The following is a 57,671-nucleotide window of genomic DNA, read 5'->3' on the forward strand; positions in this document are numbered from 1 at the left end:
GGGCTCATCCCCCAGGCGTAGTCTAGGGAGTGTACCCCGAGGCGTAGTCCAGGGCTCATCCCCCAGGCGTAGTCCAGGGAGTGTACCCTCAGGCGTAGTCCAGGGCTCATCCCCCAGGCGTAGTCCAGGGAGTGTACCCCGAGGCGTAGTCCAGGGCTCATCCCTCGGCGTAGTCCAGGGAGTGTAACCCAGACACAGCACAGGATTCATTTAGCCCAGGCGCAGCCCGGGCCCATCACCCACCAGGCAAAGCCTGGCTTACCTAACATACCACCCATCATGCCACACACTTCTCGTCGTAACTTCCTGAAAAAAACCACCGCACTCGCCGGTGGCCTCGCCTTCTCCACCCAGCTGGCCGCTAAAGCCCACAGCTCCGTCGATGACGTCATCCGCATCGGCCTAATTGGCTGCGGCGGACGCGGAACCGGAGCCGCTACCCAGGCCCTGAGCACCGAACAGAACGTTCGCCTCGTCGCCATGTGCGATGCCTTCCGCGATCGCCTCGACGCCAGCCACAAAAACATCGCCGGGCAGCTGGCCGACAATGACCTGGACGCCGGCCGTCTCAGCGTGTCCGAAGACCATAAATTCGTCGGCTTCGACGGCTACAAGAAAGTGCTGGAGCTTTGTGACGTGGTGGTCATCGCCACACCTCCCGGCTTCCGCCCCATCCACTTCGAGGCGGCGGTCAATGCCGGCAAGCACGTCTTCATGGAAAAACCGCTGGCGGTTGATGCCCCCGGCGTGCGCCGCGTGCTGAAAGCGGCCAAGGCAGCGAAAGAAAAGCAACTCAACGTCGTGGTCGGCCTGCAGCGTCATTACGAAAAACTGTACACTGACGGGTGGGTCGAGATGATGCAAAACGGTGCCATCGGAGACATCACCACCAGCTACGTGTACTGGAACAGCGGCGGCGTTTGGGTACGGCCGCGCGAAGCCGGGCAAACGGAAATGGAATACCAGATGCGCAACTGGTACTACTTCAACTGGCTCTGCGGTGACCACATTAACGAACAGCACATCCACAACCTCGACGTAGGCAACTGGGTGAAGCAGGCTTACCCGGTCAAAGCCGCCGGCTTCGGCGGCAGGCACATGCGTAACGGTAAAGAACACGGGGAGATCTTCGATCACCACGCCGTAGAATACACCTACGCTGACGGCAGCCGGATGATCAGCCAGTGTAAGCACTGGAAAGGAACCTCCCGCAAAGTGACGGAGATCTTTCAGGGCACCAATGGCTCCGCGCCAGCCCCCGGAAAACTGATGACGAAGAGCGGCTATGCCCTGCTCGACCATAATGCCCGTAAGGATCCCAATCCCTACCAAACGGAACACGATGTGCTCTTCGCCGCCATCGCCAAAGGGGAGTACAAATTTGCCGATGCCGATAACGGAGCCAAGAGTACCATGACTGCCATCCTTGGCCGCATGGCTACCTACAGCGGGCAGGACGTGAACTGGGACGATGCGCTGGCTTCAAACCTCGACCTTTCTCCCGCGAAGTACGATTTCAAGGCTGATCCTAAAGTGATGCCGATGGCTGACGGGTTTTATCCGGTGCCGGTGCCCGGGGAGACTGAGGTGTGGTAGCCGGACCTCGAAGCGTCGCGCAGCGACCTTTGAGCGTCCTGGCGCAGCGCTCTTTGAGCACCCTGGCACAGCAACCAATGAACAGTCTGATTCTATTCCTCTTATTCCTCCCCGGTTTCCTTGCTGCTCAGCCACGCCACGTGTACACCCACCCCGCCATGGGCACCGACTTCCGCATCACCATCTCGGCGGTCGATACCCATGGTCTGGCGGCGGCGGTCAGGCAGGCCTTCAAGCGCATCGATGCCCTGGAGCAAAGCATGTCCGACTATCGTGCCGACAGTGAATTGAACCAGCTTAGTGGCAGCACCAAGTGGCAGTCGGTCTCGACCGGTTTGTATGAGGTCTTGCGCTTCAGTCGGCAACTTGCCAAACAGAGTAGCGGCGCTTTTGACCCTACGGTAGGTCCGCTCACCAAACTGTGGCGCCGGGCGTTTCGCCAGCAGCAGTTTCCGGACCGGGAAGACATTTTGGCGGCGCGGGCGCGGGTGCAATGGAAGGATTTAAAAATTAGCAAACGAAGACAGAAGGTCCGCCTCCGGCGGCCGGATATGCAACTCGACCTGGGCGGCGTAGCCAAGGGGTATGCGCTGGATGTGGTCGGTGCCCTGCTACGAGAGGCAGGATTCTCCGCCTTCCTGGTGGATGGGGGAGGGGACTTGCTGCTAGGGGAGGCACCGGTCGGCGAAGCGGGGTGGACCGTCCAGGTTGAAGGAACGACAGGCCTTCCCGTCAAACGGCGCAACATCGCCATCGTAACTTCGGGCGATACCTATAAATTCCTGGATTATGAAGGCGTACGCTACAGCCATCTCATCGACCCGCGGACCGGCTTGGGTACAACGAACGAAAGGCAGGTGACCGTTGCCGGGGCGGTGGCTATGGTCGCGGATGGATTGGCTTCAGCCTTATGTGTGGCTGAAGACCCATCAATGTTGTCGTACTACCCGGAATATAATGTAATGATGATGGCACGCTAGAGGGCCGGAGGTCCGTCTCTTGCAGTGAAGGGATTCATCCCCTCGGATTCGTTAAGGGCTATCAAAGGAGTAATACCCAGTCTCCAAACCCTGCCTTTTACCTCCCACTGCACCTGCGTCCGCGCCAGAAAAAAAGGATGGTAGAATCTCTAGAGTATGCCTAAAGCCGAAACACCATCCCTGCACCAAAATGTAGCGATCGGTAGCCATGCTTGCCGCTTTCCGGGGTAAGCATAGCCTTCTTTTCAACGCTCTGGTTGTAGTCTGCCTCCAGGCGGAACTGCAGCGTTTCGCCTAAATTAATGCCCATTCCCACGCCACCACTGTAGCCCAAATGGAAGCGGGGGAAAGCATAGCTCGCCATGTCCAGCTTTGAAGTCATTAACATGAAGTTCAGGCTGGTCGCGGAGCGGGAGCGAATACTGCCGGTCATGGCATAACCGGCGGTGACACCACCCCAGCCGTAAACTTCCACCTGGTCCTGAACGATGCGTGTACCAAGTTTGAGCGCAAGGGGGACCTCGACGTAGTTCATTCGGATCTGCGCCTCGTAGTCAAGCGGAACGGAGGCGCCAAGCACCTTGTCAACCGTTCCTTGCTGCAGGGTTGTTCCTCGTTGGGTTTGCTGAATACCAGTCCGAAGGCTGACATTGTAGGTGAGGTCCCGCTCCAAAACGAGGCCAAAGGTGGTGCCAGACACTGTGGTATGGGTGCCTAGATGGTCCGGTAACACATCATGCGGAGAGGATAAGGAAGAGCTTCCGGTTAGAACGCTGAAGCCAACCGTAGTTTGAGCCGTTAAGGTGGAGAGGAAAAGGGAGAGAACACCAACGAGGGCAAAAGTGAAATAACGCATGATAATAGGTTTTAAGGTGATATAAGAGATAATATAGGAGCCCGCATAAGTTATAAGCTGAGTGGCCCCCCAATGTGACTAAGACACTAAAAAAAGGAAAAACAGTAGTGAGGTGGCGTAAAAAAAATGTTAATCTTTTTAACGGCGTGAAAGTTCCGCCTGCAGGAAGGATTTTTCGACAAATACCGAACAAATCGGGTAAATATCCCCTGCTATCTACGGGGTATTCCCCGGTGATGACAGTTCCAGCCGTAAAATTTATGCCCCAACCCATAGAACAACTAAGCCCAAATATATTTACCAGAGAATGGCGAGAAAACGACTTCCAGCGAATTTTCGCTAATTATTCTCCCTCAACCCTTGACCAGCTGAAACTTAACCCCTAACTTCGCAGCGAATTTTCGCTACAACAGCTCAAATCCCACGACCATGTCTGCAATTCTGGAAGAACAAAAAGTACTTAAAGGCGGTGAGTTTCTCATTGCCAATACCGACCCATCGGCCACCTTTACCCCCGAAGACTTCGATGAAGATCAGCAGATGGTGAAGCAGATGGTGCAGGACTTCATCGATCAGAACATCGTTCCTAATCTCGATAAGATTGAGAAGCAGGAAGACATGATCGCCGTTAAACTGCTTGACCAGATGGCGGAGCTGGGTTTGCTCGGCACCCATATGCCTGAAGCGTTCGGTGGTATGGAAATGGATACCAATACAAACACCCTGATCTGTGACGTGCTGGGTGGTAGCTCCGGTTCCTTTACCGTTTCTTTTGCCGCGCATACCGGCATCGGTATGTTGCCGATCCTTTACTACGGTACTGAAAAGCAGAAGGAAGACTGGTTGCCCCGCCTGATTACTGGTGAGCTAAAGGCAGCCTACTGTCTTACCGAGCCAGGCTCTGGCTCCGACGCTATCGGAGCGAAGACGACGGCCATGCCTGACGGCGACGAATGGGTACTCAATGGCCAGAAGATGTGGATCTCTAACGCCGGCTTCGCCGACGTATTCATCGTCTTCGCTCAGGCCCACGGAGACAAATTCACCGGCTTCATCGTTCCCCGTAACCTGAAAGGTCTCACGCTCGGAGCGGAGGAAGACAAACTCGGCATCAAGGGCAGTTCCACCCGCCAGGTATTTTTTGAGAATGTCCGTATCCCCGCCGAAAACTATCTGGGAGAAGTCGGTAAGGGCCACCTGATCGCCTTCAACGTTCTTAACGTTGGTCGTTTTAAGCTACACGCGCTCAGCATTGGCGGTAGCCGCCGGGCCCTGACCATCGGTATCAACTACGCCAACGAACGCATTCAATTTGGCCAGGCCATCGCCAATTTCGGTGCCATCAAATACAAGATCGCCGAAAGTGCCATCCAGATATTTACGGGGGAGAGCTCGCTCTACCGCGTCAGTCAGCAAATTCAGGATATGAATACGGCCCTGAAGGCCGACGGTAAAACCTACGCCGAAGCCAAGCGCCTCAGCGCTGAGGAATACGCTATCGAATGTGCCCTGCTTAAGTTCATCGGCTCCGAGCTGCTGGATTACACGGTCGACGAAGTCCTCCAGATTCACGGAGGTATGGGGTACAGTGAAGAAACCATGGCCCCGCGGATGTACCGCGATGCCCGCATCAACCGCATCTACGAAGGCACCAACGAAATCAACCGCCTGCTCAGCGTCGATATGCTGTTGCGCCGGGCGATGAAGGGTGCGCTCGACATCGTCGGCCCCGCCTGGAACGTCCAGAAGGAACTGGCTACGCCGGTAGACAATAGCGTCCCTGAAGGGGTTTATGGCGCAGAAATCAAGGCCGTCGGCGAATTTAAGAAGGCTATCCTGATGGTAGTCGGTGCGGCCGCTAAAGCTCAGATGGACGGAAAGCTCAACCTGAAAGAAGAGCAGGAGATCATCATGAACGTAGCCGATATGCTGGCTGACCTGCTAAACGCCGAATCAACCCTGCTCCGCCTGCAAAAACTGCGGATGACCGGCAAGGCCACCCAGCCACAGGAGGTGCTCGATGCTGTACTCAAGGTCTATGTCCATGACGCCAACGCCCGCATCGCTAAGAATGGTATTGATGCCGTCGCCGGCTTCGCCGAAGGCGAACTGCTTACGACCTTCGTGAATGGCATTCGCCGCTTCACCAGCTACCCGCCGCAGAACGTGAAGGCCTTCCGCCGTGTGGTGGCCGATCACTGCATTGCGGCCAATGAGTATGCGCTGTAATACTGTTCCCCAGTCTTCAGACTGGGCTGGACTTTTAAAAATAAAGCCCCTTCATCTGCTGATGGAGGGGCTTTTTATTGCAACCCGATCAGCGGCATCTCCGACCTGGCATCATTCCGCCCCAATCAAAAACGAAAGCATCCGCTCCTTCCCCAGCAGGTTACTGCTGCCCTTAGCCAATAAAGCCTGGCTTTCTCGTGGTAGGTAGATGGTATCCCTGACGTAGACCAGTTGCTCGAAAGGCATCTTCTCGTACAGCGTGTCGTGGACGGTTTTGGTCCGGTATTTATACGCCGTAACGGTTTGGTACAGGGTGTCGGTGGTATGTATGATCTTGGGCGCGGGCGCGGGTGCAATAATGGTTTTTTCAACGAGCTGGATGGCTGGTTCCTGAAGCAACAGGAGGCTGCTCACTCCCAGAAACAACAGCCAGCCCGCGGCAGCGAGCCACGGCAACCACCTTACTTTGCGCCTTCTGCCTTCTTTTTGCACCTGCGTCCGCGCCAAATCACTTGTTGGAGTAGCTGCCATAAATGCTGCCGCTAACGCCGGAGGCAAAGCCGTCTCTTCCGGTTCACGCATGGCCAAAACCATTTGTCGCCGTTCAGAATAATCCTCCCTGGAAACAGTGGTGCGAATGGCCTCGGGGAGGTCGTCGTAAGGGAAGTCCGCTAAATAGTCGAGGTAATCCATCAGTCGATCGTTGAGGCTTTTAAAATTTCGGCCAGCTTTTTTAAGCCGTAATGCAGCCGGCTTTTTACGGTGCCCGGAGCACAGCCGAGGGCTGTCGCAATGTCTTCGTTGGACAGCCCTTTGCAAAAGCGTAATTCCACACAGGTGCGCTGGTGGTCCGGCAATCGTTCCATCGCCAGGGCTACCCGGCGTGCTTCGACCCTGGGCGCTGCTGAAGGTCCGTCAGCAGAACGTATCTCCCGATAGGCAAGCTCTCTTCGCTGCCTCCGCTCCTCGCTGCGATAAGTGTTTTTGAGCAGGTTGGCCGCGATGGTGAACAGGAGCGAAGACAAGTCCTCAGGCCCCTGCCCAGCCTCCCGAAAGGCCTTGCTCTCCAGCAACTGCAGAAAGACTTGTTGCTTCAGGTCTTCAGCTTGTTCCCGGTTGGCACCTACTCGCGGCAGGAAGTAGGCAAACAGCCGCTTCCCATACCGAAGGTACAGGGCCTGGAAGGCACGCTGGTCGCCAGCGGCGGATTGTATTAGGAGGTGACGGTCGGTCAAAAGGGGGTGATTTGGTCTGTTGGCATGTCGGTGCTATTGGTCTATTGGGTGTTGGTCTGTTCACGAGCGCGAGCGAGCTCCCCCACCCAATAGCGCCAACAGACCAATAACGCGAATCAAGTGGTAAAATAAGTACCTATCTGATGAAACAGTCGCGCCAGCAATCGAATGCTGAATAATTCTCTCACTCAATTATTAGCTGAATCCCAAGCTAGTTGTAAAGTAAAAAACTCACTTTAGCGCTTGATTCACGTCAATAGTCTAATCTAAGTATTCCATAATTAAACGAAAACCCGTAGAAGGGTGTGGCAAGGTCCGTTCCTTCACAACGCCGATCTGCATGAGGTATGCCGGATCCATCCAGCTGCCCCCCATGGTTTTGCCTTCTTCGGCCAGCATCTCGGCCGCGTTACCACTCATATTATATAAGCCGTAGTCGTTCGGGAAATAGCTTCTGGTGGCAACCGTCAGGTACCCGCCATCATTCTCCCAGTCGCAGCCTTCGTCCGTATCTTTTCGCTCAAGGATGTCTGCCTTTTCTTTGGCGGTCAACTTTGTACTCGCTTTAATATTATCCTGCCATGCTTTAAAATTTTCCCGGGACTCCGGTGCCAGCGTATTAAAGTTCCCCAGCAGGCATCCCTTTGCGTTCCGATAGTAGGGGCCGCCCCATGGGTAGGGGTGATTGGTCCTTCCGCCCTGGGCGGCGAAGGCAAATTCAGCTTCCTGAGGAAGCCTGAAGCGGACGTTCTTACCGTCGATACGCTTAGGGTCCTGATTGTAAACCTGGGCAAGCCAGATGGCGTATAATTCAGCCGCTCTGCGGCTAACGTTGATGAGGGGGTAATTTGCGAAGGCCGGGTTACTGCCCGTCAGGTGGACGGCAACGGCCTGGAAGTTAGATTCGGCGGGAAAGGTATTCTCAATATCCGCTTCCTTAAGTGGAGAAACGGCTACGGAGTCCAGCATGTCGAATTTACGCTGACGCAACAAGTCTTCGAGGAACAGCTGGTAGTCGGCATTACTCACTTCGGCTTCCTGAAGGAAGAAGCCGCGGACGGTGATGGGATCGCTGACCTGAGTCAAGGCTTCTCCGTTTCGGAGGTACAGCGTTCCGTCAGGGATGTACGCGGTGCCTTTATAAATGTCTTTGGCCCGAAGCCCCGGATTGTTGCTGGCAAGTTGGGGCGGTGTACTGCTGCTGCTCAGGTAGGACGATACCGTTTCACTTATCCCGGCGCGCTGCGCCAGTTTTTCGAGCAATGGAAATACGCCAGGAATGTGCTGGTCGGGATGCGCTTGATTGAAGTTGTTGAGTTCCAGCAGGGCCGGCAGGTAATTCTGATTGAGCTGATCAGCCACGGCTTGTGCCGGACTATCCGTCAGGGGCAAACTTAGCGATTCCAACCGCCAGTTCTCGACATAGTTTTTGGCCAATAACCCGATATTATCCACTTCACCAGTGCTGTATTGAAATGCTAAGCCGGTCAGGTACAGCCGGTCGGCCGGTAGCTCGGGCAGATGTTGCTGACCGGTGGCGGCAAAGAAAATTGGTCGCTGCTGGGTCGTGAGTTGTTCCAGCAAGCCGGCGGCATCGTAAGGAGCCTGAGCAAATAGTTTGTCGATTCTCAATGCTGCTTTGATGTGCTTCTGGTATTCGCTGAAGTTCATTAATAACGGCAGGCTGATGACCAGTATGTCGGGGCGAACTTTATAAGTGGACTGTAGGAGCCAGGTCGGGTAGGTGTCAGAATCACCGTGGGTGATCAGGATGCCATTTGGGGCTACGGACATCAACTGGTTATAGTTGTACTCCATTACTCCGTTAGGGATAGGTTCGGCAACGTGGAGTTTACGGAGCGTTTCATCTTTTAGCGCCAAGTTATTTTCAATGGTGTAATGAGCAATTAGGGAGGTGTAGGCCTCGTGGCGATCGGGATCGGCCGCATGTGCCCGGAGGAGTTTCGGCCAGCGGGTGACGAGGTCCTGATCCGCGACAAAATTGAGGTAGTTCCACACAAAACCCTCCGGGTCCAGCGTGGGCTGTGCCTGGGCCAGAATTGCCGTCAGGTCGTAGTCTCCACTGCCGAAGCGGTTGCTGTAACGCGCCGTTTTGTAATAATGAAACCAGGCATCTTCTTCCGTACAGTTGCCCAAAGCCAACGCTTGCCATTCCTGCGCCTGCTGGTCGTAAAAGTCACCGTCGTGCCGGGCGTGCATCACGTCGACAAAAGGGGCTGGGTACACCGTTGGTTGAGGGTCAGGGTTGGCAGCGGCCGGATTGACCGAAAGTATCAGGCCGATCAGGACCAGGAACAGGTGGCGCATGAAGAGTTTTGCGGGGTATAAACCGTAGGGTGGCTACGGTTCACTTGGGGGTATTCTTTTTTTTTGCACCGTCGAGAATCAAAAAATGATGAATCAGAGAAGGTGGGAAGGAGAGAATAGCAGCCGCAGCCACCCTTTGGGCGCTCACTTAGGCGAGCCGGCGCAGTGCAGAGAGTGGAAACGGCGGTAGCTATTAACTTCGCTGCTGCCTGCGGCGGTCATTCATTCCCTCCTTCCATTATTCACTAACCGCCACTCCCACCATAGAATCAGCCGTACCGTAATAAAGGAACCATTTGTTTTGGAACCGGACCAGGCCTTCGAGAAAGGTAGTTCCCGAAGCGTACTGGCCGGTCATCTCATGGGGGAGGGATGGACAGATGAACGGCGTGTCAGTTCGTGCAAGTAGCACGGAAGGGTCTTCGCGGCTGAAAAGCGCCTGGCCGCCACAGTAGGCGCCTGGCCCCATGTCCATAGACCGCAGAGAATCCTCCGGGGAGTTACGGCCGTTGTAGATGAGTAGGATGCCTTCCGGGGTTAGCAGGGCCGGAGGCCCTGGTTCACTCAGGCTGCTGTCGAAGAAGCCTCGACGGGGCGGGATGGGATCGAAGAGTGTACCGTTGTCGTTCAATACCGGCGTCCAGTCTACCAGGTTTTCGCTATGAGCGAGGCCAACGACGGCATCTCCCCAGTACATCCAGTATTTACCGTTGAGCTTGGTGGCGACAATGCGGCCGTCGTCTTGCAGCTCTCCGACGACGGAGCCCGACTTGGACCAAACGTCATGAAATTTTCCTCGGTAGGCATCCTGGAATACGGGGCCATGTTTTGTCCAGTTGACCATGTCCGTTGAGGTAGCGCTGCAAAGTCGGGCCACTTTAGTATTCCAACCAGTGTAGAGCATGAGGTACCCACCATCGGGGGTATGGATGACCCGGGGATCTTCGATTCCACCACCTTCTTCGAACTCCCGGTTGTTGTCATCGGCCGGAAACAGGACGGGTTTTGCCCGGCGGATGAAATTCAGCCCATCCCCACTTGCTGCCAGACCGACTCTGCTGGTCCGGCCCCCCAGGTGGGCCTTTGGGTTGTCCTCAGCCCGGAAGAAGAGGTAGACGCTGTCTCCCTGAACAATGGCTCCGGGGTTGAAGACATCTGCTTTTTGCCAATTGACTATACTATCGGCCAATGGATCCAGGAAGGTATAGGAAACATCCGCGGTAAGAATCGGGTTGTTGGCCGGCTTTTCGAAACCGGTCAGGAAGGCAGGAGAAGAGGTGGCCATTTCCTGTTTTCCGGAATCGCTTCCGTTCTGGCAACCGGCCACTAATATAATCAGGACACTTGTCCACAAGGCTTGGCTAAAGGTCATGCGTTGGTAGTTTATTGAAAACGTGAGGCGGAATGGTTCTTTGGTGCTATTGGTCTGTTGGTACTTTAGCCCCAATAGACCAATAAGGGCGCGGTCGCAGGTGCAAAGGAAGACTGAACAAGAGCAAGGAGCAGACCGTGCGACGGATGCTTCAGAGGCACCCAAGGTAGGCTAAAGAATACTGGTCACTATCTTTCTCCTCAATTTATATTGCAAACTATGGATCGTCGTCAATTCCTTGCTACTGCCCCCACCCTGCTGCTTAGTCCCTCCTGCCTGCACCCGCGCGCCGCCGCCCAAATGAGCGCACGCCCGAAAGTTGCCCTGATCGGGAATGGCTGGTATGGCCGGATGGATCTCCTTCGCCTGCTTCAGGTCGCCGACGTGGAAGTAGTCGGGCTGTGTGATCCCGACCGCAAGCAGCTCGACGAAGTTTCGGCTCTCCTCCGCCTCCGTCACCCCAATCAGCGACCAAATACTTACGTTGACCACCAGGTTTTGCTGGCAAAGGAAAAGCCCGAACTCGTCCTGATTGAAAGCCCCGACCACTGGCATGCGCTGCAGGCGATTGACTGCCTGAAGGCGGGCTGCCATCTCTACCTGCAAAAGCCCATCAGCAAAGACATTCTGGAAGGGGAAGCCATTCTGGCCACCGCCAGGAAGCACCCCGGGCAGGTGGTTCAGGTAGCCCTGCAAAGGCGAAGCACTCCGCACCTGGTAGAGATGAAGAAACGGTACATCGATAGCGGATTGATCGGTGAGGTGCACCACGTCGAGATGAATTGTTACTATCATATGCGGGACCAGTCGGTACGGGAGGCCATCCCCGTTCCAGCGCATTTTGACTATAACCGGTGGACCGGCCCCGCCCCGATGCTGCCTTTCAAGGGAATCCCGCACCGCCGCTGGCGGGCCTTCCAGGAATACGGCAATGGGATTGTTGGTGATATGTGCGTTCATTACTACGACGCCGTACGCTGGCTGCTTGACCTTGGCTGGCCGGCAAAAGTGAGCAGCCAGGGTGGAGTTTTCGTTCAGACAGCTGCGGATGCAACCACCACTGATACACAAACGGCGGTATTTGAACACCCGGAACGGAAGTTGAATTGCCACTGGACCCACCGCAGCTGGGGGCAGGCTCCGGATCCCGAATGGCCATGGTCCTTTACGCTTTTCGGCGAAAACGGCAGCCTGATTGCCGATACGAAAAAGTATGAGTGGCGGCCGGCAAACGGCGACCCCGTGCGCAGAGAGGTCACCTACGAACGGGAGCAATACCCGGAAGATGTGACCGAGAAAGGCATCGAACTACACGTAGCGCCCGCAACGCGGGCACACCTCCGCAACTGGGTCGGGAGCATCAATGGAAAGGCTGAACCGGCAGCGAGCCTGGAGGACGGACATATTTCCACCGCTTCGTGCATTTTAGCTAATTTGTCGTGTTCTTTGGGGAGACCTTTATCTTATGACCCGGAGGCTAAAATTGTCAGGGATGACCCGGAGGCGACCGGGCTGTTGATGAATGATTATCGGGCGGGATGGGGGAGGCCCTGAAGTAATCTCCGGATCATTAGAAATATGGCCTTGTTGGGCAATCGTTAAAGGGGGAGAGCCGGGCAACGGAATGTTCCCGGAAAGCGTCACCTGTTTAACGATCTCTGTTAAGTTTTCATCGTTTTATAACACCTCAATTCACTATTATGAAATCCATCATCACCTTGTTTCTTATTTTGTTTACGCTAGCGCTTAGTGCCCAAAACCAAAAGGGTAACTGGTACCTCGACGGCTCAACCTCCGCGGGGTACGGCCGGAGCGTGGGTCGTAGTAGTTTTAACCTGTCCGGGTTCTCCGCTACGACTTCCCGTGCAGGGTATTTCTTTACCGATCGGCTGCTTATTGGTACCGGTGTCCGTTTCGTTAGCCTTGGAGGTCAAGGTGGTTTTCAGGGGGAGACGAATCTGCAGTTGCGTCCATTTGCCCGGTACTACTTCCTTGGGGGTGACCAGCGAAAAGTTAATTTCTTCGGGGAATTTGGCTTCGGCACCTTCAATCTGTTCAGTGGCCGGGAAGGGTTTGAAACAGATTTCAACTTGGGGGGCGGTGCCGAGATTAGCCTGCTGCCGGGTGTGTTGGGTACCTTAAATCTCCGCTACGATGCCAATGCAAGTGGCCTGAATTTTACCACCCTGGCGTTTGGTTTCAATGTGCTAACGGGCCAATTAGAAAATACTGGAGGTGCAGTCTCCCTTAGGGAAGGCACTATTACTACGCGCGGCCGCCTTGGAGCTATCTCGTACGGACGGATGAGCTCCAATGGCCTGGTAGACCAATCAACGGTTATTAACCTGATGCCCTGGATTGGTTTTTTCCTGTCGGACCGTCTGATGTTAGAAGGTGGACTGGATATCTCATATGGAAGCAGTAGTCGTGAGATCGGTGGATTCAATCAGGGGAGGACAACATTTAGCGGTGCCAGTGCCGGCGCAAACATTAATCTACGTTACTACCTGAAAAAAGAGGGAACGTTTTTCCCTTACCTGATGGCAGGTGGAGGGTTTATCTTTAATAATAACCGTTTTAGCAATGATTTTGGAGAGAGTAACGAGAGTTCACAGACGGTCCCTTTGCGTCTCGGGGCAGGTGCGTCCTATTTCCTATCTCCGAACCTGGCTCTTGATGTAGAATTTGCTTACAATCGGTCTGATCAAATAAGCCAGTTTCAGATAGCAAGCGAATTGTCGAATTCAAGAATCGGACTAGGGGTTGGCTTTAGGTTCTTCCTGCCGAAAGGTTAGGGCTAATTTTATAACTCCCGCACCATATAAACATCACACCCCCCATGCCCGGTATTGCCCATTGGCCAGCTGATGGGCACGAAGCCATTTTTCTTGTACACGGCCGCTGCATCCGTCATCGCGGTGACGGTTTCCAGGTACATTTTGGTGTAGCCCGCTGCGCGGGCACCTTCCAGGCAGGCGTCCAGGAGGAGGCGGCCACCGCCGAAGCCGCGGCCTTCTTTGAGGACGTACATTTTGCGGAGTTCGCAGGTGTCGGGGTCACCACCGGCTAAGGGCGCGAAACCCGCGCCGCCAAGCACTACTGTGCCCCTAAAACCTTCCCCCGCACCTGCGGGCCCGCCTACTGAATGCTCGATCACGAAAAAGCCGGACCGGTCACCTGCGTAGGCCGTTGCCATATCCTCCACTTCCGGGTCGTTGATGGAAAAACCTTCACCTACGCAGCTGAATTCGGGCATGACGGTGCGGATAACGTGGGCAATGGCGGCGTTGTCGGCGGGGGCGATGGGGCGGAGGGTTAGCATGAAGGTTGGTTTTCAAAAGGTACTTACGTAGAAGTACGAGGTACTGCAAATTTCAAAGTGCTTTTAATAATGGAGCAACCCGTACTTCTACGTAAGTACATAAGCTCCCCTAAAACTCCTCCGCCAACTGATAAATAGCCGGCAACTGCCGCCCCAATCCATCATAATCCAGCCCATACCCCACCACAAATTTGGGTGGAATAACAAAACCAATCAGGTCAATCTTTACCGGTACCCGCTGCGATTCGGGCTTGTGTAGCAGCGTTATCAGAGTGATGGACTTAGGGTTGAGCACTTCCAATTCCGGCAAGAAGGCCTGCATCGTCAGGCCACTGTCAACAATGTCTTCAATAAGTACCACATCTTTTCCGGTAACGTGAATGGGGTCGGGAGCCAGGTGCATGCGCACTTTTCCTTCAGTTTCCGTACCGTGGTAACTACTGGTCCGCACAAAACTGATCTGCCCGTTAAGCCGGGAGGCGCGGATCAGGTCCGCCGCAAAAATGAACGCACCGCGGAGCATGATGAGGAAACTCGGCTCACCATTCCCCAGCCGAAAGGCAAGTTCCTGGCCGAGTTCTTTTACGCGTAGGCTAATGTCCTCCTCCGTAAGAAACGGCGTAAAAGAACGTTCGTGCAGCCGAATGCGGTCGGGGCTATTAGAGACCATGCTTATCGATTAAGTAAAGAAGCGAAGTTATGGAAGCGGCGCCCAGTTCGAGCTCTCTTTTGTTGACATTTTCAAAAACGTCGTTCGCCGTATGGTGAAAGTCGAAGTAGCGCTGGGAATCCGGCTTGAAGCCGAGGAGGAGCCCGCCCTGAGATTTCAGGCCGCTGATGTCGGCTCCTGAACCACCACTCTCGAAATGGAGGCCGTAAGGTTCGAGCAGCGGTAGCCAGTCGTTGATGGTGCGGTAGTAATCGGTGAAGACCGCATCTTCGGCCTGGGCGCTGAAGCCCCGTGGTGTAAAGCCACCGCTGTCGCTTTCCAGCGCCGCCAGGTGGTATTCGTTGTTCGCGTTGCTGGCGTCCCAGTAAGCGCGGCCACCGGCCAGGCCATTCTCTTCGTTCATGAACAAAACACAGCGAAAGGTACGCTTGGGGCGGTAGCCGATCTTTTGCCAAAGGGGGAGTACCTGCAGGGCGTGTACGCAGCCGGCACCGTCGTCGTGGGCGCCTTCGCCTACGTCCCAACTGTCAAGGTGTCCGCCCACCAGGATGATCTCGTCGGGGTGGGTAGTGCCGCGTAATTCACCAATGACATTATAGCTTGGGACCGGAGGTAAAATGCGGCCGTTGGACCGAAGATGCACCTCGACCGTTCCCTGTCGCAGTAACCGGCTGATTTTTTCGGCGTCGTTGGTACTAACGGAAAGGGCCGGGATTTTCTCCACATCATCGACCAGGGCTACGGCCCCGGTATGCGGTACATCGTCAAGCCCGGTGGTCATACTGCGTACAAGTACGGCTTTTGCGCCAAACCTGGCGGCTACTACGAGGCCCATACCCCGCTGGTCCACCGCGCCGCCGTAGGCGCGGAAGGTTTGTAGTTGGGTTGGGTCCATTGGGCGGTTGAAGAAAACAATTTTGCCGGCAACCCCGGCAGCGCCCATGTCCTCTACTTCTTTGAGGCTGAACACCTCCACCAACTCACCGGTAACGCCGTTAGGGCCGGTACCAATGGTGTTGCCCAAAGAAATAACCCGTAATTCCTCAGTACCAATTACCCCATTGTTAATGATCCGGCCGGTGGCCGGAGCGCCACGATCCCAGCGGGGAACGGTACAGGCTTGTAAGTAAACGGTGTCAAATCCCAATGTGTCCATCAGTCGGCGCATACTGTGAACGGCCGCTTCGGCGCCAGGGCTTCCCGCCAGCCGGGGGCCGATTTCTTTCGTGAGGTGCCGCAGCCAATCGTGACACTCCCCCTCGGTCAGGGCCTTATCGTAGATGCTTTTAATGGTGAAAGCATCACTTTGTTGTGCAAACATGCAGCTGGCACTAAGAAAAACTAAGAGGCAGAATGTCACTTTTTTTACGACGTTAGAAGCCCCCGGCGTAGTCGTTTGGAAAAGTGTAGCTGGACGGTGGTAAATATTCTTCATCTTGAATTCAAAATTTATTGTAATGATGGGTAGTGGTTCCAAAACAAAATTTTGCTATACGCCTTTCGGGCTGACAATTAACTAAGTATGCAGTGTTGGAGATTTTACGATTTTTAGTCTTTTCCGCTTAATATTCCAATTTTTTACGGATTGACAGTGAAATATTCTACAACGCAAACAAAGGCGTAAATAAAATTCTGCCAAACTTTACGGGCATTTGTTATGAACTTATGTACAATAAGGACTTATCTTTGAATTAACGGTAAGGGCAACAGCCCGTTGTTCCTTACTTTTTAATTTGGTTTTATTTGGTTAGGGCTGAGGTGGTGCTGTGGTGGCACTGCCTCTTTTTTTGCCTTAGGCAAAAAAGTTGCAGGTTGCAGGTTGCAAAGTTGCAGGGGGGGGCAAAGTTGCAAGTTGGTCACCAACGAACTTCGATCAGGGCGTTCACGTCGTCTCCAAAGCGATTTTGTTGCTTGGTGGTGACGCTGTATCCTCTAACGGGTTCATAGACCAGGTAATGGATTCCGTCAGAGAGTACCGTGCCGGTTTTTCGGTCAATTTCGATTTTGGTCGTGGCCCCCACGTCTTCCTCTATCATCAACCTTCGTACGATGAGGCTGCTGTCCAGTGCCGTGTAAGTGGTGATGAGGTGACTGCCCGAGAGCGCTTGCTGGTCCGTGGCGTACTTCTCCAACCATGCCGGCCGGTTGATGTCGGCTTCACGGAACAACCGCAGGTCATTACTGAAATTTACGTCGTCGAGCTGTTTCGTTTCCGTAACACCGTTTAGGGTGATCGTTTTTTCAACCTTCATTCCTGCTGTTTGCAGGCGCTCCGCTTCCTGGGAGATGTAACCGTTTAAGTCAAAAAACGGAGCGGTATCAATGGTGCCGGAGGGACCTTCCGGTGCGCAGGCCGTCAGGCACAGCCAAATGGTCAATAATGAAAGAAGTCTTTCCATATCGGGTAAAGGTTTCGGCAGTAGGTAGGGTTTTTAAACGGACTGCTTTTTTTCGCTGTGCGGAGTCGTCAGGTAGTCAAATAGTAGCTACCGCTGTTTCTACTCACTTCGCTGTGCTTGTTCGCCCAAGGTGAGTAAGCGAAGCGTTGCGAACGGTACCTATGGTCGCTACTATCTTACTACTTGACGCGCTGACTATGTGACTCTTAAGGGCGCGGCCGCAGGTGCAAAATAAAGAGATAAAGGAGCAAAGGGAGAAAGAACATCGGATAAAGCGCTCTGGCTAACCGATGATATAAATCAAATTCTCCAAACCTTGCTCAAGAATCACTAACTTAATTCCTTCCTAGCACTGGTTGTAAATATTATCATCATCGATACTTCAATTACCCACATCCGCCCTCGGTTCAAATTTAGTGTTCCCGGCCCTTCGGACCATGTGCTGGAGCGCATCAACCAACTACTGGCGGGGACCCCGCCGCACATTACGGGAACGACCGTTGGGCATCACGTCATTCTCGATATCGTCGGGGAGGAGGTGCACTACTGGTCGCCCCAGCTAAATTTTCGAATAGAGGAAGATGAAGACATGCCCGGTCGAGCCATCATTGCGGGCCTTATCGGTCCCCGGCCAGCTGTTTGGACCCTCTTCATGTTTGTCTACTTCTCGATCGGAGTTAGTGGTTTTTTTCTCACTTCTTACGGTATTTCCAGGTACATGGTCGGAGATAGCTCACTGGCAATATATGGGCTGCCGCTGGCAGCCGTGATCATGCTGACCGCTTACCAGGCAGGCAAATTTGGAGAACGCCTTGGTGCAGAACAAGTGGAAATGCTCAAGCATTTTGTGAAAGATGCGGTGGGGGTCGATCGGATTGAGATGGATTAGCGTTTAAAGTCAGATAGTCAGATAGTCAAATATTGGCTACCCCAAGTCCGCTCCACTGGCTCACCTTGTGCGAACGAGCGTAGCGAAGTAAGTGGAAAAAGCGGCAGCTACTATTTGACTATCGGCTATCTGACTATCGACTTTTTACTCCGTATAAGCCTCAATAGGCGGACAGGTACAAACAAAATTCCGGTCACCATACCCATCATCCACCCGGCCAACGGATGGCCAGAATTTCAAACCAGTGTGTAGGTAAGGTAGGGGATAAGCAGCTTGCTCGCGACTGTAAACATGGTGCCATTCATTGGCGGTGATCTCTGCAATGGTATGGGGTGCATTAACCAGGACGTTGTCTTCCGCATCAGCATCTCCGCGAGCAATGGCGTCGGCCTCGGCCCGAATGGAGATCAGGGCATCGCAAAAACGATCGAGCTCCTCTTTGCCTTCAGACTCGGTAGGCTCGATCATCACCGTGCCGGCCACCGGCCAGCTCAGCGTCGGCGCGTGGAAACCGTAGTCGATCAGGCGCTTGGCGAGATCGCCGGCACTCATCACCGATTTAAACGGTCGGAGATCAATGATCAGTTCGTGGGCAGCCCGGCCGTTTTTGCCGGAAAACAGTACGTCGTAATGATCGCCGATTCGCTCCTTGATGTAGTTCGCGTTCAGGATCGCGTATTCGCTGGAGGCTTTCAGGCCTTTTGCACCCAGCATCTTGATGTACGCATAGCTGATAAGCAGGATGCTGGCCGATCCCCATGGAGCTGCCGCAACCGCCTGGGTTGCTTTGATGCCGCCGGTCTCCTGCAGCGGGTGGCCGGGCAAGTAGGGCGCCAGTTTTTCGTTACAGCAGATTGGCCCCATGCCCGGTCCGCCTCCGCCATGCGGAATGGCAAAGGTCTTGTGCAGGTTGAGGTGGCATACGTCGGCACCAATCTTACCCGGGCTGGTGAGGCCTACCTGCGCGTTCATGTTGGCACCGTCCATATATACCATGCCGCCGGCTTCGTGAATCAGGTCACAGATTTCCACCACACCGGTTTCAAACACGCCGTAGGTGCTCGGGTAAGTGATCATCAGGCTCGACAGGTTCTCCTGGTTAGCGGCTACTTTTTCTTTCAGGTCTTCGATGTCGATGTTACCGGCGTCGTCAGATTTTACGACCACAACCTTCATTCCGGCCATCACCGCGCTGGCGGGGTTGGTACCGTGGGCCGACTCGGGAATAATGGCTACGTTGCGGTGGAAATCACCCCGGTCATGGTGGTAAGCACGGATAACGAGCAGGCCGGCGTATTCGCCACTGGCTCCGCTGTTAGGCTGCAGGCTGCAGGCCGTAAAGCCACAGATTTCGGCCAGGTCTTTTTCCAGTTCGGTGAAAATTCGCTTGTAGCCCTGAGCCTGTTCGATGGGAACAAAAGGATGGATGTCGGCAAACTCCGGCCAGCTGACGGGAATCAACTGCGTCGCAGCATTCAGCTTCATCGTACAGCTACCCAGTGGGATCATGCTGTGCACGAGGCTCAGGTCTTTGTTTTCGAGGCGCTTGAGGTAGCGCATCATTTTGGTCTCGGTACGGTGATCTTTGAAGTTGGGGTGGGTCAGGAAATCACTGGTCCGTTTCAGCGCAGCAGGAATGTGGTCGGTGATTCCGGTGACGCCACCGTCGGGTAGCAGTTCTGCACCCTCGTAGTCCAGGTCTACGGCGAAGATTCGACAAACTGCCCGCAAGTCAGTGGTTGCTACAGACTCATCGAAGCTCAGGCGGATACCGCCTTCTTTGGGATAGAAAAAGTTGTAGCCTTCGGTTTCCGCCCGGAGGCGGATTTTGGCAATTTTTTCCGGGCTGGCGGCCACGTGTAAGGTATCAAAGAAAGCATCGCCCGCCAGCGTGAATCCGGCTTTTTTTAGTGCGCCTGCCAGGATGACGGTGAAGTGGTGCGTCCGCTTAGCGATGGCGATGAGGCCTTCGGCACCGTGATAAGCGGCGTAGAAACCGGCCATATTTGCCAGTAGGGCCTGGGCTGTACAAATGTTGGAGGTCGCCTTCTCACGACGAATGTGCTGCTCTCTGGTTTGCAGCGCCATGCGCAGGGCGAAGTTGCCGTGGCGATCCTGACTAACGCCGATGATGCGGCCAGGGATTTGTCGTTTGTATTTGTCGTCAGTAGCGAAAAAGGCAGCGTGCGGTCCGCCAAAGCCCATCGGTACGCCGAAGCGCTGGCTATTGCCTACTACCGCATCGGCTCCCCATTCGCCGGGTGGTATAAGGAGGGTCAGGGCGAGCAGGTCAGCAGCTACAACGGTAAATACGTCCGCCTCTTTTGCTTTGGCAACGAGGTCTCTGTAATCCCCAATCTGGCCGTCTGCACCAGGGTATTGCAGCAGCATGCCGAAAACGGTGTCGGCGGGAAAATCAAATTTATCCACGGGCCGAACGTCCACTTTAATACCAAGCGGCTCTGCGCGGGTTTCGAGGATGGCGACGGTCTGAGGAAGTACCTGGTCAGAGACCAGAAAAGTATTAACCGGTTCGTCCTTTACCCGCTTGTTCCGCTGCGCGTGAAACATGGTCATGGCTTCGGCAGCGGCGGTACCCTCGTCCAGGAGACTGGCGTTGGCCACCGGCAGGCCAGTTAGGTCAGACACCATCGTCTGAAAATTCAGCAGGCTTTCCAGCCGGCCCTGGGCAATTTCTGCCTGGTATGGCGTGTACTGGGTGTACCAACCGGGGTTAGAAAAGACGTTCCGTAAAATGACGCTGGGGGTTACTGTATTGTAGTAACCCATGCCGATAAAGGACCGCATCACCCGGTTTCGCTTCGCGATACTTTTAAGGTGTTGGAGATAGTAATATTCGCTGATCGCGGAAGAAACGTTGAGCTTCTTGTGATCACGGATATTCGCAGGGACCGTTTGGTCCATTAGCTCATCGATCGAAGCAGCACCGATGGTCTTAAGCATTGCGGCTGTTGATTCAGCATCGGGGCCGATGTGGCGATCCTGGAATTGGTCGAAACGTGGTGTAAGCGCAGGCATCCTGAATGATTGGTTGGGCGGAGGAATGGTTGTTGGCGCAAAGGTAACTAGCGGGGTTGATTATGGTTGTGGTAAATGGGAAGTAGTCGGGTCATTTTAGCGTCAGGGTGTTGAATGGCCAGGTTGTCGGGTAAACGGAGCAAGGTGCAAAGCTGCTACTGTACTTCACCAATAAGCGTAGGTTTTCTTTGCTCCTTTCTTTCTCCTCCCTTGCACCTGCGGCCGCGCCCTGAACTTAGAAAGATACTTGATTCCGATGAGATGAAGCAGGGCCCCGGATCCGCCGCCCCGGGACACTATGCATGAGGCCAAGAAAGAAGGCCACCCGCTGAGCGGATGGCCTTCAAGGCAGTACAATTTACCGCTGGTAAAGCAGTAGGGTATACTTTCAATTTACTAGTGCTGGATCAACACTTTATCCGTAAATATTTTGGTGCCGGACACGAGTTCCACGCCATAAAGACCCGTGGGTAGGTTTCCGGTAGGAATGGTTGCCTGACGCTGGTTGAAGGTAGCTGAGAATACCTGACGGCCGTTCATGTCAATCAGACGTAAGGAATAGTTTCCACCGGTAAAGTTGTTGTTCTCGATGGTCAGGTCTGCGTTGACGGGGTTGGGGTACATGGCGATATTACCGTTCGCAAAGCTTTCAGTAACGGCATCAGAGATAACCGAAAAAATGTTGTCATCAAAGATGAGGGTATCGTTCTGGGAATGGTCCGTCAGCAGGTAGCCGATACGGTAATTGCCTACAAAGAGGTTGTCATACTCGAGCATGAGGTCTTCGTTCCCGTTTTCGATCGTGATGACTGCATCGTCGTCGATGACGAAGAATTCCTCGTCCGTTACCTCGTTGAAGCTTTCGTAGGTCAGTTGGACGACGTCGCCCGGCACCAGGTTGATCCGTCTCTTACCGGGAATCATAAAGCCGTCTACGTCATACGTTTGGGGAATGATGTTTTCAAAGGTGATATTAAAGTTCTCATCGTACCGGTAGGAGATCATGATTTCCTCACCAAGGTTGTCATCGTCGACATAATTCAGCAGGGCCGGAATTTGTATCCGGGTAAAGAATTCTACATTACCATTTTCGTCTTCTACTTCGTACTCATAAAGGTCCGAAATGTAGGCGGGGAAACCGTTTATGCCCAACCACATACCGTCGAATTCGTAGGCGAAAATTTCCTCGTCTTCGGCAACGAAGGCGGAAGTATCGGGGAAGGTGCTGCCCAGGATGATGAACTCATCGGGCATGCCGGGGAATTCTTCTACCAAGACCACCCTTACTTCTTCCAGGTCGCTGGCGTGATTTACGCGGATGGCACTGATGGGGTTGTCCATTTTGTTGACACTGCCGTTCTGGCCGCCCCAGATGTTGCCAAAGTTATCCTCTTGCTGGCCGGAAGGGGGCGTCTGGTCTGCGGCAACGGCGGTGAAGTAATCGGTAGTGATGTAGTCCCGGATCGGATTAGAAAACTGAAGCGGTGCGTAAGTTTCCCGAACAAAGAAACCGGCTTGTGAAGTGTCGACCATAATATTATGCGGGATGAACATGGTCAGGCCAGTTGAGTTCGGCCGGCCGGACGAGTGGCGCTCGTAGAGAACGACCTTGCCCAGTTCAGTCAGAACGGCGTCCGCCTCGGCAGCAAGTGAAGGATCTTTCACTTTGAGCTTTTTCATCAGGTCGCCAATGTCCACCACGTCCTCTGACTGCTGGGGATCCGTCAGCGATTGAGAATATTCCTGGGCGACAGCCCGCGCCTGCTGTAGCGACCGGTGCTTCCCTTCCTGCTTTATCTTAGCAATAAGCAGTTCCAGTTTGTCCCGGAGACCGTCAAGCGCGGTAAGATCGGTTACGCTCAGGGTTGTAGTCGGGCCTGAGTTTTCAGCTATCCCCTGGGCGATGAAACCGTCTACAACCTCGTAGCCGATGTCAAAGCCATTCCAGTCAAACTCGGTTTGCTGCATCGCGCGGACGATGGGAGCGTAGTCCCAACCGTGGCCCGGCTCCGTTTCTTCGGACGCAACTAAATACTTGCCGTAGTCCTTAAGCGGGAGTTGGGCTTCCAGGTTGGCCATGAGGCAGGCATCAAAGCCGATCAACTCAAACTTATTACCGGTCTGAACATAATTGGTAGCCGCGATCGCCTCACCGACTTGTGTAACGGAAAACTGTTTGTTGGCCACTTCGTCGTGCCCGTATCCCCGGATCGACATGCCGTGGTTCCACATGGTCAAAAAGTAGTTGGTGGCGGGGTAGTTGGTAACGGACCAGTTAATAAAGGCCGTTAGGTTTTCGGGACTTGACATCGCCGTTGGGCTGGGCGCCACAAAACTCAGGTCCGTCCGAACACCGTCCTTGATCAGGTAGCTCTTGGTTGTCCGCCAACCGTCCTTTTTGGAAGCACCGGTAAGCACGACGATGTTGACGTTACTGGTATTGGAAATGCTCATCATTTCCGTCATGTCCGTACTGCCGGCCCCAAAGCCACTCTCCAGGTCGGAACCTACGAGGTAGACAATCAGTGTCCAGTTTTTGGTTTCCTGGGCATAAGTAGCCGTGGAGGAAAGGCCCGCACCGAGAAGTGCGAGGAAGAAAAATAAATTTCTCATAATACTGTGGAGTTCAATAAATCGTTTTGAAATAGATTCCGGCTAACCTAAATAATTAGTTATTGCGGAGTAATTGAATAGTTGGAGGACAAAAAAATCTTGGCCATTCCATTACTCAAAGATGTAGCGCGTGCTGGCTAATAGTGGCTTTCGGCGGGGGGACAAGAGGGGCGACACTGAACGGAAAAGTATTTTACCGGACAATTCCAAGGCTCTTACTGCTTCCTAAATTCAATTTAGGAAGCTTCCTGCTGCCAACGAAGCCTACGGTAGCCTCCCGTGACCGTGAAAACTACTGGACGATTTTACTCAACCTCTACATAAAGTCAACCTGAGTTTAAAAAGACCCCACTACTAAGGAGGAACAATAGTATTAAGACGAGGCAAGTGAGGTAAAACGTTTGCTTTTAATGGCCTAATCCCATACTTGTCCCCCTATTTGTCATCCCCATTTCTACGTATTGTTTGCCCCTGATTTCGGTTATTTGTAGTTCATCAGGCTTACCCAGATTTTGGGTGGCAACATCTCATGCTTTTATGAACTATCAAACCAAGTCAGGCGACATTTCCGTCTTCCTGTTCTTCTTCCTGCTTTTTACATTTTTGGCCGCCCCTTGTTTCAGCCAGGAGGCCATTCCTACCGTTGATCCAATCTGGACCAGCATCTACAACTCACCCGACGCTTCCTTCGAGGAGATACAGGAAAATTTTCAAACGTACTGGAGAAATCGTACGATCGAAAAAGGACACGGCTACAAGCCGTTCAAGCGCTGGGAGGCTTACATGGCTCCCCGGATATTCCCCTCTAATGACATGACCCTTGTGAACAATACTTACTTCAATTATATGAAGTGGGAGCGGGAGCAGCGTGTGCTCGTCGCGGAAAATGCATTTGCCGGCAACTGGACGCCTCTCGGCCCTTTTACCAAGGCTACCGGAGACGATACCGGGGTGGGGCGCATCAATATGGTGCGTTTTGATCCTACGAATAGTCAGACCATCTTCGTCGGGGCCGCCAACGGCGGCCTCTGGAAGTCAACCAACGGTGGTGGTTCCTGGGCGACGAACACCGATTTCCTGGAGATTATCGGGGTTACTGACCTGGCTATTAACCCATCCAATACCAGTATCATGTACCTCGCGACGGGAGACTCCGAGGGCGATCGTAGTAGCATCGGCGTTCTCAAGTCTACCAATGGTGGTACAACCTGGAATGCTACCGGCCTCACCTTCAGCGCCTCGCAGAACGTCAAGATATCCAAGCTTATCATGCACCCCGTTCTCAGTAATACACTGCTGGCTTCTACCAGTCAGGGGGTCTACCGTACCACCGATGGTGGAGTCACCTGGGCGGCACCCACGACCGCCACTACGCAACAGTTCAAGGACATGGTACTTAAGCCGAATGACCCCAACACGGTCTACGCAACGAGTTCCACGCTGTGGAGGTCTACCGATAATGGTGTTACCTTCTCCCAAATCACCAGTGGGCTTCCTTCTACCGACGTGGTACGAATGACCGCAGCGGTAACTGCAGCGGCACCCAGTACCGTTTACCTTATGGCGGGTAAGCAATCGAACGGCGGATTACTTGGCATCTATAAGTCAACCGACAGTGGACTGACCTTCAACACCCAGTTCGAACCTGATTATAATGCCACCCTGGGCACAGCCACCGACAACCCAAATATTCTGGGTAATAACGAGGACGGATCGGACGCCGCAGGCCAATCGTTTTACACCCTGGCCCTCGCCGCTTCACCGACCGACCCCAACTTCCTGCTGGCCGGCGGAGTAAGCCAGTGGGCCTCTACCAACGGTGGGGAAAACTGGTACGTAAGCTCTTTCTGGGCTCCCGATGAAAACTACCAATTCGTCCACGCCGACACCCACGAAATTGTCTTTAGCGCCGATGGCACCAAGGCTTACTCCGCCTGCGACGGTGGCCTGGCCATGTACACCGATAATGCCTCCGGTGACGGGCCCTGGACGGACCTGAGCAATAACCTCAATATTTCTCAGCAAGAAAGCATCGGTATGTCCGCTACTAACCCGAATAGAACTGCTGCTGGCCTTCAGGATATCGGAACGGTTCTTAATACTGCGGTCAATACCTGGAAAGTCATTGGCGGCGGTGACGGTGAGTACTGCTTCATTGATTACACTAATGACGACATCATCGTTGAAACTGGTACGAACGGTAGCCACTCGATCTCTTTTGACGGTGGCACTAATTTTACGGACATCGTGTCTGGAATAGATAATACGGACGTTGAATTCAAGTCTCCTATCCAACAGGACCCCATGCTTCCGAATACTTTCTATGCCGGTGGTCGTAAAAACCTGTACCATTCCTCCAACCAGGGCTCTGCCTGGAACTCGCGGGGAGCGCCCTTTGGTAACGCCAACATCATAGAATTTAAAATTGCCCCCAGCAACAACCAGATCATTTACGCAACGGACGGCTTCAACGTCGCCAAGTCAACGGATGCTGGTGTAACCTGGAGTGACAAAAGTGCCTCTAATCAAAGCGCGTCAGTCACCCAAATCGCTATCTCCAACATCGACCCAAACAAAGTATGGATCACCTGCTCCGGCTATACTGCAAGCGAGAAGGTCTATAAATCAACCGATGGTGGAGACAACTGGACGAACATCTCCACCGGCCTGCCCAATATCCCGTTCAATACCATTGCCTTCCAGAACGGTTCCAATGATCTGGTGTACGTAGGTGCCGACGTCGGCGTGTTCCACCGCGACAACGCTGCTGCCAGTTGGACTTCCTTCTTCACAGCCCTGCCCCGCACCCAGATCAAAGACCTGAAAATCTTTTATCCGACGATGAAACTGCGTGCCGCTACCTACGGCCGGGGTACCTGGGAAACCGATGCTGCCACCTCTACTTCTTTACCCGTAACCCTCCGTTCTTTCACCGGAGTAAATACTGGTAAGACCAACCAGCTATCCTGGGTCACCACGGAGGAAACCGACCTTGCTTACTACGAGGTACAGCGAAGTGGTAATGGCGCAAACTTCACTACGATGGGTAAAGTACTTCCCCTGTCTGCCGGTAGTGAAACTGAGCGGGTATATGGTTTTGATGATGAGCTGCCTATAACGGGCATCAACTACTACCGGTTGAAAATTACGGACCTCGATGGTTCATTTGAGTACTCCCGGGTCATTAACCTCTTCGTAGATGATGCTCAAAGTGAAGTAAGTGTGTTCCCCAACCCTACAACCAATATGCTACGCTTCAAAGGCCTGGAAACGGTTACTACGGACATTCGGGTGATGGACGCACTGGGCCGTACGGTCATTATACAAACGGTGTCCGCATCCGATGGCCTGAACGTCAGCCGACTGCCCAACGGAACCTATTTTGTGGAAATCTCTACGGCTTCACAGGTGCCGGTTGTCAAACGATTCGTGAAGAAATAGTACTGACCTCCGTATTATCTATTTGATAATTGAGGAAGCTTTATTCTGTTGAGATTACTATTTAATTTGGTTGCTAATTATTATAGTGAATGCAATTGAGATAGTTAGAGGCAGTTCTACTTATGTAGGGCTGCCTTTTTTTAGGAGGGCGCGGCCGCAGGTGCAGAGGAGGGGGGAAGGAGCGATGCGGTATGTCCTAGTCCAATAGTTCACCGGCCAAACAGTCGTGCAAACTCCCTGACTGTTTGACGATCTGACGGCTTGACTCCCATTGGCACGATTATTGCGAGAAACCCAAACCATGCCTCCGACGTTAAGTACCTTTACTTACATCCGGGCCAACTCCCGCCCCATCACGAAACCAAAAATGTGAGCCGACCAAAAAAGATTACGCTAAAAATGGACAACCGCGGATTTGACGACGAGCAGGAACTTTTCCCCTTCATCGGTACCGAAGAAGGGGATGAAGAAATGGACGCCGGCGACCTGCCGGCTACCCTTCCCATCCTTGCGCTGAAAAACTCCGTTCTTTTCCCCACCATCGTCATCCCGATCAATATTGGTCGGGACCGTTCCATCAAAGCCATCAATCAGGCTTCCGAAACCGATAAATGGGTGGCGGTATTCAGTCAGCGTGACCTGAAGGTTGAAGACCCTACCGGTGAGGACCTGTACGAAGTCGGCACCCTGGCCCGCATCCTGAAAATGCTGCGGATGCCCGACGGCAGCCTTACGGCCGTTCTGCGCGGTCGCCAGCGCGTCCGCCGTAAGCGGATGCTCCAAACTCAGCCTTACCTCTCAGGGGAGGTGGAACTACTGTCTTACAAGCCAGCCGTTGACCCATTGACTTTCAAGGCTACTATGGACAGTGTGCGCGACAACGCCCGCCGCGCCGTTGAGCTCAGCCCCAATATCCCCACCGAGGCGCAAATGATGCTCGACAACATCGAAGTGCCCAGCCACCTGCTCAACTTTATCTCCAGCAACCTCAGCGGAGATATGAACATCAAACAGGAAATTCTCGAAACGGCCGACCTTGGCGTAAAAGCCGAACGCGTCCTGACCGAACTGCAACAGGAGCTCCACATTCTCGAACTTCGTGATCAGATCGAAAATAAGACGCGTGGCGACATCGAGGAGCAGCAACGGCAGTACTTCCTCAATCAACAAATGAAGGCTATCCAGGAAGAACTTGGAGACAACCCCAACCGGGAGGCCATCGAACAACTGGAGAAACGTGCCATAGAAAAAGTATGGCCTGAGGAAGTAGGTAAAGTATTTGCCAGGGAGATCACCCGCCTGAAACGGATGAACCCACAGGTAGCAGAGTACAGTGTCCAGCTATCTTACCTGGAGATCCTGCTTGACCTGCCCTGGAGTGACTACACCGAAGACAACTTCGACCTAAAGGCTGTCGCTAAAGTACTCGATGATGATCACTACGGCCTCGAAAAAGTCAAAGATCGCATACTGAGCCATCTGGCAGTTCTTAAGTTGAAGGGCGACATGAAAGCCCCGATCCTTTTACTACTCGGCCCTCCCGGCGTCGGTAAAACAAGCCTGGGTAAAAGCGTAGCTGAAGCCCTTGGCAGGAAGTACGTTCGTATGAGCCTGGGGGGACTTCATGATGAAAGCGAGGTCCGGGGGCACCGGAAAACTTACATCGGTGCCATGCCTGGCCGCATCGTCCAGTCCCTGAAAAAAGTACAATCTTCCAACCCTGTTTTTATCCTGGATGAGATCGATAAGGTTGGTCAAAGCCACCGTGGTGACCCCTCCAGCGCTTTACTGGAAGTACTGGATCCGGAGCAAAATTCGGCCTTCCACGACAACTATCTCGACCTGGACGTAGACCTCAGTAAGGTTATGTTCATCGCTACCGCGAACGACTTTCAGACGATCCAACCGGCGCTGCGCGACCGGATGGAAATCATCAACCTCAGCGGCTATTCTGCCGAGGAGAAATTGGAAATCGCTAAACGTCACCTGCTTCCGCGCCAGCGGGAAGAGCATGGTTTGAAGGCTAAACAGCTAAAAATACCTGTGACTACCCTCAAGAAAGTTATCTCCGGCTACACCCGTGAGAGTGGGGTGCGGAGCCTCAATCGCGAGATTGGCGGTCTGATGCGGTATGCTGCCAAGCAAATCGCGATGGAAAACGCAGAGAAAGTGGAAATCATGCCTGAACTTCTGGAAGAAATCCTCGGCCCCGTGAAGTTCGAACGGGAACCTTACCGCGTGGGCAAGTTGCCGGGTATCGCCGTTGGCCTTGCCTGGACACAAGTTGGGGGAGAGATTCTTTACGTAGAAGCCAGCCTCAGCCCCGGTAAAGGTGGGCTGGAACAGACGGGGAACCTTGGTCAGGTGATGAAGGAGAGTGCCATCACGGCGCGTTCCTACCTCAAGGCGAACGCGAAAACCTACGGTATTAAGCAAGAGGATATCAAGGATCAGGACCTGCACATCCACGTGCCTGAAGGTGCTACACCTAAAGACGGTCCGAGCGCTGGTATTACGATGCTTTCTGCCATGGCGAGTGCCTATACAGGCCGGTCGATCAAACCTTACCTGGCCATGTCTGGTGAAATTACCCTACGGGGACGGGTCTTGCCGGTTGGCGGGATCAAGGAAAAGCTGCTGGCCGCCCGCCGGGCGGGCATGAAAATCATCATGCTCAGTAAGCTGAACGAGAAAAACGTCCGGGAAATCGAAGACCGGTACCTCAAGGGGCTCAAGATTCACTACGTGGAGACAATGGCCGAGGTGCTGGAGTTCGCCCTGGTATAATGATGGCCTGGCTAGTGTTTATTTGTCGGTGTTGGTACCTCCTGGCCAAGAAATTCCCAAATTATTCGTTAATACCTTTGTTTCGTCCCAACCTCAAATAGTCTCCGCGTGTCCTTATTCCCGGAAACAAGACTCCCCGCCTTATGAAGTATCTGCTACTCCTCTGTTTTTTCGTTTGTTCCCTCACGGGCCTTCAGGCCCAGCTGGTGGATCAGAACGGGGAAGAACTCGTACAGTTCTCGGGTATGGTGCTTGATGGAAGTAACAGCCAGCTATTTCCAGTGCCCTATGCTGCAGTATTGATTAAGAATGATGGCCGTGGTACCTATGCCAACCTGGAAGGCTTCTTCAGTATCGTTACACACAAGGGGGATAGCATCATTTTCAGTGCACTGGGGTATTCGAACGCTGTTTATGTAGTTCCCGACACGCTCCAGGATGAAAAGTACAGCATCGTTCAGCTCCTGACCAAGAATAATATTGACCTGCCAGCTGCGGTGGTGTTCCCCTGGCCCAGCCGGGATCACTTTAAATTGGAATTTCTAGCCATGGATGTGAGTACAGAACTGCAAACCATCGCCAGCCAGAACCTCAGTGCCGACAAATTGGAGAAATTACGGCAAACAGTACCAATGTCTGGCTCCGAGAACGGAAGTTATTACTTACGGCAACAGGCCAAGCAAACCTATTATATCGGTCAGCGACCTCCGATGAATATCTTTAGCCCCATCGCCTGGAAACAGTTTTTTGACGGTTGGAAAAGGGGAGACTTTAAGAAGAAGGAAGATTAGCACGTAGGAATTAGTGATCAGTACGCAGCAATCAGTTTTCGGGGTTTAGTCTTCAGCGTTCAGCAGGCTTTACTCAATACATTGAACACTGAATACCAAATCCTGACCTCTATATCTTGATGCCTGAACCCTGATTACTCTTAAGGGGGCGAGGCCGCAGGTGCCAAAATATGTTAATAGGAGCAGGGTGATGAGCTGATCGCTGATTTTTCTACCCTGAAAAATCGACGAACTGCCGGATTCCTCCAACGAACCACACAACTATCCTGTCGGCTAATCAGTTTATAGAACATGAGCGCTCCCGGAAATAAACCCAAGCCTGATTCTCAGACATTGTTGATCGGATTGGGTATTTACCTCACATTTACGATTCTTGTCATGCGGTTTATGCCTGGGCTAGCGGTGATGTTGCTTGTACTGGGCCTGATTACCATGTTGGCGTATTCTGGTTGGCTGGTAAGTAAGGGGATGCTTGGAAAAGTTACCAAAAAGTCGAAGGATGATTTTGCCGGTCGGATAAAGCTACGGCTTCAGGATTGCCAGGATAAAGAAGAAAAATTTCGGTCAGAGGCCGAGCAGATTCGATTAAGTATCAGTACGTTGCGGGACGATCTTGAACGTAGTTCTGCTGCTGGCGAAGATGAGCGCACACGGGCTGAAAACGTTATTAAGGAACTTGAAGCGGAGTTTAATCTCCGCCATGCCAAGGCGTCGTTCTTTGCCGACTGCGGCACCAAGCTGAAAATCCTGATGGATCGGTATCAGCTACAAGAAAGTATCTCCGCCCGAAAGCAAGAGCTTGAAGCGCTGCGTAGTACTAATTTTGACGACGAGGCCACCCTCGAAGAAACCCGCTATCACCTTGAACGTGATACTATTGAGCTGGACACTATTGCTGAATTGAGCAAAGAGGCCTTTGTCAGTTTTAAAGCGGAACAGGCGGAGGAGTTACGGGTTCGCCTTGAAAAACTTCGCAGTCGCTTGTAACTGCAACTTCCCACTAAAATAAAAAGTTAGCTTACCACTTGTCAGAGTCTCTGCAATGATGTTATCTTTGCGGTCGCTTAAGGCCAGAATGCTGGTCTAGTGATTCTTTATTGTTGATTCTGAAATTCTTGCTTAATAGTTCACCACAGGTTCTTTGCTGGTAAATTATCAATCAGGTATCAACGATCTTCAATTCCTTTGGCCCGTTCGTCTATCGGTTAGGACGCCAGGTTTTCATCCTGGTAAGAGGGGTTCGATTCCCCTACGGGCTACGTTTTAGTCAAGCAGTCAAGTAGTCAAATAGTCGGCGAACCTCCTAAGAGGCCGCAACTCTTCAGACTCTTTGACTACCTGACTGTTTGACTTCCTTTTTTTGGCCCGTTCGTCTATCGGTTAGGACGCCAGGTTTTCATCCTGGTAAGAGGGGTTCGATTCCCCTACGGGCTACAAATTCGCTTTGCGAATTTGATATGCGATATTCGATTCTTGATAAGAGATATTGGATTTAGCTACCGCACTGCTTTGCTCACTTCGTTCGTCCGAGCGTAGCGAGCAGATACCAGCGGTAGCCAATTACCCATCAAGAATCACCAATCGCATATCGCCAATCTCCTTGGCCCGTTCGTCTATCGGTTAGGACGCCAGGTTTTCATCCTGGTAAGAGGGGTTCGATTCCCCTACGGGCTACAAATTCGCTTTACGAATTTGATATTCGATTCTTGATAAGAGATATTGGATTTAGCTACCGCACCGCTTTGCTCACTTCGTTCGTCCTAGCATAGCGAGCAGATAGCAGCGGCAGCCAATCGCCTATCAACTATTAACAGCCCCTCGTTCCATATGGATCGAGGGGCTGTTGTCATTTCTGGGATGTCTGGAGGTGTTGAATTATTCCTTCAGGAGGCTTTTGTTCTCGGCTGCGATGCGCTCGCGTTGTTTTTGGCTTAGCCCTTGTTGGTAGTAGGTCTCAGGCTTAAAATAGACGTGGGCCGCTTTCATTTGCGGATCATGGATGTCCTGGCTGAGGTCGCAGTCGAAGCGGACAAGGGCGGCATGGTTCTGGGCCCAGGTCGTAACGTTGGTGAAATGGGAGATTCCCCAGGTGATACCCCTGCCATTTTTTGTATTGGTGAACGCATCGGGGATGAATGGCCCGCCAGCGTTAGGCAATAGCGAACTAATGGCGGCTATGTCGAAGTTAACCCCGTCGGGTGCGTACTGGATGGTGTTGTGTTCGTTGCCATCGCGAATAACAAGGGCGGCAATACCGGTTTTGAAAGGAAAAAGGGTAGTTTCGTGTCCGGAGCTGATAACCGGATTCAGGGGATGTTTGGTGAAAGGGCCGAGTGGGTTATCGGCAATGGCTAGTCCCTGCATGCGGACCAGGTTCGGTTTCTTATTGAAGTCAGATTTATAGTAGAGGTAGATCTTGCCCTTATATACTAAGGGGTACGGGTCATGGATAGAGTACTGGTCCCATTCCCCTTCCTTTCCATTGGGGATGACAACTTTACTATGGGGTGTCCAGGGTCCGTCAGGAGACTCTGCCCAGGAAACGGCAACGGGGCAATCATCTCCGCGCTTGCCACTGGTTTCCATAAAGCCCTGGTAGTAGAGGTAGTATTTTCCTCCCCATTCCAGAATATCGGTGGTGGTGACGGAGCGCCAGCCTACGGCTGGCTTCGGGGGGCGGGGGATGGCTACGCCCTGTTCTTCCCAGGTGAAACCGTCGGAACTAGTTGCATACCAGATATCGGACAAGTCCCAGTCGGCAGAAGGGATCGTATCGTTCGATTTATCGGCTCCCTGAGGAGAGGTGGGGGTATTACGATAGGTATACCAGACGTAGTATTTATTGTTATCGAAGATGACCTTGGATGGATCCCGCCGGGAGATCGTCCCATCATGGTCGTTGTAATCGAAGCCTTTTAATTCGGTGTATTTGAATTGAGAGTAGAGTTCATTGGCCTGCGGCTGTGGAGCTGGGTAACCGTCGTAATTTCTTTCCAATGCGGCACTTAGTGGCCGGTCTGGTTTCTCTTCTGGCAAAAGGAACGGGAAAGCAGGGCCGGTGTAATCTTCCGGCTTCGCTACCTGCTCGGTCGACTGGCAGGTAAACAAAGAACAAAGGAATAAAAAGCAGATCAACGGCCTTAGAATAGACATAGCGGCAGGTTTTGTTTTTCTCCCTCAAGATAGGCGGAAAGAGTAGTGGATGGAAGGCGCCTGATCATTAGGGGTAGGCTAAAAACCGAGGTTGGTATAGAAGCTGGATCTTGTGTTGGGAGGAGCGACTCCGGTCGAGAATGATTGGTTGGAAACTGGATCAGAAGACCTCATTTCATTGCGATAGCAGCGTCATCTTTTAGTGATGAATCCAACTACATTTATTAATTATTGTGAAAATTACACTAAGTACCGTAAATTCGCAGATCGTAAGCCCCGACCTGCTGGGATAAAAGTGGTGTTCGTTCATCATTTTAAACTCCTTATCTTTGCGGCTTGCTAGCGATGTCGGGCGGACGCGCATTGCGTTTTCACCTTTCCCTGCACCTGCGGCCCCGCCCTTAAAAGTATCCGTAAGTAACCCATCGGAAAGGCGTATTCACCTCCAAAAGAACTGAACGAAAAAAATATCATCAACCATGGCAAGAATTGCAATTAATGGCTTCGGCCGCATCGGCCGCATCACCCTGCGTAACCTGCTTGAGAAAGGCCTCGACGTAGTGGCGATCAACGACCTTACCGACAACGCAACCCTGGCGCACCTGTTCAAGTACGACAGCGTACAGGGCAACTTCGCGGGCGAAGTAAGCAGTGACGACGACTTCATCTACATCGACGGTAAGAAAATCGATGCCCTTAGCCAGCCTGATCCCAGCAAATTGCCATGGGGTGATCTCAACGTGGACGTAGTACTTGAATGTACCGGCCGCTTCACCGCCAAAGACAAAGCCCAGTTGCACATTGATGCTGGTGCCAAGAAGGTACTCATCTCTGCACCTGGATCAGGCGGAGTAGCTACCGTTGTACTCGGTGTAAACAATGAAGTCATCAACGCTGAGACTAAAATTTACTCCAACGCCAGCTGTACGACCAACTGTCTGGCTCCGATGGTGAAAGTTCTCGACGATGCCTTCGGCCTCGAAAAGGGTATCATCACTACCGTACACGCCTACACTGCCGACCAGAACCTTCAGGACGGCCCGCACAAGGACCTGCGCCGCGCCCGCGCCGCTGCCATCAACATCGTGCCAACCAGCACCGGTGCCGCAAAAGCCGTTGGCCTCGTACTTCCTCACCTCAACGGTAAGCTTGACGGTGGCGCCATGCGCGTTCCAGTTCCTACCGGCTCACTGACTGACCTGACGGCCGTGCTGAAGCGCGAGGTAACCCTGGAAGAAGTGAACGAAGCCTTCAAAAAGGCCTCCGAAGGTAGCCTGAAGGGCATCCTTGCCTACATTACTGACCCATACGTAAGCTCCGACATCGTAGGAAGCAAGTACAGCAGCCTCTACGATGTGGACCAGACCAAAGTAATGGGTACACTCGTGAAAGTAGTAAGCTGGTACGACAACGAAGCTGGTTACTCTGCCCGCCTTGCGGACCTTTGTGAGCGGATTGCCGCCATGTAAATAAAGGGTAAAAGGAGGAAGGGAGTAAAGGAAGGGCCAGTACCTTTCGTTACTCCCTTTTTTCCTTTATTCCTGCTCCTTTTCTTCTTTCCTCCTTTCCTCCTTTTATTCCCCCTTTCACCATGAGTTTAAAAGACCTCAACGTATCCGGTAAGAAAGTTCTCGTGCGCGTAGATTTCAATGTTCCGCTTGATGCAGACAAGAAAGTTACTGACGACACCCGGATCTCCAAAGCTGCCCCCACCATCATCTATTTGCTGGAGCAGGGTGCGGCGGTTATTCTGATGTCTCACCTTGGTCGGCCCCAAAAGAAGAAACTGGAGGACGGAAGTGTGGACAAAGCTGCTAACACCCTTGCCCCCGTAATCCCGGTTCTACAGGACTACGTTGGTTGCCAGGTCCAGTTTGTTGAAGATACGATCGGAGAAGAAGCCCAGGCTGCCGTTGCTGCGCTGGAGCCCGGGCAAATCCTGCTGCTGGAGAACACCCGTTTTTACTCCGGAGAAGAGAAGGGGGATGAGGACCTGGCCAAGGCTATGGCTGCGCTGGGAGACCTGTACGTAAATGATGCCTTTGGTGCTGCGCACCGCGAGCATGCTTCTACGGCCACCGTCGCCCGGTTCTTTGATCCGACCCAACGGGCCTTTGGCCTGTTGATTGAAGCGGAGTTGGCAGGGGCAGAGCAGCTCCTGAATAACCCCGCCCACCCGGTCACCGCCATCGTAGGCGGAGCAAAAGTGAGCGACAAGATCCTTTTGTTGGAGAAATTACTTGATTTTGCCGACAACATCATTATTGGTGGTGCCATGGCTTACACCTTCAGCCTCGCTCAGGGTGGTAAGGTTGGTAAGTCTTTGGTGGAACGGGACAAGACAGACAAGGCCCTCGATTTGTTGAAAAAAGCGGAGGCAAACGGAACAAAAATATACCTGCCGGTGGATACCACGGTAGGTAAGGACTTCAGCAACGAAACACCACGGGAAATTGTGCCTGCCGGTGAAATCGGTGACGAGTGGGAAGGGCTGGACATTGGCCCGGAATCCGTTAAAATCTTCTCCGCCGTTATTGCGGAGAGTAAATCCATTTTATGGAATGGACCGATGGGGGTCTTCGAAATGAAGAACTTCGCCATTGGTACCAACGCCATTGCGAATGCAGTGGCTAAGGCCACGCAGGAAAATGGGGCGTATAGCCTCATTGGCGGCGGAGACTCCGTCTCGGCTATTAACCAGGCTGGACTGGCCGACAAGGTGAGTTTTGTTTCTACTGGTGGTGGTGCTATGCTGGAGCTGCTGGAGGGCAAGGTATTGCCTGGGATTGCGGCGATTCGGGGGTAGATACTTAACCTCGGCTTAAGCAGGCTTTAGCTATAATTACCCCAAACGGGCGGGCATCGGAAATTTCTGGTGTTCGCCCGTTTGTATTTAGAGGGAGTGTGTCCAGTATAGCAGGAATTCCAAATTACGGTTTTGGGACTCAGAATGTTTTCAGCCAGTTGTGGAAACGGTACGTCTACGTGGCCTCTCGTTACACCTGCCTGCCGGCGGCCTACTTTTCATGGGGAAAAGTAGCAAAACCCTTTGGCTGTGTCTCCCGGCTGATCACAAATGCTACCCCTGCCGGCCTAAAATGCAAAAACTCGCAGCTAAGCCTGTCCCTTCGCTCTTCAATTTTTTGGTAACAGCAGCTTTTCGGAAAAATAGCAATCTGGTGGTGGCTCATACAATTTGCATTTTTTAACGGCCGTCAGGGGCAGCATTTGCGGCCGGGGCCAAGGCCGTAGCTGGTGGTTGCAGGGATAGATTTGCGTTTCAGGCAAAGCTACCAAGCTGGCGGGCCAAGAACAACCTAGTGGAAGGAGTCAACAGGCTGTTTTTCAGGCCTGGAAGACAAAATTGCCGCACTTCCACAAAATTTCAACTTCAACGAAAAGCCAAGTAGTGTTGGATGAAATTCCCGGTTTCGACTTCCGGAGACGGCGTGAACTACGCTGCTACCTGCGGTGGTGGCGGTGACCGGTTAACGAAGCCCTAAAGCCGTTAAAATTGGGTGATAATTCCATCCTGTAAAGTTCAAGCAAAAAATTGCTGGGAATACCAATAATCTAGTGAGAGGTCAATCGCAGGAGATTATTGAAGGTTTTGAGCTAAAAGGAGACGAGAGAATTCTAAGCCCTGCACTTAACTCATTCACTTCTATAAAAACCTCTGAAAACTGTTCTGGAGGAACTATTTCAGGAACATCATCCTGTTTCTTCACCTCTATGTTTTTCCAGATGAAAGTACTTCCCCTGACAACTGAATTATAGGAATACGTTTCCCATTAGTTGTTAGGTTTTATCACTGCTCTGTCCGGCTTGCTTGTGTAAGTTGTAGTGGTGTTTGTTCTAGTATTGTAAACTGGGAGAGTGAGTGCTTTAACCTTAAAGAAACACCCGCTTAAAAGTAACCCGTACCCCCGTCTGATAGTAATTCCGGTTGAGTTGATCAAAATTCGTCTTCAGGTTACCCTGGAGGAAGAACCGAAAGTAAGGTTGGACGCGTACGGCCCAGTCTTCGCCAAGTTTCCGATCAAACCCCAGGCCGGTATTCAGGGAAAGGACTACGGGGCGGAATTCCTCGGTGGCGCTCTCGGGTAAGTTTCCGGAACTTTGGACCTCACCATCAAAGAAGATGGTTTGCTTGGTCGTGGTATTGAGGTGGAGGTTAGCTGACATGCCGAGCATGAAATGGACGCGGTCTTTCTCCGTGATGTTTTGATGGAAATTCAACTCAAGTGGTATGGAGATATAATGTGCGGTGACTTCATCAAGCACTCCTCGGCCGAGGCCCGGCCCTTCCGGGCTTTCGAGCATTGCTTCATAACCGGTCTTGAGGTAGCGAACGCCGGTGGTGAAGCCCAGTTTGTCAGCTCTGCTCTCGAAGATCAGTCCGATGCCGTAGCCACCTACGCCGTTTTCCAGACTGTCCTGCGCTTCAAGTTGTTGAAATGGGACACCGGCACCCGCTGAAATGCGGCGGCCACCGGCGTGCGGGGCAATTTCCAGGCCGAAGGCCCGCTCGTAGGTTTGGGCTTCGAGTAGTGGAGAAAGAGCGAAGTAGAAAAGCGTAAGTAGGAAGACTGGGGAAGCAAAGCGTCTTGGCATCTATTCTGGTAGGTTGGGGGTATTTAAACTATCTGGTGGGGGGGAATATTTTGTTTGGGTAGGGGGGCTTGCTTTTCTTTGTTGTCGTACTTCTACATATTTACTATCGAGCCTCCTTTAGGAGGAGGGCAATATTCAAGATACTGACCTCTGTCGTACTTCTACATATTTACAACAGCCCCAACAATCACCAGCCGTCGTACCTTGCCCCCCATGAAGTACTTCGCCCTGCTCCTGCCCTTTTTTCTTTTGCCTTTTTTTCCCTTACTTGGGCAAGGCAGCCCTTTACCGACGGACGAAACCGACGGCTACGACCTCCTGCGTCGCCTCACCCTCCGCTACGGATACGACGGCTTTGAACGGCCGGCTACGGACCTGAGCCTGCGGCCAACGAACCGTGCCGGATTGGTCCGGCTGGCGAAGACTTTTAGGGCCCGGTACGGAGAGTCAATGAGTAAAACGGATAAGTACCGTTTGCAACGGTTCTTCGACGACAATAACGAATGGCTGGCCCTGGAACCCTTTGCGGAGGAAGAAGACAGCGACCAGGCAGCCTTTTGGATAGGAGACGATTTTGCGCTGAAATCTGCCGCCAACGCGCTACACGAAAAGCGGCAGCCGATCGCGAACCTTTTTTATGCCACTCCGGCCCATTTTCTTGAGGTTAACCGGCCAGACTTTTACCTCCGCCTGAATCCACTGATTGATCTGCGCTACGGTAAGCAGCAGAATGACAGCGAGGATTCGTTTTTTAACCGTCGTGGGTTGAAGCTGCGGGCCGGCATTGATGACCGGATCTTCTTCAACTTCGAGATACTGGAAACCCAGGCTGGTCTGCCCGATTACGTTCGTCAGTTTCGCAATCGGTTCGATGCCCTACCGGGGGCGGGCTTCCTGAAAAACTATACCCTTGATCTGGTGAACGTTCAGCGAGGGACAGACTACCTCAACGGGCAGGGCTACGTATCTGCCGATCTCACCAAACACGTAGGTGCCCGCCTGGGCTACGGCCGCCACTTTATTGGTGACGGGGAGCGGTCGCTGCTGCTGTCTGATTTTAGCAACAACTACCCCTACCTGGAGCTCAACTGGCGAATCTGGAAATTCCATTACCGGAACCTCTTTGCGGAGCTTACCGCCGGCCCGCAAATGACGGTGCCAACGGGGCTGCCGCTTACCAAAAAATACCTGGCTGCGCACCACCTGTCCATTAACCTGGGAGACCGGTTGACTTTCGGACTCTTTGAAGCAGTGGTTATGAATCGGGAGAACGGTTTTGACCTGGCCTACCTGAATCCGATTATTTTGTACCGTACCATCGAGCAGAGCGTCGGCAGCCCGGATAACGCAATTGTGGGCCTTACCGGCCGGTATCGGACGCCTTTTAGGGTAGAAGTTTATGGGCAGTTTGTCCTGGATGAATTTAAATTCGACGAGTTGTTTGTGGAGCGACGCGGCTGGTGGGCCAATAAGTTCGGCTACCAGCTTGGTGCGCGGTACGCAGATGCGTTTGGCGTTGATCAACTCGACCTGATCGTTGAGAGAAACCTGGTCCGTCCCTTCACTTACAGCCACCGGGGGCTGAGCAACTACACCCATTTTGCCATGCCGCTCGCCCACCCGCTGGGGGCAAATTTCAAGGAGGTACTGGTGGGCTTCGATTATCGCCCGTTGCCTCGTTTGCAGCTGAGAACACGCCTGTATGTGATCGACCAGGGAGAGGGGACCGATGAACTGGTGGTGGGAGAAAACCTGAACCGTTCCTCCAACGACCGGGAAATGAATTTTGGAAACGAGATTGGCCAGGGCATCAACTATACCAATAGCCTGCTGTCGGTTACGGCCAGCTATGAACTCAAGCCAAACCTGTGGCTGGAGGGGATGTTCCTGTCGAGAAACAAGGATTCCGATTTAGCGGCACGGGATTTGGAGACGACGGTGGTCAACCTGGGCATTCGTTGGAATGTGGCGCGGCAGCGGTATGAGTTTTAGGAGGGAGCCTATACAAGCGAAGCGAGCTTCCCTTTGCGGCAGCACTACAAGACCACAAGTCTACAAGACCAAAAAGACTAATAAGGCGCGGCCGCAGGTGCAAAACGGGGCTAAATGTGCAGGGATAAGACCTTTAGGTGGAGCGTGCAGGGTCGGGAAATTAGTCCTTCCGTTCATAATATTCATTAGGGCTCCTTCCCGCCATTGGATGACAAGTTGTATTTTGTGAGGATCAAGACAATGTTACGGTAGCTTTCGCGCCCACCTGGAGGGATCGGCTCATTAGAATCTCAACTTTGACGCAGCAGGAATAGTCAAAAAAATCTTGAAATGCTTTCTGCTGTTTTTAAGAGAAAGGACGTGCGAAATTAAATTTGGAACCCGTCTTTTTTATCCTCAACTTTGCCGTAGGTTAACCACTTACTGCACCTGCCCCGATAGCTATTGGGGCGCCTGCTTATTCACCACAAGGCAGGCGACGAAAAGCTGAGGTGTGTTGCCTTTTCTTCACCCCCGAACCAAATCCAAATCGAAAACTCATGATTGCCACACAGATCCCAGTAGAAAAAGTACAGCAAAGTCGTATCTCCACCGTCGATTGGAACAACCTCCCGTTCGGTAAGATTTTCAGTGACCACATGTTCCTTGCCGACTATGTAGACGGCGAATGGATCAATGACCGCATTGTGCCCTTCGGCCATTTTACCATTCACCCGGCCAGCATGGTGCTACATTACGGCCAGGCGATCTTTGAAGGAATGAAGGCGAGTAAACTGGAAGACGGTACTCCCGTCTTACTGAGCCCCATCGACCACGCCAAACGCCTCAATGCAAGTGCCCGGAGGATGATGATGGCGGAGTTCCCGGAAGAACGTTTTGTTGAAGCCATAAGCCAGTTGGTTGCCCTTGATAAAGATTGGATTCCACCAGTAGCGGGCAGCGCGCTCTACCTCCGTCCTTATATGTTCTCCACCGATGAGTTCATTGGCGTTCGCCCCAGCGAAACTTACCGTTTCTGCATCTTTACGGCGCCCGTAGGACCTTACTACGCTAAGCCCGTTCGCCTTGTAGTCGAGCAACATTATGTCCGGGCGGTGCCCGGCGGTACCGGCGAGGCTAAAGCTGCCGGCAATTACGCAGGTAGCCTCCGGCCAGCCTACGAAGCCCAGCAAAAAGGCTTCGATCAGGTGGTTTGGATGGGCGGCCCGAACAAAACGCAGATTCAGGAAGTCGGCACCATGAACATCTTCTTCGTGATCGATGGCGAAGTAGTCACCCCCGCAACCGACGGTGCCATCCTTAAAGGTATAACCCGCAAAAACTTCATTACCATCCTCCGTGACCAGGGTTATAAAGTCACTGAGCGAGTGGTGGAAATCGACGAAATCGTTGAAGCCCATGAAGCCGGTACGCTCCAGGAGATGTTCGGCGCCGGCACCGCCGCCGTGGTCAGTCACGTAGCTGAACTCCAGTATGGTGATAAACTCATGACGCTGCCCGCAGTGGAAGATCGCAAGATTGGACCAATGCTCAAAAAATACATTGACGGGCTGCGGACAGGCACCGTAGAAGATAAATTCAATTGGTTGGTAAAGGTCTGATTACCCACACCATGATCCTGATTAAACTGCCTGCTCTGCCTCCTGCGGAGCAGGCAGTTCTGTGTTATGCTTTCAGGTGCCTTTGACAGAAGCAACCGTTATTGTGCGAAAAAAATCTCCGAAGTTGTAGGTGTTTCTACGTGATGTTGGGCAAAGGTTTTTTCCTACGCCTAAGGCGTGCCTATTTTAACGCTGGGTAACCGCTTAGCGGTTGTTCACTATTTAAGAGAATCACCAACCACACCCATAATGAAAAGATTTTTCTTTTTTGCCCTCGTACTGGGCACAATTGCCGTTGCGTGCAAACAAGATCCGGGCGATACAAACAAACCCGAAAAAAAGGAACCTGAACCGGAAGCCTATACTCCGGAGGATTGGACCTTCTTTGACCAGGGCTGGAACGCTGCCAAACGGGACAGCTTCTGGTTCGTTACCCAGGGGTCACGGGTCATGCCCTACACTTGGTTCGCCGCCCTGGAGGAGCCTACCGGAGAAAACCCGATGTTTACGCCCCGGCGTATGGACGATCTGGGCTATTTGCCGGCACCGGTATCCACGCTGAACCCGAAGGGCCTGCCGGTTGGCTTCGCCCTGGATACGGACAAGTCCACCGGAGAGACCTTCGTAGGCTTTACCTGCGCTGCCTGCCATACTAATGTGGTCAAATATGATGGTAAAGCTTTTTTGGTCGATGGGGCTCCGGCCCTCGCCGACTTTGTCGGCCTTTACGATGACATCGTTACGACCCTGGTGTCCACCCGGGATGACGCGGATAAATTCGATCGATTTGCCCACAAAGTGTTGGCGGATAAGTATGACGACGCTTCGGTCAACCAACTGAAAGCGGCACTGGCCTCGCTTGCCGCTGATTCGGAACTGAGGCAAAGTACGGCAGCATTACCGGACCACTACCCCAGTGATTTCACCAGCTACGGCCGCCTGGATGCTTTTACCAACATCGAAAACGCGGGTTCCGTTTTAGCGCTCGATATGCCGGGCAACGGTAACCCGGCCATCGGTCCGGTATCCTACCCATTCCTGTGGGGGACGCATCAATCTGATGTCGTTCAGTGGAACGGTAGTGCTTCCAACATCCCGCGCTCCATTGGCCCGTTGGTACGCAATACTGGTGAAGTTGTTGGCGTATTTGGCGGGTTGAAAATCACTAAGCCAGAAGGGAAACCGAAAGTGCCATTATTGCCCTTCGATTACGCTTCGACGGCTAACTTCCCCGGCTTGATCGCCCTGGAGAATTTGGTAAAAACCCTTAAGTCACCGCAATGGAACGATACTAATGGCAACCTGCCCGCGGTCAATCCGGAACTCGTAGCTCAGGGAGCGGTTCTTTTTGGGAAGACCTGTGCCGGTTGTCACCAGGTAGTAGCCATGGAAGATCAGCTACTCAACTACAAATCGAAGATGGTCCCCATCGGTAAAATAGGGACTGACCCTACTACCGCGATGATTGCACTGACAAACGTAGCTGCTACGGGAATATTGGAGGGAATGAAGGTCGAGATCCTAGACGGACCGGTTATGGCAGACACCATGCCGGCCATCACCATTCCGGTTAACGGAGTAGCGGGGCTGCTGGCGCCAATGCTCATAGAGATGATGCAGGAAAAGTCTCACGGGGAGATAAATATGCAAGGCCATTCCCGTGGAGTAGGCCACGCTCAAGACGAACCTACAGCGGCACCTAACCCGAGCTATAAGGCCCGCCCCCTCAACGGTATCTGGGCAACTGCGCCTTATTTACACAACGGTTCCGTACCTAACCTGTGGGAACTGCTCAAAAAACCGGAAGATCGGGTCACGGAGTTTTGGGTAGGTAGCCAGGACTTTGACCCCAAAAATGTAGGCTTTATAACCAACGAAGGAAAAAACCTTTTTAAGGTTAAGCACCAGGGTGAAGTAATGCCTGGCAACTCTAATGGCGGACACGTTTACGGTACTGGCAGGACCGACGAAGAGAAGTGGGCGCTGGTGGAGTACCTCAAAACGCTGTAGGTCTTCTGTATGGTCTTTTAGTTAGGCTCCGGCACCTCATATCATGATGTCGGAGCCTTGCTGTGTTTAACCTTTTGCAAGTCTGGGTAGCGTGCCCTATAAGCGCGTAGGAGGTCTATTTGGACAAAGGCCGTGTGCAAAAATTAACCAAGCGAATGCTCGCCTAAAAGCCTGCGGCTACGCCTCCTCCCTGTCCCAGTCTGTTTGTCCCACATAAATGAGGACCATCCCCACGATGATCATCAGGATGCGGACAACAAAGGATACGGCTACGTTCCAGCGATAGAGCCATTCTAGCAGAATGAAATCAACCCCGACCACGTTAAGGAAGAAGGTGACAATGCCCACGAACATCAGCAGAAAACCGATGACGGTGAGGGTGGTGGCGTTTTTTAGCATGTCGGAGATAGTAGTTTGGTGTAAAACTACGGAGCAGGACGTGGTGTTGAGCAGATAGCCATTATTTTTACCAAGTACTGACCCCAACCCTATTTTTCGACAACCTGACAACTCGACAACCCGACAACTCGATATTCTTAGCCCGTAACCAAGTTGATTTTGCCCACCACCACCACTAATTCGATTAAGATCATCGAATGCCCGCGCGATGCCATGCAAGGGCGTCACGACTTTATCCCCACCGAGACCAAGGCCGCCTACATTCAGCAGTTGTTGGCTTGTGGCTTTGATAGCCTTGACTTTGGCAGCTTCGTTTCTCCGAAGGCTATTCCGCAAATGCGGGATACTGCGGAAGTACTCAGTAGGTTGGACCTGAGCGCCACGGCTACTAAGCTGCTGGCGATTGTGGCAAATCGTCGTGGGGCGGAAGCCGCCCTGTCGCACCCCGAGATACAGTACCTCGGCTACCCCTTCAGCGTAAGTGAGACGTTTCAACTACGCAATACCAATGCCACGCTGGCGGAGAGTGTAGACCGGGTCAAACAAATCCAGGAACTCACCGTGGCCGCCGGAAAGGAAATGGTCGTGTACCTCAGCATGGGCTTCGGGAACCCCTATGGCGACCCATGGAATGTGGAAGTGGTGGAGCAGTGGGTCAGCCGCCTTGCGGAGCTGGACATCAAAATTTTTCAACTGTCCGACACCATTGGCGTCAGCGCTCCCGCCAGCATCAGCTACCTGTTCAGCAGTCTTATCCCCAGGTACCCCAACCTGGAAATTGGCGCTCACCTGCACACCACACCAAACACCTGGGAAGAGAAGATCGCCGCCGCCGCCGCTGCCGGTTGCCAACGGTATGATGGGGCCATCCGCGGATTTGGTGGTTGCCCCATGGCCAAGGATGACTTGACGGGGAATATGCCGACGGAACGTCTGTTCGACTACTTTGGCTTTGAAGCCACGGGGGTAAGTAAAGACGCATTCTCGTTAGCCATGGCATCTTCTTTGACCGTCTTTTAGGTTGGGGAAATGATTGAATAATTGAATGAGCGAATTTTCGTCTACGCGGACGCGAAAGCGCGCAGCGCTTTACAGCGTGCCGCGTACTTCCTGTTCCCGCTCAATAGCCTCAAACAACGCCTTAAAGTTGCCTTTACCAAAACTGGTAGCGCCTTTACGTTGGATGATTTCGAAGAAAACCGTGGGCCGGGGCTGTACGGGCTTCGTGAAGATCTGCAGGAGGTAACCTTCGTCGTCGCGGTCAACGAGGATGCCGAGTTCGCGGAGCGGGCTGAGGTCTTCGTCGATGTCGCCAACGCGGTCGAGTAGGGTATCGTAGTAGCTGTCGGGGACCCGGAGGAACTCCATACCACGGGCCTTCAGGGCCCTCACGGTGGAGATCACATCATCCGTAGCTACCGCAATGTGTTGGATGCCAGGACCGCAATGGAACTCGAGGTACTCCTCAATCTGGCTCTTTTTCAGGCCGGGGGCAGGTTCGTTGATGGGGAATTTGACGCGGCCGTTTCCGTTGCTCATTACCTTACTCATCAGCGCAGTGTACTTGGTGGAAATGTCTTTGTCGTCGAAGCTGATGAGTTGCTTGAAGTCCATCACTTCGGCGTACCAGTTGACCCATTTGTTCATCTCCCCAAGGGCAACGTTGCTGACCATGTGGTCAATAAATTTCAGGCCGATGGGCTCGGGGCGGTATTCCGGGCTCCAGGCAGCGTAGCCTGGCATGAAGGGTCCGGTGTAGTCCTTGCGTTCCACGAATTCGTGGATGGTGTTACCAAAGCTCTGGATTTGGGCGCGGACGCAGGTGCCAAATTCGTCTTTTGAAGACCAGGGTTCGGATACGGACTCCGCGCCACGGCTAACGGCCGTTTCGTAAGCCTTTGCAGCGTCATCGACCCAAAGCGCAACACAACGCACGGTGTCCCCGTGCAAGTCGTGCAAACGGCCAATTTCCGTCCCTTTGGTCAGCGGGCTGGTCAGCACCAGGCGAATCTTATCCTGGACCACGACGTAGCTCTCCCGGTCCTTAAGACCGGTGCTGAGCCCAGCGTAAGCCAGCGGTTGAAAACCCATGCACGACTGGTAAAAGTGGGCGGCCTGGCGGGCATTTCCTACGTACAATTCCACATAATCCGTACCCAATAAAGGGAAGCTGTCGGTGGTGGTGAAGGGGGCTTTTTCTGTGGCTACAGCGGACATTGCTATTTATTTAGTTGTTAAGGCAATAATTGCTTGCGCAAAAGTAGTGATTTCGACTGACGCTTGCAATATAAACGGGTAAGAAGATGGTTGATTGTCTGTAGGTGCTGCCGGTTAACTTTCGCTGCCTTTTACCCTTTCCCTGCACCTGCGTTCGCGCCTGCTGCTTCTGGTGCAGGTATTTAAGCTACCTTGGCTCGTACTAACGACAACGATGGTTCCGTTAACAACCCATTCGTAAGTCCGACGACCTACTACTTACTACTACTATAAGCTAATAAATGCCCCATCATCAAAACCTGGCTGACATCACCAATGTCTTGCTGGATGAACAAACCCGGGGCGACCTCCTCTCCGAAACGCTCGACCAATACCGCGATATTTTACTCACTGCCTCGGGCATTGACCTTGGTGGAGAGGAAGAGATGGATTGCGTGCATACCGGCGCGGGTGTTGCCATCGGTACTACCTGGGCAGCGCTGTGTATCGATGACCTCCTGCGGACGAAGCGTTTCGTCAGCGGCCTCTACCAGGCTGTTGTATCGACGAAGGCACGCCGTGACGGCCCCGTACATATTCTCTATGCAGGCACCGGCCCATGGGCTACGCTCTTTCTGCCGCTTACCTCCCGGTTCAGTGCACAGGAACTGCGCGTAACCTGTATTGAAATTAACGGGGGAAGCTACGCCAGTGTCCAGCGAACATTCGATCAGCTTGGGCTGAGCGATTACGTCGAAGCCTTCATCCAAACGGATGCCGCTACCCACGTCATTTCAGGAGGTACTCCGATTGACATCATGCTGACCGAAACCATGCAGTATTGCCTGATTGATGAGATGCAAGTGCCCATCGCCCTAAACCTGATGAGGCAACTTGCGGAGGATGTTATCATGGTTCCGGAACGCATCATCGTTAGCCTGGGCGTCTTGGAAGACGAAACGAATCGGTTCGTTCGCAGTGATTTCGGGCCTGTTTTTACCCTGGACAAGGCTACGCTCAAAGCTTATTTACCCATTACCGGAAGCCTTGATTTTCCAACTTTCCGCCTGCCCGTTCCTCTGCCTGGAAAAACACCTGAGGGGCCGCTGGCCCTTCTGACCACCATCCAGGTTTTTGGCGGCCAGAACCTCACCCACTACGAAAGCGGTCTTACCAACCCGCAGATCATCGGTCAGTATCCCACTACGGATAACCCGCTTGCGGCAATAGATTTTACATACCAGTTGGAGCCTACACCATTGCTGGAGATGGCGTTTATTAACGATTAGAGCGACTTCCTCACGGCGTTCGCGTTGCAGGGGAGCTTTGCTTCTGGTTACAGAGGTCGCATACGCTCCCGTTGCTGGGCGCCCTCGGCGCGTTCAATAGTATAGAACTGAGTTTATTCGATTTGGGAAGTGATCCGAAAGAGCAGGAAAATGTGCTGGAGAAATGGCCGGATACGGTGGCCTATCGGACTGCCGTCGCCCAGGAATATCGGGAAGCTATTGGGGACAGCCACACGCAGACGAAAGGAAAGGAAGTTCGGCGTTGATGGAAGATTAGTCGCTTTGCGACTTATTGCAGGTTGCAGCTACCGCATAAGGTTCTTCGCTCCGCTCGTTCAGGAGGTTTGTCAAAAATAGGCTAGCTAAAATTTGGCTGAATTGCCTGTGGCATTTTTTTTGTGCAACCTGCAACCTGCAACCTGCAACCTGCAACCTGCAACCTGCAACCTGCAACCTGCAACCTGCAACCTTTTTTGACCCTGAGGCCACATTCGCTTAGTTCCAGGTGTCTTACCTTTGAAATCCTGGTAAGACCGCCGATGCTAAGCATGAAAGAAAAGGAACTGATCGAAGGCGCCCTGAGGGGCGAGGAAGCCGCATCACGCGCGCTGTTCGAGCGGTATGCCCCAATGTTAATGGGGGTTTGCCAACGCTACTGCCGTACCCAGACAGAGGCGGAAGATGTGCTGCAAGACAGTTTCATTCGCTTATTCGAAAAATTACCGAAATACGGTTTTCAGGGATCGTTTGCGGGCTGGGCCCGCCGCCTTACCGTCAATGTTGCTCTGAAAACCTACCAGAGAAAACGGTTTGCGCTGGAGCAATCCGGCCTGGAGAACATCCCCGAAAAAGGAGGTGCTCCCACAGCCTACGCCGAACTTGGCGAAAAAGAATTATTGGAAATGGTGAAGGCACTGCCCGATGGCTACCGGTTGGTCTTTAACCTCTACGCCATCGAAGGCTACAGCCACAAAGAGATCGCCGAACAACTCGGCATTCAGGAAGCAAGTTCCCGGTCTCAGCTGCTCAAGGCGCGAAAAGTGCTGCAACGCCAAATAGAAATCCGTCAACGCATCGCCATATGAATCCGATCGACGATCTTTTTCGGGAAGGCCTTAGTGGCCACGCGGGTGAAGTACCTGCGGATATGTGGTCGCGCGTCAGCGCGGGCAAAACGCCTGTGGCACCCGCAGGGGAAGGCATTGATCAGCTGTTTGCCGGCAAACTTGCCGATCGGGCGGGTGATGTGCCTGCGGACATGTGGTCGCGCATTGCCGCAATCGGTGTTGCTTCGTTGCCGGAAGGTGCGGAGATCGACCAGGTATTTGCAGATAAACTAAAGAAGGCTGAAGGAGCGATTTCCGAAGGCATGTGGCAACGCATTTGGCAGGGCGTTACAGCGCCAACTCCGGCGACCTACCCCTCCCGGCGTTGGTTGGTGGCTGGTCTCGCGGCCTTATTGCTGCTGAGTGGAATTGCCTGGTGGCAATTGGCGGGAGATGTACCTCCGGTTGAAGAACTGACGGTGCCTACGGAAATTGAAGTGGTAGCCAGCAACGGTGCTGCGGTAGAGATAACCGATAATGAGCCATCCATTGCGGCGGCAGACCAGAAAGGAAATTTGAAACCAGGCGGGAATGCTGACCAATCAGCAGCAGTAGCTGGATCAGGCGCGGGCGCAGGTGCAACAACAGGTATTAAGGCACAGGATGCTACCACGTTTGCTCCTCAGGTATCAGGTGAGGTGCCAGTTGGTGACCTTGCCGGGACTGGGTTGTCGGCGGCGATAGCGCCTTCGACCCCTACATCAAAGGTTGACGAAGGCTTGTCTGCCGAAACGGAAGCGGTTGTGTTGATCGATGGCGCCAAAGCCACGGCTGTCACGGATCGGGAACGTACTGCCATAGGAATCCGGGAACTTTCCGCTCGTTCTCTGGCGCTGCTGCCACTAAAAGAAACCGATCCTGGAGTTAAGCGTAAGTACCGCATTAAATCTCCCGAGAACTCTGGTTTCCGTGCCGCCCCCCGGCATCGGTTTCAGACGGAATTCCTCTTTGGCGTGGCCTATGCCAACCAGAGTTTCTCCGTAGATGACGAGGCAAACCGCCTGCTGCTCAGTGCCCGTGAGGTCAGTGAATTTGCGGAAGTTAGCTATCAGGTTACCTTACGGACCAACTACCGGTTGGGCGATCACCTGATGGTAACGGGGGGGCTGACCTATTCTGAAATCCGTAATCAATTGGAATACGATCAGATTATTAACGGAGCATCTACCGATCTGACCATCAATAACAGCATCCGGTTGCTGGAGGCACCATTGTTGCTTGGCTACCGCTTACCTGGCCGTCGTTTACACGTAGCCATTAACGCAGGGCCGGTATTCAACCTGTCTACCTCGGTCCGTGGGCGTTTTCTTCGTCCTGATTCGCCGCAACCATTGGATCTGGCTACCGACGGTAACTATCGCCAGAACATTGGCGTTGGTTTCATGACCTCACTTTCCTCTACTTATAGGGTAGGGAATAAGGATCCCTTCCTGCTTGTCGTCGAGCCCTTCTTCAAAACTTATCCGGGAGCTTTCTCCGTCAAGGATGCTCCTTTGAAAGAGACGTACTGGTTGGCGGGGTTACAGCTGGGCGTTCGGAAGGAGTTTTAATAAGGGATTAATTGAATAATTGAAGGAGAGAATAATGGAATAGCTGCCGCAAGGAGGTGCTCGCTTTGCTCGTTTACGCTTTATTCGGGTACCCTAATTTACTGTTCTCACATTCACTTCCGAGGTGAGCAAGCGCAGCGCCGCGAACGGAAACAGTGGTAGTTTATTCACTTATTCCATTATCCTCTCCTTTACTTATTCTCTACCCCTGATCTCCCTGATCATCGCCAGGGTCTCCCGTGCCAATGCCTCCATCTTTCCAAACTCTCCTGCTTTTATCCAGTCGTTTTTGATGAGTTGGGACCCCATGCCTACGGCTGCGGCACCTTCACCGAACCAGCGTTCGAGGTTGCTCCGCTCGGCGGTGACACCGCCGGTGACCATGATGGTGGTTTGGGGAGAGGGGCCGCGGTAGGCACTGATGAAGCCGGGAGCTACGGCGTTGCCGGGGAACAGTTTGACGATCTCGGCACCCAGGCCTTCGGCCCGGGCAATTTCGGAAGGGGTGAAACACCCCGGCATCCAGGCTACTTTACGCCGGTGGCATACCTTGACGACGTCCTCGTCGATGGTGGGGCCAACGATGAAGGCCGCGCCAAGCTGAATGTAGAGACTGGCGGTTCCGGGATCTACCACGGAACCGATACCCAGATAAAGGTCTGGATAGTTGGCCCGGCAATGCTCGGCCAGGGCATCGAATACTTTATGCGCCCCGATTCCACGATTGGTGAATTCAAAACTACGAAGGCCGCCGGCGTAGCAGGCGTCAACTACTTTCTTGGCTTTGTCAACGTTGGCAACGTAAGCAAGCGGCACCATGGCCTGATCAAGAACAGTTTGGTATACTTTTAAGCGCATGATAATTCGTTTATGCGGTGAAAAAACAAAGTTAGCTTAATCCGGGGAGGAAACTGTATTGAAAAGGATCACTTAATCCACCTGAAAATCCCCTAAATCCACTTTGTACCTTCGCATCAACAAATGTTATTACCATGCTTCGTATTCCCGGACTCCTACTCCTCTTTATGCTAACCCTTGCCTGCTCCACCACCAAATCCACTGCACCCGCGGCCTCGCCCCCAACTGCAGAACTGGCCGCGTTGGAAAAAGCCATGACGGGGACCTTCAACAGTTCCGCACAAGCTTCTGCCAACGATAGCTACCTGAACATTGTCTTGCACATGGAGCCCATCTGGACGGACCAGCCGGGCAGCTACCTATACGTTGAACAGGCCGTTGCTTCCGACCCCACAAAGCCCTACCGTCAACGGGTGTATGTGCTGGAGCAAAAGGGGAAAAAGAAGTTCATCAGCAGCGTCTATGAGTTGCCTGAGCCCGATCGTTTCATCGGTGCTCACAAAAATCCGGAGAAGCTGGACCTGCTAAAGCCCTCCGACCTGATCGCCCGCGAAGGCTGCGCGGTGTACCTGAAGCAAACCGAACCGGGGATGTACCGTGGAAGTACTAAAAAAGATAAGTGCAAGAGCACTCTGCGGGGAGCGAGTTACGCTACCAGCCGGGTATCGATTGCCGGGTCTTTCGTCCAGAGCTGGGACCAGGGCTTCGACGAGGAAGGGAAGCAGGTTTGGGGGGCTACTAAGGGGGGGTATATGTTTTTTCGGGAGTAGGAGCTCGCGCGAAGCGCGAGCGTTGTCGAGTTGTCGGGGTGTCGAGGTATCTGGTTGTCCAGTTTTCGGTTTATCGAGAAAACCTCAGACAACCCGACAACTTGACAACTTGATTTGCGCAGCAAATGATTTCCTCGTACCTTTGCAGCCGCAAATTTTGCTTTACCCGATCCATGTGATCCATTAAAGGCTTTTTCATTATGCCAGTATACATGCCAAAGGAGAAGAAGGAAGAAATCTTCGCCGAATACGGTGGCTCTGCCACCAACACCGGTTCCACCGAGGGCCAAATCGCTCTGTTCACTTTCCGTATCCAGGAATTGAGCGACCACCTTCAGCGTCACCGTAAAGACCACAGCAGCCGTAAGGCCCTGCTGAGCCTCGTAGGTCAGCGTCGTCGTCACCTCGCGTACCTTCAGAAGAAGGATCTCGACGGTTACCGCGCACTGATCGCTAAGCTTGGTATCCGTAAGTAATCGGATAACTCGACAACCGGACAACTCGATCGCCGGACATAAAAGCCCCTTTCACTGTGATGTGGAAGGGGCTTTTTGTTTGTGGCGCTGTAAGTATTTTTGCTAAATGTCGATAGAGAGAATAATGCTAGGTGGGAAAGAAGTCGAGACTTTCTGTCCGGATAGTAAAAAACATTGGCGGGAATGGCTGCAAAAGAACCACCGGTCAGCCCAATCGATTTGGCTCGTTTTCTACAAAGTGTCTTCAGGAAAGGCTACTTTAGGCTGGGGCGAAGCCGTTGATGAAGCCCTCTGCTTCGGCTGGATAGATAGTCTGAAAAAGACGCTTGATGAGGAACGCTATATTCAGTTTTTCAGTAAGCGTAAACCCAAAAGCACCTGGTCGAAAATCAATAAGGATAAAGTTGAACAGTTGATTTCCGAAGGACTTATGACGTCAGCCGGACTGCAATGCATCGATATTGCCAAGCAAAATGGGTCGTGGGTATTTTTAGATCAGGTGGAAGCATTGACAATTCCAGCAGACCTGGAGGAAGCTTTTGCGCCCAACCCGGGGTCGAAAGATTATTATCTCAGCCTGAGTAAATCCTCAAAAAAGATAATCCTGTATTGGATCGTATCTGCCAAGCGGTCCGAAACGCGTCAAAAACGTATTGCTGAAACAGTTGAGGCCGCATCACGACGTATGAAGCCTAAGCCGTTTAGGTAATAAGAAAATGATTTGAGAGGTGTCTCCAACGAAAAAAGCCCTTTCCGCATTGCGGAAAGGACTTTATTGTCGGTGATCCCTCTGGGGCTCGAACCCAGGACCCTCTCATTAAAAGTGAGATGCTCTAACCAACTGAGCTAAAGGATCGACATACTTTTCTTCAAAAGCGACGCAAAGGTACGTTCATAAGTTGAACATGTGCAAGCTGTAAGTCAAAAAAGTATTCTTTTTTTTAACTGCACGGATTGGTAACAAGATTGGCCGTTGTCATAGTTGCAAGACGGGGAGGCTTTGTACTTTTGCCCCATGTCTACCAGCCCCAAGATCATCTCCAACTTACGCGAACGGTTCATCACCGAACTGCAGGCGACCTTCTCCGGTAAGGAACCCCGTGGTCTGTACGAACCCATCGACTACATTCTTGACTTAGGCGGCAAACGAATCCGACCGGTAGTGGCCCTGTTGGCGGCCAGGATATTTGGCGACGGCGAAGATATGAGGCTCGGGATGCCCGCGGCGCTCGCGGTGGAGGTGTTCCACAACTTTACGCTGTTGCACGATGACATCATGGACGACAGCCCGCTGCGCCGGGGAAAACAAACCGTTCACGAAAAATGGGACATCAATACCGGAATCCTCAGCGGAGACCTGATGCTGATCCAGGCCTACCAGCATTTGTGCAACTGCCCCAATACGGCAGCCTTGCCCCAACTGATGCAAACCTTTAACCGGGTAGCGACCGGGGTATGTGAAGGCCAGCAGTACGATGTCGACTTTGAAAGCCGCAACGACGTCACCATCGCCGAATACCTGAAGATGATCGAACTCAAGACGGCCGTCTTGCTGGGTGGTTCGCTGGAAATGGGTGCTCTCGCCGCCGGGGCAAGCCAGGAGGATGCCGACCACCTTTATGCCTTCGGCCGCCTTACGGGCCTTGCTTTCCAGCTTCAGGACGATCTGTTGGATACCTACGGCGAGAGCGCCAGCACGGGCAAGCTCAAAGGCAACGACATCATTCGCAATAAAAAGACCTTTCTTTTCCTCAAGGCCATGGAACTGCTCGGCCCGGAAGACCAGAAGGAACTAAACCGTTGGTTTGCCGAAAGCCCGGCCGACCCGGCCGGGAAAGTGCTCCGGGTAACGGAGCTGATGACCTCCGTGGGCATCCCCGGGGCCGTTGCTACGCTTCGCGACCAATTCCAGGCAGAAGCCTACGCGCACCTCGAAGCGGCTGGCGGAGACGCGGAGGTGAAAGTGGTACTGCGGGATTTGGCCGAAGGGCTGTTACAGCGCGTGAGCTAGGAAATAGTCCTGTAGTCTTGTAGGCGGGGCAGCTATCGGCACCGCAAAGGTCAGGGTGCCGATAGAGAACTAATCAGAGGTATAATTTTCCGTTCAACCAATTGTCTTCAATAATGGCGTCCTGGGCGTGGTAAAACTTCATGGCCTCGGTGTTGGTGTCTACGATCTGCCATTTCAGGAGCTGGCAGCCGCGCTCGCGGCCGCGTTCCAGCAGGACGTCCCAGAGGCGTTGCCCGATGCCCTGCCGGCGATAGGCGGGGTCGAGGACAAAATCCTCGAGGTAGATCATCCGGCCCTTCCAGGTGGAGTAAACGAAGTAGTAGAGGGCCATGCCAACGACTTTTTCGGCATCTTCGGCCACAATGGCGTGGTAAAAGCCAGCGTCGAAGTCCTCCTCGTAAGTGGGAATGGTGGCCGTGAAGTTATGGCGTTCGCCGACGTATTCGGACAGCTGGGCGACCAGGCCGTGAAGGGCGGGAACATCGGCTTTGGTGGCCTGACGGATTTGGATGGACATGGGAGGGAGTCAAGTAGTCAGTTAGTCAAATAGTCAAGTAGTCAGACAGTGGCGTCCTTTAGCGACAATCACAAGGTAATGGTCTGCGGTTTGACTATCCAAAGGATTTGCTTAATCAGGGCGGGGACGCAGGTGCGAAGCAAAGAAAAAAGGAGCAGGGGTCGAAAGGCCGGGTGTACCCCTCTTTCTTTCCTTGCTCCTTTAAACCCTTCCCCGGCACCTGCGTCCGCGCCTGAAAAGTGATGTACGTTTGAATCCTTTATTTTACAATTACTCTGCGAACCAGAGAGGTCCCGTTTTCAAGGCCGATACGCAGCACATGAAGCCCGCTGGATACGTGGTTGGGCAGCCGTAGGGTACCGTTGGTGGTCGTTGTTCCGCCAATAACCTGCCGGCCCGTGGGGTCATAAAGGTGGTAAGGTAAAGCGGCATTGCCGAGTCCGCTGAGCCGGAGTTCACTTCCCTTAAGCACCGGATTTGGCGCAAGCGTAACGTCTGGCCGGGCAACAGGAACACCCAGGCTAAGCGGTATTCTTTCGGCGTACTGCTCCCAGAATTCCAGGGTCCGGACGAGGGCAGGGACAACGCAGCCACCGTGCGTCCGGGCACCGCCGGTTTCGAGCACCACACTGGTGGAACCGTTGGCCCGCATGACGGAGTCGGCGATGATGGCGTTGCGGAAGGGCACTTGCTCATCCTGGGTGCAATAGTAGATCAGGGTAGGGGCCGTCGGTGCCCAATCGTAGGTGTCGTTGTCAGCCAGGGCAATGTTGATTGGAGCAGTAGGATCTCCGCTGGCCAGGGTCTGACGAACGGAATCCTGCAAAATATCGGCGAGCAGCGCATTATTATCCATCAGCATCTGGGTCAACTGCGTGTTGAAATCATCCAGAGAAAGTTCTTCGCTGGCAAAAGCCTCCACCAGCGGGAGGTACGGTGGAACGAAGGCCTGGGCAAGACTATCAAACAAACCATAGACGCTGTTGTAGCTCACGTAGGTATAGGCAATGTAGCCAGGCAGGGTCGCCAATCCTTCTGAAAACAGCGTGCCAGCCATCACCTCAGAAATACTGTACGGGCCGGAAAGGTGGCTGGCGGCGGTTACCTCCAATCCGTCGTCTCCGGGATTCGTCTGGATGTCCCGGTGCAGCGCCTGAGTAGCGTGCCCACCCTGACTATAGCCGGTAAGGAAGAGTTGGTCGTTAAATAAGACATTTTCTTCCTCCAGCCATTTTCTGACGGCAATGACCAGGTCCCGGCCCGCACTGGCCTCGCTGGCCGCATGCACGTAGGGGTGGATGCCGTCGCTGTCTCCCAGGCCGATGTAATCCGGAGCTACGGTAATGTAGCCAGTGGCAGCGATGGCGTGCGACAACAATCGTTCTCCGGTAGTTGGATTACTGGGGACGGCATTTCGTTCCCCTACCGTACCGTGGTTGTAAACGGCCATCGGGACCTCAACGTCACCAATCAGCGGTATACAAAGTAAGCCGCTGGCGGTATCAGGCTGGCCCAGCGCATCAATGGTGGAATAGGTGATCTTATAATTGGCCACGTCATATTCTACCCGTACGGGTAATACGATATTGAGAACGGAAGCCAGAGTGGTGCCCTGTTGTTCGGAGGTGATAACTTCCTGGGCAGATGCAGAGAAAGTGGTGAAGGTGGCTAGGAGAAAGAGTAGGAGTTTTTGCATGATTTTCAAGTTACAGGTTACTAGTTACATGTTGCAGGTTTTGCGCCGAAGTTAACAGTAACAATGAGTATGTCTTAGTATAGTTTCGAAAATCAAGCGGAGGTCACCTGCAACCTGCAACCTGCAACCTGCAACCTGCAACTTGCAACCTGCAACTTGCAACCCGACTACAACCACCGCGCCCCAAATTTCTGCACCAGCTCATCATCATAATGGTCGGCTTTAGCGAAGAGGTGCTCGAAGCGGGGTAGGGCGGTCTCGACCGTAAGGTACCGGTCATAGATCAGCAGGGAGAGGACGATGTCTCGACCAAAGGTGCTGAAGGTAAGTTGGCGAAGTTTACAGTTTTCCCGAAGGAGGAAGGCAAAGAGTTCTGCATCGGGAAGTTCGGGGAGGGAACAGAGGTAGGCGTCTCCGGTGACCAGCCCGCTGTCTTCGTGGTAAGCGAGTTGGATCAGGGCGCTGCCCTGGCGGATGCTCCAAAGGTTGGGGCCCCGGCGCGCCAGCCGGGGATCATGGCCGGCCGTTCGGATAATGTCTTCGACGGTGGCGGAGACACCGGTGGGGGCGTAATCCTCCATCATGTTGGGCAACACAATTTCAGCGCCGCAATTGGGGCAATGCCCTTTGGGGTTGAGGATGATCTCGAAGATTACTTTCTGGCAGTTGAAGCAACGGGCCGCAGCGCGTCCTTTACCTTCGTGGAACCGGTCGAGGCATTCCTGTAGCCGGGAGCCGGGCAGGCTGAGCGCCCGCCCTTTGCCTTCCTGAATGTCGTACATATTGATGCCCGCCAGCTCCCCTGCCGGGGTAAACAAGGGGCCACCACTGTGTGCCGCCTCCTGCAAGGCATCGTGCATGATGAAATCGATCCCATGATGTTGGT

At 53.1% G+C, this 57,671-nt stretch carries 43 protein-coding genes and 4 tRNA genes (1 of these 47 running past the window's edge); 27 read left to right on the top strand and 20 right to left on the bottom strand.

The window, feature by feature from the left end; all coding sequences use genetic code 11:
* Positions 1-279 precede the first annotated feature (279 nt).
* Both B036_RS0119150 and B036_RS30135 read left to right on the top strand, forming a co-directional pair.
* Entirely contained in the window at positions 280-1,596 is a 1,317-nt protein-coding gene (locus B036_RS0119150; RefSeq protein WP_020570344.1) for a Gfo/Idh/MocA family protein, read from the top strand.
* Between the two features lie 77 nt (positions 1,597-1,673).
* Complete coding sequence (locus B036_RS30135; RefSeq protein WP_020570345.1) at positions 1,674-2,576, top strand: FAD:protein FMN transferase; 903 nt, start codon at positions 1,674-1,676, stop codon at positions 2,574-2,576.
* 160 nt (positions 2,577-2,736) lie between these two features.
* On the opposite strand, the gene B036_RS0119160 is transcribed toward B036_RS30135, so the two are convergent.
* Positions 2,737-3,432 (bottom strand): outer membrane beta-barrel protein, encoded by a 696-nt coding sequence (locus B036_RS0119160; RefSeq protein ID WP_020570346.1) that lies wholly within the window; start codon positions 3,430-3,432, stop codon positions 2,737-2,739.
* A 429-nt stretch (positions 3,433-3,861) separates the two neighbouring features.
* Between B036_RS0119160 and B036_RS0119165 the strand changes: the two genes are divergently transcribed.
* A complete protein-coding gene (locus tag B036_RS0119165; protein WP_020570347.1) occupies positions 3,862-5,661 on the top strand; it encodes an acyl-CoA dehydrogenase family protein in 1,800 nt (599 codons plus the stop codon).
* A 111-nt stretch (positions 5,662-5,772) separates the two neighbouring features.
* Here the strand turns inward: B036_RS0119165 and B036_RS0119170 are convergent, their stop codons facing one another.
* From B036_RS0119170 to B036_RS0119185, 4 genes are all read right to left on the bottom strand, one after another.
* A complete protein-coding gene (locus B036_RS0119170; protein ID WP_020570348.1) occupies positions 5,773-6,354 on the bottom strand; it encodes a hypothetical protein in 582 nt (193 codons plus the stop codon).
* Entirely contained in the window at positions 6,354-6,896 is a 543-nt protein-coding gene (locus tag B036_RS0119175; RefSeq protein ID WP_020570349.1) for an RNA polymerase sigma factor, read from the bottom strand. The genes B036_RS0119170 and B036_RS0119175 overlap by 1 nt, the downstream gene beginning before the upstream one ends.
* A 261-nt stretch (positions 6,897-7,157) precedes the next feature.
* Entirely contained in the window at positions 7,158-9,224 is a 2,067-nt protein-coding gene (locus B036_RS0119180; RefSeq protein ID WP_020570350.1) for a formylglycine-generating enzyme family protein, read from the bottom strand.
* Between the two features lie 238 nt (positions 9,225-9,462).
* Complete coding sequence (locus B036_RS0119185) at positions 9,463-10,596, bottom strand: glycoside hydrolase family 130 protein (protein WP_020570351.1); 1,134 nt, start codon at positions 10,594-10,596, stop codon at positions 9,463-9,465.
* A 219-nt stretch (positions 10,597-10,815) separates the two neighbouring features.
* Between B036_RS0119185 and B036_RS0119190 the strand changes: the two genes are divergently transcribed.
* Together B036_RS0119190 and B036_RS0119195 are read left to right on the top strand one after the other, a co-directional pair.
* Complete coding sequence (locus tag B036_RS0119190) at positions 10,816-12,150, top strand: Gfo/Idh/MocA family protein (RefSeq protein ID WP_020570352.1); 1,335 nt, start codon at positions 10,816-10,818, stop codon at positions 12,148-12,150.
* A gap of 146 nt (positions 12,151-12,296) precedes the next feature.
* The gene (locus tag B036_RS0119195) at positions 12,297-13,391 is read left to right on the top strand and encodes an outer membrane protein (protein ID WP_020570353.1); all 1,095 of its coding nucleotides are present in this window, start codon (positions 12,297-12,299) and stop codon (positions 13,389-13,391) included.
* A gap of 8 nt (positions 13,392-13,399) precedes the next feature.
* On the opposite strand, the gene B036_RS0119200 is transcribed toward B036_RS0119195, so the two are convergent.
* The 4 genes from B036_RS0119200 to B036_RS0119215 all read right to left on the bottom strand — a co-directional run bounded on the left by B036_RS0119200 (position 13,400) and on the right by B036_RS0119215 (position 16,987).
* The gene (locus tag B036_RS0119200; protein WP_020570354.1) at positions 13,400-13,918 is read right to left on the bottom strand and encodes a GNAT family N-acetyltransferase; all 519 of its coding nucleotides are present in this window, start codon (positions 13,916-13,918) and stop codon (positions 13,400-13,402) included.
* 109 nt (positions 13,919-14,027) lie between these two features.
* Positions 14,028-14,588: a phosphoribosyltransferase gene (locus tag B036_RS0119205; RefSeq protein WP_020570355.1), complete on the bottom strand. Its 561-nt coding sequence runs from the start codon at positions 14,586-14,588 to the stop codon at positions 14,028-14,030.
* Positions 14,578-16,023, bottom strand: a complete 1,446-nt coding sequence (locus B036_RS0119210; protein ID WP_245557489.1) for a M28 family peptidase — start codon at positions 16,021-16,023, stop codon at positions 14,578-14,580. The genes B036_RS0119205 and B036_RS0119210 overlap by 11 nt, the downstream gene beginning before the upstream one ends.
* Before the next feature lie 421 nt (positions 16,024-16,444).
* Positions 16,445-16,987 (bottom strand): hypothetical protein, encoded by a 543-nt coding sequence (locus B036_RS0119215; protein ID WP_026232134.1) that lies wholly within the window; start codon positions 16,985-16,987, stop codon positions 16,445-16,447.
* A gap of 439 nt (positions 16,988-17,426) precedes the next feature.
* Here B036_RS0119215 and B036_RS0119220 point away from each other — a divergent pair, with 439 nt between their 5' ends.
* Positions 17,427-17,876 carry a hypothetical protein gene (locus B036_RS0119220; RefSeq protein ID WP_020570358.1) on the top strand — a complete coding sequence of 150 codons (450 nt, stop codon included), beginning with the start codon at positions 17,427-17,429 and terminating at the stop codon, positions 17,874-17,876.
* Between the two features lie 144 nt (positions 17,877-18,020).
* Here B036_RS0119220 and gcvP read toward each other — a convergent pair whose 3' ends face one another.
* Positions 18,021-20,915 carry an aminomethyl-transferring glycine dehydrogenase gene (gcvP, locus tag B036_RS0119225; RefSeq protein ID WP_020570359.1) on the bottom strand — a complete coding sequence of 965 codons (2,895 nt, stop codon included), beginning with the start codon at positions 20,913-20,915 and terminating at the stop codon, positions 18,021-18,023.
* A 396-nt stretch (positions 20,916-21,311) separates the two neighbouring features.
* Positions 21,312-23,528 carry a clostripain-related cysteine peptidase gene (locus B036_RS0119230; protein WP_020570360.1) on the bottom strand — a complete coding sequence of 739 codons (2,217 nt, stop codon included), beginning with the start codon at positions 23,526-23,528 and terminating at the stop codon, positions 21,312-21,314.
* Between the two features lie 537 nt (positions 23,529-24,065).
* Between B036_RS0119230 and B036_RS0119235 the strand changes: the two genes are divergently transcribed.
* From B036_RS0119235 to B036_RS0119265, 7 genes are all read left to right on the top strand, one after another.
* Positions 24,066-26,969: a T9SS type A sorting domain-containing protein gene (locus B036_RS0119235; RefSeq protein WP_020570361.1), complete on the top strand. Its 2,904-nt coding sequence runs from the start codon at positions 24,066-24,068 to the stop codon at positions 26,967-26,969.
* 399 nt (positions 26,970-27,368) lie between these two features.
* The gene (gene lon, locus B036_RS0119240) at positions 27,369-29,756 is read left to right on the top strand and encodes an endopeptidase La (RefSeq protein WP_026232135.1); all 2,388 of its coding nucleotides are present in this window, start codon (positions 27,369-27,371) and stop codon (positions 29,754-29,756) included.
* 143 nt (positions 29,757-29,899) lie between these two features.
* A complete protein-coding gene (locus B036_RS0119245) occupies positions 29,900-30,547 on the top strand; it encodes a carboxypeptidase-like regulatory domain-containing protein (RefSeq protein WP_020570363.1) in 648 nt (215 codons plus the stop codon).
* Positions 30,548-30,838: 291 nt separating this feature from the next.
* Positions 30,839-31,534, top strand: coding sequence for a hypothetical protein (locus tag B036_RS0119250; RefSeq protein ID WP_026232136.1), 696 nt, complete (start codon positions 30,839-30,841; stop codon positions 31,532-31,534).
* 200 nt (positions 31,535-31,734) lie between these two features.
* Positions 31,735-31,806, top strand: a tRNA-Glu gene (locus B036_RS0119255).
* Positions 31,807-31,909: 103 nt separating this feature from the next.
* A tRNA-Glu gene (locus tag B036_RS0119260) sits at positions 31,910-31,981 on the top strand.
* A gap of 168 nt (positions 31,982-32,149) precedes the next feature.
* A tRNA-Glu gene (locus B036_RS0119265) sits at positions 32,150-32,221 on the top strand.
* A gap of 201 nt (positions 32,222-32,422) precedes the next feature.
* Here the strand turns inward: B036_RS0119265 and B036_RS0119270 are convergent.
* Positions 32,423-33,700 carry a glycoside hydrolase family 117 protein gene (locus B036_RS0119270; RefSeq protein ID WP_083926258.1) on the bottom strand — a complete coding sequence of 426 codons (1,278 nt, stop codon included), beginning with the start codon at positions 33,698-33,700 and terminating at the stop codon, positions 32,423-32,425.
* Positions 33,701-34,179: 479 nt separating this feature from the next.
* Between B036_RS0119270 and gap the strand changes: the two genes are divergently transcribed.
* Both gap and B036_RS0119280 read left to right on the top strand, forming a co-directional pair.
* On the top strand, positions 34,180-35,169 hold the full coding sequence (gap, locus tag B036_RS0119275; protein ID WP_020570366.1) for a type I glyceraldehyde-3-phosphate dehydrogenase: 990 nt from the start codon (positions 34,180-34,182) through the stop codon (positions 35,167-35,169).
* 122 nt (positions 35,170-35,291) lie between these two features.
* A complete protein-coding gene (locus B036_RS0119280; RefSeq protein WP_020570367.1) occupies positions 35,292-36,506 on the top strand; it encodes a phosphoglycerate kinase in 1,215 nt (404 codons plus the stop codon).
* 1,085 nt (positions 36,507-37,591) lie between these two features.
* On the opposite strand, the gene B036_RS0119285 is transcribed toward B036_RS0119280, so the two are convergent.
* Positions 37,592-38,314, bottom strand: a complete 723-nt coding sequence (locus B036_RS0119285) for an outer membrane beta-barrel protein (RefSeq protein ID WP_020570368.1) — start codon at positions 38,312-38,314, stop codon at positions 37,592-37,594.
* Between the two features lie 213 nt (positions 38,315-38,527).
* Between B036_RS0119285 and B036_RS30140 the strand changes: the two genes are divergently transcribed.
* The 3 genes from B036_RS30140 (at position 38,528) to B036_RS30145 (ending at position 43,917) form a co-directional block, all read left to right on the top strand.
* Positions 38,528-40,306, top strand: coding sequence for a hypothetical protein (locus B036_RS30140; RefSeq protein ID WP_020570369.1), 1,779 nt, complete (start codon positions 38,528-38,530; stop codon positions 40,304-40,306).
* Between the two features lie 539 nt (positions 40,307-40,845).
* Positions 40,846-41,907, top strand: a complete 1,062-nt coding sequence (locus tag B036_RS0119295) for a branched-chain amino acid aminotransferase (RefSeq protein WP_020570370.1) — start codon at positions 40,846-40,848, stop codon at positions 41,905-41,907.
* A gap of 249 nt (positions 41,908-42,156) precedes the next feature.
* Positions 42,157-43,917: a di-heme-cytochrome C peroxidase gene (locus tag B036_RS30145; RefSeq protein WP_020570371.1), complete on the top strand. Its 1,761-nt coding sequence runs from the start codon at positions 42,157-42,159 to the stop codon at positions 43,915-43,917.
* Positions 43,918-44,094: 177 nt separating this feature from the next.
* Here the strand turns inward: B036_RS30145 and B036_RS0119305 are convergent, their stop codons facing one another.
* Positions 44,095-44,316 carry a hypothetical protein gene (locus B036_RS0119305; protein WP_020570372.1) on the bottom strand — a complete coding sequence of 74 codons (222 nt, stop codon included), beginning with the start codon at positions 44,314-44,316 and terminating at the stop codon, positions 44,095-44,097.
* A gap of 213 nt (positions 44,317-44,529) precedes the next feature.
* On the opposite strand from B036_RS0119305, the gene B036_RS0119310 reads away from it, so the two are divergent.
* Positions 44,530-45,336 (top strand): beta/alpha barrel domain-containing protein, encoded by an 807-nt coding sequence (locus B036_RS0119310; protein WP_044103254.1) that lies wholly within the window; start codon positions 44,530-44,532, stop codon positions 45,334-45,336.
* Positions 45,337-45,405: 69 nt separating this feature from the next.
* On the opposite strand, the gene hppD is transcribed toward B036_RS0119310, so the two are convergent.
* A complete protein-coding gene (gene hppD, locus B036_RS0119315; RefSeq protein WP_020570374.1) occupies positions 45,406-46,533 on the bottom strand; it encodes a 4-hydroxyphenylpyruvate dioxygenase in 1,128 nt (375 codons plus the stop codon).
* Positions 46,534-46,814: 281 nt separating this feature from the next.
* On the opposite strand from hppD, the gene B036_RS0119320 reads away from it, so the two are divergent.
* The 4 genes from B036_RS0119320 to B036_RS0119335 all read left to right on the top strand — a co-directional run bounded on the left by B036_RS0119320 (position 46,815) and on the right by B036_RS0119335 (position 50,457).
* Entirely contained in the window at positions 46,815-47,801 is a 987-nt protein-coding gene (locus tag B036_RS0119320; RefSeq protein ID WP_020570375.1) for an SAM-dependent methyltransferase, read from the top strand.
* 71 nt (positions 47,802-47,872) lie between these two features.
* Complete coding sequence (locus B036_RS33685) at positions 47,873-48,067, top strand: hypothetical protein (protein ID WP_020570376.1); 195 nt, start codon at positions 47,873-47,875, stop codon at positions 48,065-48,067.
* Between the two features lie 282 nt (positions 48,068-48,349).
* Complete coding sequence (locus B036_RS0119330) at positions 48,350-48,886, top strand: RNA polymerase sigma factor (protein ID WP_020570377.1); 537 nt, start codon at positions 48,350-48,352, stop codon at positions 48,884-48,886.
* Entirely contained in the window at positions 48,883-50,457 is a 1,575-nt protein-coding gene (locus B036_RS0119335) for a hypothetical protein (protein ID WP_020570378.1), read from the top strand. The genes B036_RS0119330 and B036_RS0119335 overlap by 4 nt, the downstream gene beginning before the upstream one ends.
* A 195-nt stretch (positions 50,458-50,652) precedes the next feature.
* On the opposite strand, the gene B036_RS0119340 is transcribed toward B036_RS0119335, so the two are convergent.
* Positions 50,653-51,315, bottom strand: coding sequence for a beta/alpha barrel domain-containing protein (locus B036_RS0119340; RefSeq protein ID WP_020570379.1), 663 nt, complete (start codon positions 51,313-51,315; stop codon positions 50,653-50,655).
* Between the two features lie 134 nt (positions 51,316-51,449).
* Between B036_RS0119340 and B036_RS0119345 the strand changes: the two genes are divergently transcribed.
* The 3 genes from B036_RS0119345 to B036_RS0119355 all read left to right on the top strand — a co-directional run bounded on the left by B036_RS0119345 (position 51,450) and on the right by B036_RS0119355 (position 53,270).
* On the top strand, positions 51,450-52,085 hold the full coding sequence (locus B036_RS0119345) for a chromophore lyase CpcT/CpeT (RefSeq protein WP_026232139.1): 636 nt from the start codon (positions 51,450-51,452) through the stop codon (positions 52,083-52,085).
* A gap of 200 nt (positions 52,086-52,285) precedes the next feature.
* On the top strand, positions 52,286-52,561 hold the full coding sequence (gene rpsO / locus B036_RS0119350; protein ID WP_020570381.1) for a 30S ribosomal protein S15: 276 nt from the start codon (positions 52,286-52,288) through the stop codon (positions 52,559-52,561).
* 106 nt (positions 52,562-52,667) lie between these two features.
* On the top strand, positions 52,668-53,270 hold the full coding sequence (locus B036_RS0119355) for a YdeI/OmpD-associated family protein (RefSeq protein ID WP_020570382.1): 603 nt from the start codon (positions 52,668-52,670) through the stop codon (positions 53,268-53,270).
* A 73-nt stretch (positions 53,271-53,343) separates the two neighbouring features.
* Here B036_RS0119355 and B036_RS0119360 read toward each other — a convergent pair.
* Positions 53,344-53,417: transfer RNA gene (locus B036_RS0119360), tRNA-Lys, on the bottom strand.
* A gap of 159 nt (positions 53,418-53,576) precedes the next feature.
* Between B036_RS0119360 and B036_RS0119365 the strand changes: the two genes are divergently transcribed.
* Entirely contained in the window at positions 53,577-54,572 is a 996-nt protein-coding gene (locus B036_RS0119365) for a polyprenyl synthetase family protein (protein ID WP_020570383.1), read from the top strand.
* A gap of 73 nt (positions 54,573-54,645) precedes the next feature.
* Here the strand turns inward: B036_RS0119365 and B036_RS0119370 are convergent, their stop codons facing one another.
* From B036_RS0119370 to B036_RS0119380, 3 genes are all read right to left on the bottom strand, one after another.
* Entirely contained in the window at positions 54,646-55,089 is a 444-nt protein-coding gene (locus B036_RS0119370) for a GNAT family N-acetyltransferase (protein ID WP_020570384.1), read from the bottom strand.
* Positions 55,090-55,348: 259 nt separating this feature from the next.
* Positions 55,349-56,785 (bottom strand): T9SS type A sorting domain-containing protein, encoded by a 1,437-nt coding sequence (locus tag B036_RS0119375; RefSeq protein ID WP_020570385.1) that lies wholly within the window; start codon positions 56,783-56,785, stop codon positions 55,349-55,351.
* Between the two features lie 167 nt (positions 56,786-56,952).
* Positions 56,953-57,671, bottom strand: the 3' portion of a protein-coding gene (locus B036_RS0119380) for a trypsin-like peptidase domain-containing protein (protein WP_020570386.1). It continues 337 nt past the right edge of the window; only the last 719 of its 1,056 coding nucleotides appear in the window; its start codon lies off the right edge, out of view — the gene reads right to left on this strand; its stop codon occupies positions 56,953-56,955.

Origin of the sequence: Neolewinella persica DSM 23188, assembly GCF_000373105.1 — a bacterium.
Lineage (GTDB): Bacteria > Bacteroidota > Bacteroidia > Chitinophagales > Saprospiraceae > Neolewinella > Neolewinella persica.

What these genes read in the sequence shown, in the direction of transcription:
- B036_RS0119150 (WP_020570344.1), top strand. Translation starts at nt 280, where the DNA reads ATGCCACACACTTCTCGTCGTAACTTCCTGAAAAAAACCACCGCACTC.
- B036_RS30135 (WP_020570345.1), top strand. Translation starts at nt 1,674, where the DNA reads ATGAACAGTCTGATTCTATTCCTCTTATTCCTCCCCGGTTTCCTTGCT.
- B036_RS0119160 (WP_020570346.1), bottom strand. Translation starts at nt 3,432, where the DNA reads ATGCGTTATTTCACTTTTGCCCTCGTTGGTGTTCTCTCCCTTTTCCTC.
- B036_RS0119165 (WP_020570347.1), top strand. Translation starts at nt 3,862, where the DNA reads ATGTCTGCAATTCTGGAAGAACAAAAAGTACTTAAAGGCGGTGAGTTT.
- B036_RS0119170 (WP_020570348.1), bottom strand. Translation starts at nt 6,354, where the DNA reads ATGGATTACCTCGACTATTTAGCGGACTTCCCTTACGACGACCTCCCC.
- B036_RS0119180 (WP_020570350.1), bottom strand. Translation starts at nt 9,224, where the DNA reads ATGCGCCACCTGTTCCTGGTCCTGATCGGCCTGATACTTTCGGTCAAT.
- B036_RS0119185 (WP_020570351.1), bottom strand. Translation starts at nt 10,596, where the DNA reads ATGACCTTTAGCCAAGCCTTGTGGACAAGTGTCCTGATTATATTAGTG.
- B036_RS0119190 (WP_020570352.1), top strand. Translation starts at nt 10,816, where the DNA reads ATGGATCGTCGTCAATTCCTTGCTACTGCCCCCACCCTGCTGCTTAGT.
- B036_RS0119195 (WP_020570353.1), top strand. Translation starts at nt 12,297, where the DNA reads ATGAAATCCATCATCACCTTGTTTCTTATTTTGTTTACGCTAGCGCTT.
- B036_RS0119200 (WP_020570354.1), bottom strand. Translation starts at nt 13,918, where the DNA reads ATGCTAACCCTCCGCCCCATCGCCCCCGCCGACAACGCCGCCATTGCC.
- B036_RS0119205 (WP_020570355.1), bottom strand. Translation starts at nt 14,588, where the DNA reads ATGGTCTCTAATAGCCCCGACCGCATTCGGCTGCACGAACGTTCTTTT.
- B036_RS0119210 (WP_245557489.1), bottom strand. Translation starts at nt 16,023, where the DNA reads ATGAAGAATATTTACCACCGTCCAGCTACACTTTTCCAAACGACTACG.
- B036_RS0119215 (WP_026232134.1), bottom strand. Translation starts at nt 16,987, where the DNA reads ATGGAAAGACTTCTTTCATTATTGACCATTTGGCTGTGCCTGACGGCC.
- gcvP (WP_020570359.1), bottom strand. Translation starts at nt 20,915, where the DNA reads ATGCCTGCGCTTACACCACGTTTCGACCAATTCCAGGATCGCCACATC.
- B036_RS0119230 (WP_020570360.1), bottom strand. Translation starts at nt 23,528, where the DNA reads ATGAGAAATTTATTTTTCTTCCTCGCACTTCTCGGTGCGGGCCTTTCC.
- B036_RS0119235 (WP_020570361.1), top strand. Translation starts at nt 24,066, where the DNA reads ATGAACTATCAAACCAAGTCAGGCGACATTTCCGTCTTCCTGTTCTTC.
- lon (WP_026232135.1), top strand. Translation starts at nt 27,369, where the DNA reads ATGGACAACCGCGGATTTGACGACGAGCAGGAACTTTTCCCCTTCATC.
- B036_RS0119245 (WP_020570363.1), top strand. Translation starts at nt 29,900, where the DNA reads ATGAAGTATCTGCTACTCCTCTGTTTTTTCGTTTGTTCCCTCACGGGC.
- B036_RS0119250 (WP_026232136.1), top strand. Translation starts at nt 30,839, where the DNA reads ATGAGCGCTCCCGGAAATAAACCCAAGCCTGATTCTCAGACATTGTTG.
- B036_RS0119270 (WP_083926258.1), bottom strand. Translation starts at nt 33,700, where the DNA reads ATGTCTATTCTAAGGCCGTTGATCTGCTTTTTATTCCTTTGTTCTTTG.
- gap (WP_020570366.1), top strand. Translation starts at nt 34,180, where the DNA reads ATGGCAAGAATTGCAATTAATGGCTTCGGCCGCATCGGCCGCATCACC.
- B036_RS0119280 (WP_020570367.1), top strand. Translation starts at nt 35,292, where the DNA reads ATGAGTTTAAAAGACCTCAACGTATCCGGTAAGAAAGTTCTCGTGCGC.
- B036_RS0119285 (WP_020570368.1), bottom strand. Translation starts at nt 38,314, where the DNA reads ATGCCAAGACGCTTTGCTTCCCCAGTCTTCCTACTTACGCTTTTCTAC.
- B036_RS30140 (WP_020570369.1), top strand. Translation starts at nt 38,528, where the DNA reads ATGAAGTACTTCGCCCTGCTCCTGCCCTTTTTTCTTTTGCCTTTTTTT.
- B036_RS0119295 (WP_020570370.1), top strand. Translation starts at nt 40,846, where the DNA reads ATGATTGCCACACAGATCCCAGTAGAAAAAGTACAGCAAAGTCGTATC.
- B036_RS30145 (WP_020570371.1), top strand. Translation starts at nt 42,157, where the DNA reads ATGAAAAGATTTTTCTTTTTTGCCCTCGTACTGGGCACAATTGCCGTT.
- B036_RS0119305 (WP_020570372.1), bottom strand. Translation starts at nt 44,316, where the DNA reads ATGCTAAAAAACGCCACCACCCTCACCGTCATCGGTTTTCTGCTGATG.
- B036_RS0119310 (WP_044103254.1), top strand. Translation starts at nt 44,530, where the DNA reads ATGCAAGGGCGTCACGACTTTATCCCCACCGAGACCAAGGCCGCCTAC.
- hppD (WP_020570374.1), bottom strand. Translation starts at nt 46,533, where the DNA reads ATGTCCGCTGTAGCCACAGAAAAAGCCCCCTTCACCACCACCGACAGC.
- B036_RS0119320 (WP_020570375.1), top strand. Translation starts at nt 46,815, where the DNA reads ATGCCCCATCATCAAAACCTGGCTGACATCACCAATGTCTTGCTGGAT.
- B036_RS0119330 (WP_020570377.1), top strand. Translation starts at nt 48,350, where the DNA reads ATGAAAGAAAAGGAACTGATCGAAGGCGCCCTGAGGGGCGAGGAAGCC.
- B036_RS0119335 (WP_020570378.1), top strand. Translation starts at nt 48,883, where the DNA reads ATGAATCCGATCGACGATCTTTTTCGGGAAGGCCTTAGTGGCCACGCG.
- B036_RS0119340 (WP_020570379.1), bottom strand. Translation starts at nt 51,315, where the DNA reads ATGCGCTTAAAAGTATACCAAACTGTTCTTGATCAGGCCATGGTGCCG.
- B036_RS0119345 (WP_026232139.1), top strand. Translation starts at nt 51,450, where the DNA reads ATGCTTCGTATTCCCGGACTCCTACTCCTCTTTATGCTAACCCTTGCC.
- rpsO (WP_020570381.1), top strand. Translation starts at nt 52,286, where the DNA reads ATGCCAGTATACATGCCAAAGGAGAAGAAGGAAGAAATCTTCGCCGAA.
- B036_RS0119355 (WP_020570382.1), top strand. Translation starts at nt 52,668, where the DNA reads ATGTCGATAGAGAGAATAATGCTAGGTGGGAAAGAAGTCGAGACTTTC.
- B036_RS0119365 (WP_020570383.1), top strand. Translation starts at nt 53,577, where the DNA reads ATGTCTACCAGCCCCAAGATCATCTCCAACTTACGCGAACGGTTCATC.
- B036_RS0119370 (WP_020570384.1), bottom strand. Translation starts at nt 55,089, where the DNA reads ATGTCCATCCAAATCCGTCAGGCCACCAAAGCCGATGTTCCCGCCCTT.
- B036_RS0119375 (WP_020570385.1), bottom strand. Translation starts at nt 56,785, where the DNA reads ATGCAAAAACTCCTACTCTTTCTCCTAGCCACCTTCACCACTTTCTCT.